Origin of the sequence: Mycobacterium gordonae, assembly GCF_001417955.2 — a bacterium.
GTDB classification, from domain to species: Bacteria; Actinomycetota; Actinomycetes; order Mycobacteriales; family Mycobacteriaceae; genus Mycobacterium; species Mycobacterium gordonae_B.
The window spans coordinates 57,672-115,342 of record NZ_LKTM01000339.1 but is presented as its reverse complement, the minus strand read 5'-3'; the positions used below and the strand labels follow the sequence as shown (position 1 = coordinate 115,342).

The 57,671-nt window shown below is 66.7% G+C and carries 50 protein-coding genes and 1 pseudogene (2 of these 51 cut by a window edge); 26 read left to right on the top strand and 25 right to left on the bottom strand.

Going from position 1 to position 57,671, the window contains the following annotated elements:
• On the top strand, window positions 1-1,214 hold the 3' portion of the coding sequence (locus AO501_RS23930) for an acyltransferase family protein (RefSeq protein WP_055580055.1). The gene continues 118 nt to the left of window position 1, outside the view; only the last 1,214 of its 1,332 coding nucleotides appear in the window; its start codon lies off the left edge, out of view; it ends in the stop codon at window positions 1,212-1,214.
• Here the strand turns inward: AO501_RS23930 and AO501_RS23925 are convergent.
• The 6 genes from AO501_RS23925 to glgX form a co-directional block, all read right to left on the bottom strand.
• The gene (locus tag AO501_RS23925) at window positions 1,153-1,596 is read right to left on the bottom strand and encodes a nuclear transport factor 2 family protein (RefSeq protein WP_055580054.1); all 444 of its coding nucleotides are present in this window, start codon (window positions 1,594-1,596) and stop codon (window positions 1,153-1,155) included. The two genes, AO501_RS23930 and AO501_RS23925, sit on opposite strands and share 62 nt — an antisense overlap.
• A gap of 12 nt (window positions 1,597-1,608) precedes the next feature.
• Window positions 1,609-2,733 carry an NAD(P)/FAD-dependent oxidoreductase gene (locus tag AO501_RS23920; protein WP_055580053.1) on the bottom strand — a complete coding sequence of 375 codons (1,125 nt, stop codon included), beginning with the start codon at window positions 2,731-2,733 and terminating at the stop codon, window positions 1,609-1,611.
• On the bottom strand, window positions 2,730-3,623 hold the full coding sequence (locus AO501_RS23915) for a DUF1295 domain-containing protein (RefSeq protein ID WP_082658814.1): 894 nt from the start codon (window positions 3,621-3,623) through the stop codon (window positions 2,730-2,732). The genes AO501_RS23920 and AO501_RS23915 overlap by 4 nt, the downstream gene beginning before the upstream one ends.
• A 145-nt stretch (window positions 3,624-3,768) precedes the next feature.
• A complete protein-coding gene (locus tag AO501_RS23910) occupies window positions 3,769-4,044 on the bottom strand; it encodes a DUF4235 domain-containing protein (protein WP_055580124.1) in 276 nt (91 codons plus the stop codon).
• Between the two features lie 82 nt (window positions 4,045-4,126).
• On the bottom strand, window positions 4,127-4,888 hold the full coding sequence (locus AO501_RS23905) for a sensor domain-containing protein (RefSeq protein WP_055580052.1): 762 nt from the start codon (window positions 4,886-4,888) through the stop codon (window positions 4,127-4,129).
• Between the two features lie 128 nt (window positions 4,889-5,016).
• Window positions 5,017-7,134 carry a glycogen debranching protein GlgX gene (glgX, locus tag AO501_RS23900; protein WP_055580123.1) on the bottom strand — a complete coding sequence of 706 codons (2,118 nt, stop codon included), beginning with the start codon at window positions 7,132-7,134 and terminating at the stop codon, window positions 5,017-5,019.
• A gap of 369 nt (window positions 7,135-7,503) precedes the next feature.
• On the opposite strand from glgX, the gene AO501_RS23895 reads away from it, so the two are divergent.
• Window positions 7,504-9,012 (top strand): DUF4185 domain-containing protein, encoded by a 1,509-nt coding sequence (locus AO501_RS23895; protein WP_055580051.1) that lies wholly within the window; start codon window positions 7,504-7,506, stop codon window positions 9,010-9,012.
• A gap of 9 nt (window positions 9,013-9,021) precedes the next feature.
• Here the strand turns inward: AO501_RS23895 and AO501_RS23890 are convergent, their stop codons facing one another.
• On the bottom strand, window positions 9,022-9,849 hold the full coding sequence (locus tag AO501_RS23890) for an SDR family NAD(P)-dependent oxidoreductase (protein WP_055580050.1): 828 nt from the start codon (window positions 9,847-9,849) through the stop codon (window positions 9,022-9,024).
• A 37-nt stretch (window positions 9,850-9,886) separates the two neighbouring features.
• Between AO501_RS23890 and AO501_RS23885 the strand changes: the two genes are divergently transcribed.
• Window positions 9,887-11,497, top strand: a complete 1,611-nt coding sequence (locus tag AO501_RS23885; RefSeq protein ID WP_055580122.1) for an arylsulfatase — start codon at window positions 9,887-9,889, stop codon at window positions 11,495-11,497.
• 4 nt (window positions 11,498-11,501) lie between these two features.
• Here the strand turns inward: AO501_RS23885 and AO501_RS23880 are convergent, their stop codons facing one another.
• Complete coding sequence (locus AO501_RS23880; RefSeq protein ID WP_055580049.1) at window positions 11,502-12,905, bottom strand: fatty acid desaturase family protein; 1,404 nt, start codon at window positions 12,903-12,905, stop codon at window positions 11,502-11,504.
• A gap of 14 nt (window positions 12,906-12,919) precedes the next feature.
• On the bottom strand, window positions 12,920-14,017 hold the full coding sequence (locus AO501_RS23875) for a ferredoxin reductase (RefSeq protein ID WP_055580048.1): 1,098 nt from the start codon (window positions 14,015-14,017) through the stop codon (window positions 12,920-12,922).
• A gap of 274 nt (window positions 14,018-14,291) precedes the next feature.
• Here AO501_RS23875 and AO501_RS23870 point away from each other — a divergent pair, with 274 nt between their 5' ends.
• From AO501_RS23870 to AO501_RS23860, 3 genes are all read left to right on the top strand, one after another.
• Window positions 14,292-15,122, top strand: coding sequence for an SDR family oxidoreductase (locus AO501_RS23870; protein ID WP_231752588.1), 831 nt, complete (start codon window positions 14,292-14,294; stop codon window positions 15,120-15,122).
• Between the two features lie 177 nt (window positions 15,123-15,299).
• Window positions 15,300-16,406, top strand: coding sequence for a type III polyketide synthase (locus AO501_RS23865; RefSeq protein ID WP_082658802.1), 1,107 nt, complete (start codon window positions 15,300-15,302; stop codon window positions 16,404-16,406).
• A gap of 124 nt (window positions 16,407-16,530) precedes the next feature.
• Complete coding sequence (locus tag AO501_RS23860; protein ID WP_082658801.1) at window positions 16,531-18,729, top strand: molybdopterin-dependent oxidoreductase; 2,199 nt, start codon at window positions 16,531-16,533, stop codon at window positions 18,727-18,729.
• A 41-nt stretch (window positions 18,730-18,770) separates the two neighbouring features.
• Here the strand turns inward: AO501_RS23860 and AO501_RS38415 are convergent, their stop codons facing one another.
• Together AO501_RS38415 and AO501_RS23855 are read right to left on the bottom strand one after the other, a co-directional pair.
• The gene (locus AO501_RS38415) at window positions 18,771-18,935 is read right to left on the bottom strand and encodes a hypothetical protein (protein WP_197419933.1); all 165 of its coding nucleotides are present in this window, start codon (window positions 18,933-18,935) and stop codon (window positions 18,771-18,773) included.
• A 232-nt stretch (window positions 18,936-19,167) separates the two neighbouring features.
• On the bottom strand, window positions 19,168-19,368 hold the full coding sequence (locus AO501_RS23855) for a hypothetical protein (protein ID WP_055580045.1): 201 nt from the start codon (window positions 19,366-19,368) through the stop codon (window positions 19,168-19,170).
• A gap of 102 nt (window positions 19,369-19,470) precedes the next feature.
• Here AO501_RS23855 and AO501_RS23850 point away from each other — a divergent pair, with 102 nt between their 5' ends.
• Window positions 19,471-20,856 (top strand): serine/threonine-protein kinase, encoded by a 1,386-nt coding sequence (locus AO501_RS23850; protein WP_055580120.1) that lies wholly within the window; start codon window positions 19,471-19,473, stop codon window positions 20,854-20,856.
• Window positions 20,857-20,858: 2 nt separating this feature from the next.
• Here the strand turns inward: AO501_RS23850 and AO501_RS23845 are convergent, their stop codons facing one another.
• Together AO501_RS23845 and AO501_RS23840 are read right to left on the bottom strand one after the other, a co-directional pair.
• The gene (locus AO501_RS23845) at window positions 20,859-21,176 is read right to left on the bottom strand and encodes a hypothetical protein (protein ID WP_055580119.1); all 318 of its coding nucleotides are present in this window, start codon (window positions 21,174-21,176) and stop codon (window positions 20,859-20,861) included.
• 46 nt (window positions 21,177-21,222) lie between these two features.
• Window positions 21,223-22,530, bottom strand: coding sequence for a DUF1254 domain-containing protein (locus AO501_RS23840; protein WP_055580044.1), 1,308 nt, complete (start codon window positions 22,528-22,530; stop codon window positions 21,223-21,225).
• A gap of 175 nt (window positions 22,531-22,705) precedes the next feature.
• On the opposite strand from AO501_RS23840, the gene AO501_RS23835 reads away from it, so the two are divergent.
• The gene (locus AO501_RS23835; protein ID WP_371934956.1) at window positions 22,706-25,288 is read left to right on the top strand and encodes an FHA domain-containing protein; all 2,583 of its coding nucleotides are present in this window, start codon (window positions 22,706-22,708) and stop codon (window positions 25,286-25,288) included.
• Here the strand turns inward: AO501_RS23835 and AO501_RS23830 are convergent.
• Window positions 25,243-25,506: a hypothetical protein gene (locus AO501_RS23830; protein ID WP_156452752.1), complete on the bottom strand. Its 264-nt coding sequence runs from the start codon at window positions 25,504-25,506 to the stop codon at window positions 25,243-25,245. The genes AO501_RS23835 and AO501_RS23830 overlap by 46 nt on opposite strands.
• Window positions 25,503-26,393 (bottom strand): M48 family metallopeptidase, encoded by an 891-nt coding sequence (locus tag AO501_RS23825; protein WP_055580041.1) that lies wholly within the window; start codon window positions 26,391-26,393, stop codon window positions 25,503-25,505. The genes AO501_RS23830 and AO501_RS23825 overlap by 4 nt, the downstream gene beginning before the upstream one ends.
• Window positions 26,394-26,562: 169 nt before the next feature.
• On the opposite strand from AO501_RS23825, the pseudogene AO501_RS23820 reads away from it, so the two are divergent.
• The 3 genes and pseudogenes from AO501_RS23820 to AO501_RS23815 all read left to right on the top strand — a co-directional run.
• Window positions 26,563-28,170 (top strand): annotated as a pseudogene (locus tag AO501_RS23820) (class I adenylate-forming enzyme family protein); the annotation flags it as partial.
• Between the two features lie 3 nt (window positions 28,171-28,173).
• Window positions 28,174-28,947 (top strand): class II aldolase/adducin family protein, encoded by a 774-nt coding sequence (locus AO501_RS36260; protein WP_082658812.1) that lies wholly within the window; start codon window positions 28,174-28,176, stop codon window positions 28,945-28,947.
• Between the two features lie 83 nt (window positions 28,948-29,030).
• Window positions 29,031-30,299 carry an amidohydrolase family protein gene (locus tag AO501_RS23815; RefSeq protein ID WP_055580040.1) on the top strand — a complete coding sequence of 423 codons (1,269 nt, stop codon included), beginning with the start codon at window positions 29,031-29,033 and terminating at the stop codon, window positions 30,297-30,299.
• On the opposite strand, the gene AO501_RS23810 is transcribed toward AO501_RS23815, so the two are convergent.
• Window positions 30,296-30,712 carry a CBS domain-containing protein gene (locus tag AO501_RS23810; protein WP_055580039.1) on the bottom strand — a complete coding sequence of 139 codons (417 nt, stop codon included), beginning with the start codon at window positions 30,710-30,712 and terminating at the stop codon, window positions 30,296-30,298. The genes AO501_RS23815 and AO501_RS23810 overlap by 4 nt on opposite strands.
• Before the next feature lie 130 nt (window positions 30,713-30,842).
• Here AO501_RS23810 and AO501_RS23805 point away from each other — a divergent pair, with 130 nt between their 5' ends.
• Window positions 30,843-31,760, top strand: a complete 918-nt coding sequence (locus AO501_RS23805; RefSeq protein ID WP_055580038.1) for an alpha/beta hydrolase — start codon at window positions 30,843-30,845, stop codon at window positions 31,758-31,760.
• On the opposite strand, the gene AO501_RS23800 is transcribed toward AO501_RS23805, so the two are convergent.
• A complete protein-coding gene (locus AO501_RS23800; protein ID WP_055580037.1) occupies window positions 31,753-32,535 on the bottom strand; it encodes an SDR family oxidoreductase in 783 nt (260 codons plus the stop codon). The two genes, AO501_RS23805 and AO501_RS23800, sit on opposite strands and share 8 nt — an antisense overlap.
• Before the next feature lie 236 nt (window positions 32,536-32,771).
• Between AO501_RS23800 and AO501_RS23795 the strand changes: the two genes are divergently transcribed.
• Both AO501_RS23795 and AO501_RS23790 read left to right on the top strand, forming a co-directional pair.
• Window positions 32,772-33,569 (top strand): SDR family NAD(P)-dependent oxidoreductase, encoded by a 798-nt coding sequence (locus AO501_RS23795; protein WP_055580036.1) that lies wholly within the window; start codon window positions 32,772-32,774, stop codon window positions 33,567-33,569.
• 23 nt (window positions 33,570-33,592) lie between these two features.
• Complete coding sequence (locus AO501_RS23790) at window positions 33,593-34,264, top strand: hypothetical protein (protein WP_055580035.1); 672 nt, start codon at window positions 33,593-33,595, stop codon at window positions 34,262-34,264.
• Here AO501_RS23790 and AO501_RS23785 read toward each other — a convergent pair.
• Genes AO501_RS23785 through AO501_RS23775 form a run of 3 tightly spaced genes read right to left on the bottom strand, consistent with a single transcriptional unit; the run spans window position 34,261 to window position 37,395 of the window.
• Window positions 34,261-35,127: an NYN domain-containing protein gene (locus tag AO501_RS23785; RefSeq protein ID WP_055580118.1), complete on the bottom strand. Its 867-nt coding sequence runs from the start codon at window positions 35,125-35,127 to the stop codon at window positions 34,261-34,263. The genes AO501_RS23790 and AO501_RS23785 overlap by 4 nt on opposite strands.
• A gap of 46 nt (window positions 35,128-35,173) precedes the next feature.
• Window positions 35,174-36,766, bottom strand: coding sequence for a fatty-acid--CoA ligase FadD1 (gene fadD1, locus AO501_RS23780; RefSeq protein WP_055580034.1), 1,593 nt, complete (start codon window positions 36,764-36,766; stop codon window positions 35,174-35,176).
• Window positions 36,763-37,395, bottom strand: coding sequence for a TetR/AcrR family transcriptional regulator (locus AO501_RS23775; RefSeq protein WP_063892912.1), 633 nt, complete (start codon window positions 37,393-37,395; stop codon window positions 36,763-36,765). Before AO501_RS23775 ends, fadD1 begins: the two co-directional genes overlap by 4 nt.
• 484 nt (window positions 37,396-37,879) lie before the next feature.
• Between AO501_RS23775 and AO501_RS37395 the strand changes: the two genes are divergently transcribed.
• From AO501_RS37395 to AO501_RS23760, 5 genes are all read left to right on the top strand, one after another.
• On the top strand, window positions 37,880-38,041 hold the full coding sequence (locus AO501_RS37395) for a hypothetical protein (protein WP_156452751.1): 162 nt from the start codon (window positions 37,880-37,882) through the stop codon (window positions 38,039-38,041).
• An 81-nt stretch (window positions 38,042-38,122) separates the two neighbouring features.
• Window positions 38,123-38,878, top strand: a complete 756-nt coding sequence (locus AO501_RS40795) for a PPE family protein (protein WP_156452750.1) — start codon at window positions 38,123-38,125, stop codon at window positions 38,876-38,878.
• The gene (locus tag AO501_RS23770) at window positions 38,770-40,044 is read left to right on the top strand and encodes a PE-PPE domain-containing protein (RefSeq protein WP_156452749.1); all 1,275 of its coding nucleotides are present in this window, start codon (window positions 38,770-38,772) and stop codon (window positions 40,042-40,044) included. The genes AO501_RS40795 and AO501_RS23770 overlap by 109 nt, the downstream gene beginning before the upstream one ends.
• A gap of 32 nt (window positions 40,045-40,076) precedes the next feature.
• Window positions 40,077-41,294: an FAD-dependent oxidoreductase gene (locus AO501_RS23765; RefSeq protein ID WP_082658800.1), complete on the top strand. Its 1,218-nt coding sequence runs from the start codon at window positions 40,077-40,079 to the stop codon at window positions 41,292-41,294.
• Window positions 41,295-41,303: 9 nt separating this feature from the next.
• The gene (locus AO501_RS23760; protein ID WP_055580033.1) at window positions 41,304-42,302 is read left to right on the top strand and encodes a Gfo/Idh/MocA family protein; all 999 of its coding nucleotides are present in this window, start codon (window positions 41,304-41,306) and stop codon (window positions 42,300-42,302) included.
• Window positions 42,303-42,323: 21 nt separating this feature from the next.
• On the opposite strand, the gene AO501_RS23755 is transcribed toward AO501_RS23760, so the two are convergent.
• A complete protein-coding gene (locus AO501_RS23755; RefSeq protein WP_055580032.1) occupies window positions 42,324-43,142 on the bottom strand; it encodes a sugar phosphate isomerase/epimerase family protein in 819 nt (272 codons plus the stop codon).
• Between the two features lie 135 nt (window positions 43,143-43,277).
• On the opposite strand from AO501_RS23755, the gene AO501_RS23750 reads away from it, so the two are divergent.
• From AO501_RS23750 to AO501_RS23735, 4 genes are all read left to right on the top strand, one after another.
• Window positions 43,278-43,529 (top strand): hypothetical protein, encoded by a 252-nt coding sequence (locus AO501_RS23750; RefSeq protein ID WP_055580031.1) that lies wholly within the window; start codon window positions 43,278-43,280, stop codon window positions 43,527-43,529.
• A gap of 86 nt (window positions 43,530-43,615) precedes the next feature.
• Entirely contained in the window at window positions 43,616-44,776 is a 1,161-nt protein-coding gene (locus AO501_RS23745) for an iron-containing alcohol dehydrogenase (RefSeq protein WP_055580030.1), read from the top strand.
• A gap of 74 nt (window positions 44,777-44,850) precedes the next feature.
• Window positions 44,851-45,510, top strand: coding sequence for a TetR/AcrR family transcriptional regulator (locus AO501_RS23740; protein ID WP_055580029.1), 660 nt, complete (start codon window positions 44,851-44,853; stop codon window positions 45,508-45,510).
• Between the two features lie 12 nt (window positions 45,511-45,522).
• Entirely contained in the window at window positions 45,523-46,494 is a 972-nt protein-coding gene (locus AO501_RS23735) for an enoyl-CoA hydratase/isomerase family protein (protein WP_055580028.1), read from the top strand.
• A gap of 111 nt (window positions 46,495-46,605) precedes the next feature.
• Here AO501_RS23735 and AO501_RS23730 read toward each other — a convergent pair whose 3' ends face one another.
• Entirely contained in the window at window positions 46,606-47,706 is a 1,101-nt protein-coding gene (locus tag AO501_RS23730; protein WP_055580027.1) for a glycosyltransferase, read from the bottom strand.
• A gap of 79 nt (window positions 47,707-47,785) precedes the next feature.
• Window positions 47,786-48,493 (bottom strand): DUF4344 domain-containing metallopeptidase, encoded by a 708-nt coding sequence (locus AO501_RS23725; protein WP_371935009.1) that lies wholly within the window; start codon window positions 48,491-48,493, stop codon window positions 47,786-47,788.
• A gap of 621 nt (window positions 48,494-49,114) precedes the next feature.
• Between AO501_RS23725 and AO501_RS23720 the strand changes: the two genes are divergently transcribed.
• Window positions 49,115-51,946 (top strand): RND family transporter, encoded by a 2,832-nt coding sequence (locus AO501_RS23720; RefSeq protein ID WP_055580025.1) that lies wholly within the window; start codon window positions 49,115-49,117, stop codon window positions 51,944-51,946.
• Window positions 51,943-52,818 carry an SDR family NAD(P)-dependent oxidoreductase gene (locus AO501_RS23715; protein WP_055580115.1) on the top strand — a complete coding sequence of 292 codons (876 nt, stop codon included), beginning with the start codon at window positions 51,943-51,945 and terminating at the stop codon, window positions 52,816-52,818. The genes AO501_RS23720 and AO501_RS23715 overlap by 4 nt, the downstream gene beginning before the upstream one ends.
• Here AO501_RS23715 and AO501_RS23710 read toward each other — a convergent pair whose 3' ends face one another.
• Window positions 52,819-53,745: a hypothetical protein gene (locus AO501_RS23710; protein WP_055580024.1), complete on the bottom strand. Its 927-nt coding sequence runs from the start codon at window positions 53,743-53,745 to the stop codon at window positions 52,819-52,821.
• 9 nt (window positions 53,746-53,754) lie between these two features.
• Complete coding sequence (locus tag AO501_RS23705; protein ID WP_055580023.1) at window positions 53,755-56,487, bottom strand: helix-turn-helix transcriptional regulator; 2,733 nt, start codon at window positions 56,485-56,487, stop codon at window positions 53,755-53,757.
• 102 nt (window positions 56,488-56,589) lie between these two features.
• Here AO501_RS23705 and AO501_RS23700 point away from each other — a divergent pair, with 102 nt between their 5' ends.
• A protein-coding gene (locus tag AO501_RS23700; protein WP_055580114.1) for an FAD-dependent monooxygenase crosses the window boundary here: on the top strand, window positions 56,590-57,671 show its 5' portion. Its footprint extends 454 nt past the window's final position; 1,082 of the gene's 1,536 nt are visible here — the first part of the coding sequence; it begins with the start codon at window positions 56,590-56,592; its stop codon lies off the right edge, out of view.

Sequence of the window (57,671 nt, the reverse complement as noted above, 5' to 3'; positions counted from 1 at the left end):
CGCTGTTGCTGGCCACCATCGATTCCGGTGGCGTGCGGATCGGCAACCTGCTCGGAGCCATCCCGGCGATCGCGCCCGTGACCTGGGTGGTTCAGGTGATGCCGTTGTTCTTCCTGGCCGGTGGCGCCGCGGGCGCCTACGGCTGGCATTCCGGCTCAGCCTGGGGTTCGTGGTTGTTCACCCGGGCGCAGCGCCTGTGCCGGCCGGTGTTCTGGTACCTGGCGGCGTGGACGGTGGCGCTGGTGGTGGTGCGGATCACGGTCGGGGACGAATCCGCCGACGGGCTCGGACGCGAGTGCGTGGCGCTGCTGTGGTTTCTCGGCGTCTACCTGGTGGTACTTGCTTTCGTCCCGGCGTTGACCCGGTTGCGGTCGGGACGGGCCGCAGTGCTGACCGTGGTGGGTCTGCTCGTGGCCGCGTACGTGATCGACAGGATCCGTTTCGCGGTGGGAACACCCGAGTCCGGTGTCGCCAATTTCCTGGTCGTCTGGTTGATTCCGGTGGTGATCGGGGTTGCCTACGCCCGCGGGCTGACCAGCGTTCGGGCGGCGGTGGCCGCCGCGGTTTCGGCGCTCACTGCGCAGGTCGCGCTCGCTCTCGCCGGCACGTACGAGATTTCGCTGGTGGTGACCGGCGCGGAGAAGGTGTCGAACGTGTCGCCGCCGACGCTGTTGCTGGCGCTGCACTGCACCTGGATGTCGTGTGCGTTCGTGGCCGCCGCGGCGCCGATCCGACGGTGGGCGCAGCGTCCCAGGGTCTGGCGCGCTGTCGCGGTGGGCAACGGGGGAGCCATGACGTTGTACCTGTGGCACATTCCGGCGATCGCGATCGCCGCCGTCGGTCTCAATGCCGTGGGACTGGACGCCTATGACGTGCACGCCCCGGGGTTCTGGGCGCTGCTCGCTCTGCGGGCGGCGGTTTTCGCCGCCGTCATGACAGTGATGTTCCGGCTGCTCTCACCCTTGGAGCACCGGCGCCTGCCCTGGTGGGACCAGCCGGTCCGGAGCGCGGGGATCGGCACCACGGTCGCCGGGGGGTTGATCTGCGTTGCCGGGGTTGCCCTGGTGCTGATGGCCAAGAACGGTCTGGCCGGTGCTGACGGTTGGGTGGCGCTGGGCGGCTTCCTGGCAGCGGCGGCGGTTGCGCGGGGGGTCAGTCGCGAGCCATCTGCGAGGCCGGCGCCGCCCAGTCGGTCGACACCGTCCGCTGTTTGATCAGCCACGTGCCCTCGGCGGGAACCAGCACGTCGCGGTAGCGCCCGAAATGGTCGAGCCCGAGGTGGGTGACCACCGTGAAGTACGACGAGACGTGTGCTTGCTCCGCGGTGAGGTCGGCGAACCGCACGTTGGCCAGGATGTGCCGGACGACGGTTTTGCCGCCTGCACCGGCGGTGGTGGCTACATCGGCCGTCACACCGCGCAGAAAACCGGCGATCTGCGTTCTGCCGCGTAGCGACCGCGAGCCGCGTATCTCCAGCAGGCCGTCGACGCAGAACGTCGCGGCGAGGTCGTCGACCCGGCCGGCGTCACCCGACCAGTTGTACCGTGCCAGCGTGTCGCGAATCTGTTCGCGCGCAACGAGTTCCCAAATCTCCACGGTTGTGGCGGCTCACCCGAAGGGCCGGTTCTCGCGGATGCCGCGATACATTCCCCAGCGCACGATCAACGGCATCACCACATGCTCGACCGACCACAGCGGGAAGCGGAATGCATGCCCGGTCGGGAAGAACACCTCCAACCCGTCGCTCTGAACACCCACCAGCGAACCCCAGCGCCGCCCCGGCGCCTTGAAGGAACGCAACGGGCGGTCGGCGAACAGGGCGCGAATGTTCCGTGCTACCAACCCATCTCCGCGGTTACGCGCGGAGCTGCGCAGGGGATCGGTCGCCGCCACGTCACCGACCGCAAAGACGTCGGGGTGGCCGGGGACCTGGAGTTGTCGCGTCACCCGCACGAACCCGCCCTCGTCGAGCAGTTCCGGGGGCAGCCAGTCGGTGTTGGGGCGCACCCGGCCGATCGCCCACAGCACGGCGTCGCCCACCGCCGGTGTCTGGCCGGTGCTCCACCGCACCGGTTCGCTGGTGATCTCGTCGCCGGTGAAGTCGTCGGTGATCACGGCCCGATGCCCGGGATGCAGGCCCACGCCGAGTTCGGCGAGCCGACCGGCGACGCGTTTCCAGATCCGCGGATGGTACTCACCCAGCGGCCGCTCCGCGGGAAAGTACAGGTCGATCTGTTTGTCCGGCCAGGTGGTGGCGATGTTGACGGCGCTGCTGACCGCCGCCGCGCCACCGCCGATGACGATCACCGATCTGGCCGTTGCGATCTGCTCATGTGCCGCGTAGAGGCCGGCACCTATCTCGGCCGCGGAGCGCAAGGACGGCTCACGCCAAAAACCGTTGCTGACGCCAGTGGAGATGACCAGGGCGTCGTACGGCTCGGCGATCGGCGTGCCATCCTCACGGCGGCCGAACACTTTCCGCCCGTCGAGGTCGACTCCGGTCAGCTCGGCCTGCACCGTCCGGACCCGGTCCAACTTGCGGAACCTGTCGAACGGAATCCAGTAATCTCTTGCCCAATCGTCGGGGCGGGCGAGCCGGACGCCGAGTTCCTGGCCACTGACCAACCCGGGTTTGGCCGAGATCCCAATCACTTCGAAGTGTGGCGCGAGGTGAATCGCGGTCAGCACGCCGACGTCGCCCAGACCCGCGATCACGACCCGCTTGCGGCTCATGCCGCCACTTTCCGCGGCGGTCGCGGCACGAAGCGCGACACCCGATCGATGACGTGCTGGTATTCGGGGCGACGGGCCAGGCTGCGTGTCTCCATCATCGGAATACTGGCGCCGAGGAACATGGCCAGCATCGCCGCCGCTCCGACGAACAACCACCACCAATCCGACGGTGCAGCCGCCACTCCGAACAGCGCGAGGGAGAACCAGAAGCCGAACTCGCCGAAGTAGTTCGGATGCCGCGACCAGCTCCACAGCCCGCGGTCCATGGCCGCACCGGCGCGGGCCTCGCGGACAAACCGGTGCATCTGCACATCGGCCACGAGTTCAAGGGTGACCGCGGCCAACCCGATCACGAAAGCGAGGAGCGTGAGCCAGCGGATACCGGCGCCGGGGCGCGTCACGCAGACGTAGACCGGCAGCATGCCCGCGAACACCTGCAGCGTGGGGATGAGGTGGATGGCGACCAGGTCGACGACGAATTCCCAGCGCCCCGCGCGCTCCTTGAACATCGGGTAGCGCCAGTCCTCGTGGTGCAGGCCGGGAAATCCGTAGACCCAGTTCGCGGTCAAGCGCACCGCCCACACCATGATCACCACGACCACCAGCCAGCAACGCAGTTGGTCGACTCCGGCCCCGGCCTGGCTCCACCAGTACAACACCAGCAGCGGTGGTATGACGCTCCAATACGCGTCGTAGAAACTGGAATTGCGGTAGCGGCGGCTGAAGGCGAAGACCACCAGGGTGGCCAGCACGTCGGCGATGAAAGTGTCCAGCCACAGACGTCCGGTTCGCGGGCCCCAGGCCAGCCAGCCGGCAGCCGCACCGATCGCGATCACATACGCGAGGGTGACGAGCGTCAGCGATCTCGCTTTGCCCACCGGCTTCGTCATGACACTGAGTTCATCTCTGCCACTGCGCTTTTCGGCAAACATGCGTCATCCGGGTCTCCTTCAGCGCATGGCCCGGTTGGCCCGGGCGCCCGGCCACGGTAGGCAAAACTGTAACACGTTCTACCAACGCGACCGAGGGCCTCCGTCAGGGGGTGGGGGACTCGTGGGTGACGGCTCGGTAGCCCCGGGCGCCCGCCCGGTCGACCGCGGCTTTGACCACACCGAATATCAGCCCCTGCAGGCCGGCGCCGATCAGGGCGGAGCGGGTGGAGTTGCTCAGATCCTTCGGGTCGGGCGGCGCCTGGTCGTCGTCGCTGAACCGTTTCCAGACCTGACTGAAAACGGCGCCGGCCAGCAGGCCGCCGGTGACACTGGTGGCCATCGACAGCGGAAGGTACAGGGCTTTGGACTTTGCGCTCATCACTGTCCTTTGGTCGTGCGGTTTGTTCTTACCGGTGTTCCCCATCCGGCCGCTGTCCAAAGCCTCGACCCGAAGCGGGCGCCTAGGCTTTGTCGACTTTGCCGGCGACCTGGGTGGCCAGCTTGACCCCGGCGTCGCCCGGGTCCTTCGGCCCACATCCGCTGACGTCGATCACGACGTTGTTGCGTACGGTCAGGGCCCGCTGACAGGCTCCGCCGACCGGGGTTCCGTTGTCCGTCGTGCTCACCGAGATGGTGGTGGTCAGCACGCCGTTGGACGAATTGACCTGTCCCACTTTCCAGGTGATCTCAGCACCGCCGGGGTCGGCGGGCACGACGAGCGTGCGGTCCGCGCAGGCCGGCCAAGCTTTGGTTGACGCCTCGAAGAAAGCCTTCGCCTCGGTCGCCGACGGGAACACCACCAGGTACTGCACGGCCTCGGGGTCCATGTCCTTCGATCCCGGGGTGGCCGGTGACGCGCTGTCATCGCGACCGAGCGCCGCGGTGAATCCACTGCCTGCGTACACCGGATTCTCGCCCGGACCGTAGGCGTACAGGCACTCGGCGGGCCATTTCCAGCCCTGCGGGTACTGCTTGTTGCCGTCGTCCGCCAGCTTGTCGGACTTGTCTTTGATCGCCATACCCATGGTGCCCAAGGTGGCGTCGATTTCGCCGGGGCTAAGCAGGAGATTCGCCACGGCGGCCGGCGCCACCGGAGGTTTGGACGAAACCGAGCTGGTTGCCGAACTCGAGGATGACGACGTGCCGTTGTCGTTGTCCCCGCCGCACGCGGCGACCAACAACCCGGTGGCGGCGACGGAGGCCGCTGCGATGAGGGAGCGCATAACCTGTCCTTCTTGCTTGTCGTTGATATGCAAGCAATCCGCGACTCCCCGGCGCGCCTGCCGCAGCTGGCGGCCTGAGCATACTGCCGGTTCGCGCCGGGGGGAACAGGTTGGCGAGCGAACGCCCGTTACTCTTCGCGCTGGGTCTGCTCCAGCAACACCACCGCGCGCCCCTCGACCGTGATTTTGCCCTGTGGAGGCAGCGCGTCCGCGTTCTCCACCTGTCCGGTGCCGGCGGCGGTGTCCAGCACCGGCTTCCAGCCGGGCCCGAATTCGTCTGGTGGAAGTACGAATTCGATCGGCTCGTGGTGAGCGTTGAAGCACAGCACGAACGAGTCATCGGTGATGCGCTGTCCCCGGGAATCCGTGCCCGGGATGCCCAGACCGTTCAAAAAGACCGCTACCGACTTGCCGAAGCCGGAATCCCAGTCCTCGTCGCTCATCTCCGAACCGTCGGGCCGGAACCACGAGATGTCGGGTAGGCCCTCCGAACCCCGGATGCGGACCGGGGCCCCGGTGAAGAAGCGGCGCCGACGGAAGACGGGGTGGGCGGCCCGGATGGTCGCCACCGCCCGGGTGAACTCGATGAGGTCGCTGTCGGCGTTGTCCCAGTTGATCCAGGTGAGCTCGCTGTCCTGGCAGAAACCGTTGTTGTTGCCGTTCTGAGTCCGGCCCAGTTCATCGCCATGGCAGATCATCGGAACCCCCTGCGACAGAATGGTTGTCGCCAGGAAGTTGCGCTGCTGCCGGGCGCGCAGCGCATTGATCTCCGGGTCGTCCGTGGGGCCCTCGGCGCCGCAGTTCCAGGATCGGTTGTGCGATTCGCCGTCGTTGTTGTCTTCGCCGTTGGCTTCGTTGTGCTTCTCGTTGTAGGACACCAGGTCCCGCAATGTGAATCCGTCATGGGCGGTGACGAAGTTGATGGACGCCACCGGCCGGCGCGCGGTGTGCTCGTAGAGGTCCGCGGATCCGCTGATGCGTGAGGCGAATTCGCTGAGGATGGCGTCCTCGCCGCGCCAGAAGTCGCGGATGGAGTCGCGGAATTTCCCGTTCCACTCGGTCCACTGCGGGGGGAAATTGCCCACCTGGTAGCCACCGGGCCCGACGTCCCACGGTTCGGCGATCAGCTTCACCTGGCTGACGATCGGATCCTGTTGCACCAGTTCGAAAAACGCCGAGAGCCGATCGACGTCGTAGAACTCGCGCGCCAGGGTGGATGCGAGGTCGAAGCGGAATCCGTCGACGTGCATCTCGGTGACCCAGTACCGCAGCGAATCCATGATCAGCTGCAGGGTGTGCGGGTGGCCGACGTTGAGGCTGTTGCCGGTGCCGGTGTAGTCCATGTAGTACTGCTTGTCGTCGTCGACCAACCGGTAGTAGGCGGCGTTGTCGATGCCGCGCATCGACAGCGTCGGGCCCATGTGGTTTCCCTCGGCGGTGTGGTTGTAGACGACGTCGAGGATCACCTCGATGTTGGCCTCGTGCAGCGCGCGCACCATGGCCTTGAACTCCTGGACCTGACCACCGGGGGTGTTGCTGGCGGTGTACTTGAAATCGGGTGCGAAGAACCCGATTGTGTTGTAACCCCAGTAGTTCGACAACCCCTTGTCGATCAGCGTCGAGTCGTTGGCGAAGTGGTGCACCGGCATCAGCTCGATCGCCGTCACGCCCAGGGTGGTCAAGTGCTCGATGATCGCCGGGTGCGCGATAGCCGAATAGGTGCCGCGGATCCGCTCGGGGATCGCGGGATGGGTCTGGGTGAGGCCTTTGACGTGCGCCTCGTAGATGACGCTGTCGGCGTATTCGTGGCCGGGCGGGCGGTCCACACCCCAGTCGAAGTAGGGGTTGATGACCACCGACTTGGGCATGTTGGCCGCGGAGTCCTCGTCATTGCGGCTGTCCGGGTCGCCGAAGTTGTAGCTGAACAACGACTGGTCCCACTGAAACGAGCCGTCGATCGCCTTCGAGTACGGGTCCACCAGCAACTTGTTCGGGTTGCACCGGTGGCCGTTTGCGGGATCGTAGGGTCCGTACACCCGGAAGCCGTAACGCTGACCGGGCTGGACGCTGGGCAGGAACGCATGCCAGACGAATCCGTCCACTTCCGGCAGCGCGATCCTGGTTTCCGTGCCGTCGTCGTCGAACAGGCACAGCTCGACCCGCTCGGCCACCTCGCTGAACACGGCGAAGTTCGTGCCGGACCCGTCATAGCTCGATCCCAGCGGATAAGCCTTGCCCGGCCACACCTCCGGCCGGTCCTCGGGGTGGCCCGATCCGGCCGCGACCCCCGGCGTCGCGCTCTGCTCCGCGCTGACATTAACCACCGTGCCTCCTGACGTTGACGGATTGACCGAACTGGAACACCGGCGGTCGGCCTCTGTATATCCGTTGCCGGGCCGGGCTAAGCATGAGATCGCTCTCAGTCTGGGCAGTGTGCGGCGATGGGCCGAAAGAGGCTCCGTGAAAGTTGGTTTCGCAGTTCGGGGAAGGGTTGCGACACGGTCACGGACACATACCTATTGACTGCTCAGCGGTCACAACAACCTCATTGCTCACTATCGTCACATCAACCCATGCGGACGTCAATTCGCGTCCGGCCAATGGAAAGGTGTGAAATGTCGGCGATTCCTCGCTTCGTTTCGGTATCGCTGGCAGCGACGGCCGCTGTCGGACTTATCCTTCCGATCGGCCTGGTGCCCGGCGTCGCGCCGCAGGCGCATGCGTTGCCCTGTAGCGCGCCCGAAGCGAACGTCCCACCGCCGGCGAACGCGGTGGTGACCAATCCCGGCGGCAAGGTACTGGGCCCCATGAACAAGCGCCCCCGGGGCGCCAACGACCGCGCGCCGCTGCCGCGGCTGGGTCCATTGCAGCGCACGCAACAACCGGGACAGCGCTACTCCGCGCCGATGCAACAGCAGGCTCTGGTCCCGGGCGCCAATCCCGCACCCCCGGTTCCCGCTCCACCCGCCGCGGGGCAGCAGCCCGCGGCGGGCCAGTTGGCGCCCGCTCCGGAAGGGGCCGTCCCGCCGCCCAACCCGGCTCCGGCGCCGGCGCCGCCGGCCGGGGCGCCGGAAGCCGACGGCGCCCTCGGCGGCTCCAACACCTCGCTGGTCGAATGGGTCACCGGCCCGGACGGCCCGAACAAGACCCTGGAACGGTTCGGCATCTCCGGAACCGACCTCGGAATCCTCTGGGACAACGGCGATCCCGCCAACCACCAGGTACTCATGGCCTTCGGTGACACGTTCGGCTACTGCGCCGTCAAGGGTGACCAGTGGCGCTACAACGTGTTGTTCCGCAGCAACGACCAAGACCTGTCGCACGGCCTGCACGTGGCCGCCGGCGACCCCAGCAACAGATACGCCGGTTCGCCCACCCAGCAGCCGGGCTTCTCCCGCCAGGTCATCAACAGCATCAAGTACGCCAGGGAAGAAACCGGGATCATCCCGACCGCCGCCATCTCGGTCGGCAAGACCCAGTACATCAACTTCATGTCCATCAAGGACTGGGGCCGCGACGGCGAATGGTGGACGAACTACTCCGGCGTCGCGATGTCCACAGACAATGGCCAGACCTGGTCGGTGTACCCGGGCACGATCCGCGCCAACGGTCCCGACGCGGCGCGGGTTCCGTACGTCGAGGGCAACGAAAACTTCCAGATGGGGGCCTATCTGAAGGGAAGCGACGGCTACCTGTACTCGTTCGGAACCCCGAACGGGCGGGGCGGCGCCGCCCACCTGTCTCGTGTGCAGCCGCGGTTCATCCCGGACCTCACCAAATACGAGTATTGGAACGGCGATTCGAACTCCTGGGTGCCGAACAAGCCGTCGGCGGCGACTCCGGTCATCCCGGGCCCGGTCGCGGAGATGTCGGCCCAGTACAACACCTATCTCAAGCAGTACCTGGTGATGTACACCAACGGCGCCAACGACGTGGTCGCCAGGACCGCGCCCACCCCGCAGGGCCCGTACGGCCCGGAGCACCTGCTGGTGTCGAATTTCCAGATGCCGGGCGGCGTCTACGCGCCGATGATGCACCCGTGGACGACGGGCAAGGACGTGTACTTCAACCTGTCGCTGTGGTCGGCATACGACGTGATGCTGATGCACACTTCTCTGGGCTAGAGCACTCGATCAGGGGTCGACAGGGCGGTTGGTCCAGTCTCGGCCGGCGCGCCGGGAGGACCGGAACCATCCGCCCGCTGCGCCGGTCCCGCCGTCGGTCGGGATGGTGTGGCCGGTGACGAAGGACGAGAGGTCCGAGGCGAGGAACAGGATGACCCGGGCCTGGTCCTCCGGCAGACCCATCCGCCCGACCGGCACCCATTGCGGCCACTGGCTCTGCTCGTCGGGGGAGAGCCACTGCGAGTAGGGCACCTGCAGGGATTCGGTGACGTCGGGACCGATCGCGTTGACCCGCACACCGTCCCGTCCCACCTGCACCGCCAGGCTGCGGGTGAACGCGATGACGGCCGCCTTGAACGCGGCATAGACCGGGTCCTCCGGGTAGCCGCGCAGGCCCTCCACGGAGGAGACGTTGACGATCGCGCCGGCCTGCCGGTCGACCATCATCGGCAGAAAAGCCCGGGTGACCAGAAAGACGTGGTGCAGGTTCACCCGGTAGAGCTCGTCCCACAACTCGGGCCCGGTGCCGGCGAAGTTGCCGGGATGCCGCACCCAGTGCCCGACGTTGTTCACCAGCACGTCGATCCCGCCGTACCCGTCACGCACTGTCGCCGCCAGCGCCGCGACCTGATCGGGCTCCCGCACGTCGGTCACCACCGCCAGAGCCGGGTCACCGATCTGGGCCGCCGTCCGCTGCGCACGCTCACCGTCGATATCGGCGATGATCACCCGAGCGCCGTGCTCGGCGAACAGCCGCGACGTCGCCGCGCCGATGCCGCCTGCCCCACCGGTGACCACCGCGACACGACCGGTCAACAATCCACTTCCGTGCGCCATGGTCCTATCTTCTGCCGAAGCTGACAGGATGCTCCAGGTGACCCGACCCAACTTTCTGGTGATTGTGGCCGACGATCTCGGCTTCTCCGATCTCGGTGCCTTTGGCGGTGAGATCGAGACCCCCAACCTGGACCGGCTGGCCTATCAAGGCATCCGGTTCACCGACTTCCACTCGGCGCCGGCTTGCTCGCCGACCCGGGCGATGCTGCTCACCGGGACCGACCACCACGTCGCGGGCATCGGCACCATGCTGGAGGTGTCCGTTCCCGGCTTCCAGGGTGCGCCGGGCTATGAAGGCTATTTGAACGACCGCGTGGTCGCGCTGCCCGAACTGCTGCGTGACGCCGGCTACCTGACGTTGATGTCGGGCAAGTGGCATCTCGGCGCCACCATCGAAAGGTCGCCGTGGGCACGCGGTTTCGAGCGTTCGTTCGCGCTGTTGCCGGCAGGCGCCAGCCACTACGGAGGTGGCGGAGCCGGATTCCTCTCGGTGCCAACGCTGTACACCGAGGACGACCATTTCGTCACCGTTGGTGAGGACTTCTACTCGTCGGACTACTACACCGACACGCTGCTGCGCTATCTACGTGAGCGTTCCCCCGAAGACGAGCGCCCGTTCTTCGCCTACCTGCCGTTCCAGGCTCCGCACTGGCCGCTGCAGGCACCCGACGAATCCATCGCGCCCTACCGCGGCCGCTACGACGCCGGCCCGGACGTGCTGCGCGAGCAGCGGCTGGACGCACTGAAGCGGTTGGGCCTGTGCCCACCCGATGTCGAGGCGCATCCCGTGGTTGCCGACGGCGCGCCGGAGTGGGACGACATGACCGACGACGAGCGGGCGCGCTCGGCGCGCAGCATGGAGGTCTATGCCGGGATGGTGGACCGGATGGACTGGAACATCGGCCGCGTCGTCGAATACCTTTCCGAGACCGGTGAATTGGACAACACCGTGGTGATCTTCCTGTCAGACAACGGTGCTGAGGGCGCGATCGTCGAGGCGATGCCGCTGCGCGGTCCGCAGATCGCCGCGCAGATCGAAAAGTACTGCGACAACAGCCTGGACAACCTCGGCCGCCCGAGCTCCTATATCTGGTACGGCCCCCGCTGGGCCCAGGCCGCCACCGCGCCGTCGCGGCTGCACAAGGCGTTCACCACCGAGGGCGGCATCCGGGTGGTCGGCTTCGCCACCTGGCCGGGCTTCGAGCGGCAAGCCGAAATCGGCACCGCGTTCACGACCGCGATGGACATCGCACCGACCGTGCTGGAACTGGCCGGCGTCGAACACCCCGGCAGCAGCTATCGGGGCCGCGAAATCGAGCCGATGCGGGGCCGCTCACTGGTGGGGTATCTGTCGGGCGCCGTGGACAGTGTGCACGATGCCGAGACCGGCACCGGGTGGGAGTTGTTCGGGCGCCGCGCCATTCGGCAGGGCGACTGGAAGGCCTTGCACCTGCCCGCGCCGTACGGCCCCGGAGCCTGGCAGCTCTACGACCTGTCGGCGGACCCGGGCGAGATCCATGACCTGGCCGCCGCTCATCCGGACAAGCTCGCCGAACTGGTCGAACTGTGGGATCGCTACGTCGAGGACAACGGCGTCATCGTCGAGCCGATATCGGTTTTCGACGCCGATCCGTCGCTGTTCGGGTGACGCCTCAGTCCTTGCCGCGTGGCGGCGGCTGCACCTCCACGCCGCTCGATTGGTGTTCGGGGCCGGCGTCGGGGTGTTCGGCGGGAACCCGATCGCGATATTTCGTCGCCTCGCTGGATCTGGTGTCAGGACCCGTCGCCTTCGCGCTACGGTACGGACCGGGCTTCGGCCGCGGCTTTCCTCCGGGGAACGCCAATCGGAAGATGGTGCGGTGCACCATGAACCACTGCTTGGAAAATCGCCCGGTGTTGTAGGGCAGCTCGTAGCGCTCGCAGATGTCCTTGATCTTCGGTGCGATCTCGGAGTACCGGCTGGCCGGCATATCCGGGTACAAGTGGTGCTCCACCTGGTAACCGAGGTTGCCGCTGATCACGTGGAAAAGCGGGCTGCCTTCGATATTGGCCGCGCCGACCAGCTGACGCAGATACCATTCGCCCCGCGTTTCGTCCTCGACCTCTTCCTGGCTGAAGGTGTAGGTCTGGTCCGGGAAGTGGCCGCAGAAAATGATGGCGTGCGCCCACACATTGCGGATCACGTTGGCCAGTGCGTCGGCGGCCAGAGTGCGCAGATACGTGCTCTCCGCGCCAGGCAGCACTTTATCGAAAAATGTTGCCGTGGCACCGATTCGGCCCTTATCCGAAACCCGGCGAAGCCGCCGGCCGAGGCGGGATTTGGCCGGCTGTTCGAGGCGGCCGCCTGACGCCAGTTGCACCAGCGTAAACGCCCCGGCGCTGATCAGCGGCCACCCGATGTAGTCCTTGATGATCTGCGAGCGTGCCTTGACGCCGATCCCCTTCAGGTCCTTCCGCACCTCTGACCAGGGCTTCTCGCCGGCCCGGATGGCGTCGATGTCCATGTCGTGCACGGCCACGCCCCACTCGAACAGCACGGTGAGCAGCGCGTTGTAGAAAAACTGCCCCAGGTACCGCGGGTGCCAGGTCTGGTTCGGGTCGATCCGCATGATCTCGTAGCCGAGGTCTTTGTCTTTTCCGCGGATGTTCGTATAGGTGTGATGAATGAAATTGTGCGAGTGTCGCCACGACTCGGCGGTTGAGGCGGTGTCCCAATCCCACTTCGAGGAATGGATATCGGGATCGTTCATCCAATCCCACTGACCGTGCATCACATTGTGGCCGATCTCCATGTTTTCCAGGATCTTGGCCATACCCAGGCACGCGGTTCCCAGGACCCACGAGGTCCTCGATCGAGAGGCCAGCAGCAGCACCCGGCCGACGACCACGATCTGCCGCTGCGCCGCAATGACCGCTTTGATGTAGTGGCGGTCCCGCTCGCCGAGATCGGCGAACACCTCGTCGTGGATGGCGTCGAGTTCTTTTCCGATTTTCTCCCGTTCCTGCTCGCCCAGGTGGGCGAACGGGCTTTCCTGGCGTTGCATGGTAGAAGTCATTGCTTTCCTTCCGATCAAAGCTCTAGTTCGACGTCGCCTTCGGCGGCGTTGATGCAGATCCGGACCTCTTGTCCGGTGGGCTCGGTCACGTCCCCGGAGCGCAGATCGCGGAGCTTGCCGGATTTGAGCGTCCCCGTGCAGGTGTGGCAGATACCGATCCGGCACCCGAACGCGAGTTCCAGCCCGGCGTTCTCGCCCGCCTCCAGAATCGATGTGCCACCGTCGCATTCGGCGGTCTTGTCACTCTTGAGGAAGCGGACTTCGCCGCCTTCGCCGTCCCCGGCGTCACCACCGATCTTCGGCTGAAACCGTTCATAGTGCAGACGATCGGGGTCGCCGTTGTTCTCCCAATGCTCGATCAGCGCGTCGAGCATTTCCTCCGGTCCCGAGCAGAACGCTTCACGATCTCGCCAATCCGGACACACTTCGTCGAGATCGCTCGGCTTGAGCCGGCCGCGATCTCCCGTGAGGCGCAGGTCCAGCTTCATTCCGTCGTGACGTTTGTCCAGCCCTTCGAGGACATCCAAGAACATGACCTGCTCGCGGGTACGAGCCGAGTGAATGTGCAGGACGTCTCGCATCTCGTTGCGACGATCGAGGCTGCGCAACATGCTCATGATCGGCGTGATCCCGCTGCCGGCGCTGATGAACAGCATTTTGTCGGGCAGCGGCTCCGGCAGAGTGAATACGCCTTCGATCTCGCCCAGCCGGACCAACTCCCCGGGCTGGATCTGCTCGACCAGGTACGGCGAGACGACGCCGCTGTCCACCTTTTTGGGCGTCACGCTGATCAGGCCGTCCGCCGGTTCCGGGTCCGAGGTCAACGAGTAGGCGCGCCAGTGATAGACGCCGTCGATCACCAGTCCCAGCCGGACGTACTGCCCGGGCTTATGACCAGGCCACTCATACCCGGGGCGGATCAGCACGCTGGCCGCTTCCGACCCCTGCCGCTCGACCCTTTCGACCTTTCCCCGGAGCTCTTTGGTCGTCCAGAGCGGGTTGATCATCTCGAGGTAGTCGTCGGGTTCCAGCGGCTTGAACAGATTTCGGATAGCTCGCAGAAAGAGTCTGCGGCCGCGGGGGACTTGGGGCTGAGCGCCGCGTTCTGCCATGCTCGATGAGTACACACTCGTACACTGAGATAAACCTGCAAGACGCAAAAATGCACTAACCGATCCGCTTAATACCGGACTGCTGCCTGAATATGATTGAACATCTGTTCACCGATGTAGTCGATGTGCGAACGGTCCGGGCCGTTTGTGACGAGGGTTACCCCGCGAAACCGGTTTAAACGTCCAACCAGCGAAGAGAGCCGAATGCGGAGTCGCCGCCGCCCGACCCGCGTGTCGCCTCGTCAGATGCACAGTCGACCGCTAAGAAATGGCCATGACGCCGATTCGGCTCGCCGGGGCCGCCGTGGCCATCACGGGGGGCGCGCGCGGCATCGGCAGGGCCACCGCACAGGCGTTTGCGGCCAGGGGGTCCCGGGTGTTCATCGGCGATCTCGACGCTGACCTGGCTGCGGCGGCCGCCGCCGAAATCGGCGGGCATGGTGTGGGACTGGACGTGCGGTCGCGGGAGTCCTTCGCCGCGTTCCTCGATGCGGTCGACGAAGCAGGCGCCCCGCTGGCGGTATTGGTGAACAACGCGGGCATCATGCCCGCAGGGCGATTCGCCGACGAGGACGACGCGATCACCGACGCGATCCTCGACATCAACACCAGGGGAGTGCTGACCGGCACCAAGCTTGCGCTACCCGGCATGCTCGCGCGGGGCGCCGGTCATATCGTCAACGTCAGTTCGTATCTGGGCAAGGTGCCCGCAGCCGGACTGGCGACCTACTGCGCAAGCAAGTATGCGGTCGTCGGATTCAGCGAAGCGTTGCGCGACGAGCTCGCCGGGTCCGGAGTGACGGTCTCGGTCGTCCTGCCCTGTGCCGTGCGAACCGAACTGACCGCGGGAGTCAGGCTCGGTGGAGTACTGCCTACCGTCAACCCCGAAGACATTGCGGATGCCGTGGTGACGGCGTGCGCCCACCGTCGCGCCGTCGTCGCGGTGCCGGCATGGATGCGGGCCTATGAGGCCACCGCCGCCGCGCTGCCAGACCGCGTGGTTGCCGCCGTTCGTGGCCGTCTCACCCGCAACCGGGTGTTGCGGACGCTGGATGCGGTCGCGCGTGCCGGCTACGACGGCCGGGTGCGCGACACCACCCGCTAGGGGTCATCAACCATTCTGCGGTGCAACAGCTTTCGGGGAGTCACTGTACGCCCCGAGTTACTGTGAATGCCCTCGGAGAAGCCTGCCAATCTGGTGTGCACCGGCAGATAGCCGAAATGTGTTCCAGGTAACCGCAATCCGATGAACTAATCGGCCATCCGTGGCCGTGCCCTAGCTATGACCGTAACAACGTATTCCGGGTCGGCTCATCATGCCGGCCGACACCATGACGACTCACCCCGAATCGTCGGTACCGCAGTGGCTTTCCCGCCGCACCGGCACAATCAGGAGGAAGTCGCACGCGAACTAACCCGGGTGACCGAGCCGGAGTTCATGCGCTTTGCCCGCACGGCCGGAGTCGACGAACGAAACCTCGCCCTGCCGCTGTCGCGGTACCCGGAGCTCAGCGGTTTCACCGAAGCCAACAATGCCTACATCGAGGTAGCCACCGATATCGGTGAGCGAGCGATACTTTCGGCCCTGGCTACAGCAGATATCGAACCGCGCGAGGTGGATGCCATCATCGTTGTCTCCAGTACCGGGATGGCGGTGCCGACACTGGACGCGCGACTGATCCCGCGGGTGGGACTGCGCCCGGATGTCAAACGAATCCCGTTGTTCGGGCTGGGCTGCGTGGCGGGTGCGGCGGGAATGGCCCGCTTGCATGACTATCTCCGCGGTTTTCCCGGCGACGTGGCGGTGCTGCTGTCGGTGGAGCTGTGTTCGCTGACGCTGCAGCGTGACGACGTCTCTATCCCGGCGCTGATCGGAGTGTGCTTGTTCGGAGACGGCGCCGCGGCTGTCGTAGCCACCGGATCTGGTCGTAATACCCGTGGCGACAGCATGATTCGCGATCCGCGGATCCTGGCGACGCGCAGCCGGGTGATTCCGGACACCATCGGCGTGATGGGGTGGGATATCACCTCCAACGGATTTGGGCTGGTGATGGGCCGTGAGGTCCCGCGAATGGCGGACGACTACCTGCGTGGCGAGGTTGACGATTTCCTGTCCGAGAACGGTTTGTCGATCGACGACATCTCGGCATGGGTGTGCCATCCCGGCGGCCCCAAAGTGCTCGACTCCATCGAGAAGGCGCTGGGGCTACCTCAGGAGGCTGTAGGGCACAGCCGTGACTCCATGCGAGAGAACGGGAACATCTCCTCGGCGTCGGTTCTCGACGTCCTGTGCCGGACGGTTGCCGACCCACCATCCGCGGGTTGCTACGGAGTGCTGATGGCGATGGGTCCCGGTTTCAGCTTCGAGCTGCTGCTGCTGCGCTGGTGAGGGGGTAGGTCGTGTTCACCATCGCCAATGCCGCGGTGCTCAGAGTCCGGATCCACGCGGAGAACACCGCTCTGGGCTATGCGTAGCCCTTCCGATACCCGTAGTAGCGGAATACAGTAGGAGGGTGACCAGCCCTGTAGACGGCAGGTACCTGCATACCTGCCCGTTGTGTGAAGCCATGTGCGGCTTGGAGATTCGCGTCCAGGATGGCAAAGTCGCGGGCATCCGCGGCAATCGGGACGACGTCTGGAGCCACGGGCACATCTGCCCCAAGGGAGCCGCCCTGGCCGGCTTGCACGACGATCCGGACCGGATTCGGCAACCGCTTGTCAAAATCGAGGGGCGCTGGCAGGAGGTCAGTTGGGATGCGGCGTTTCGGCGCTGCACCGAACTGCTGACGCCGGTGATCCGCAAGTACGGAATCGGCGCGGTCACGGCATACACCGGTAACCCGCTGGCCCATTCCTTCTCCCTGGCCCGTTATGCGGGGGTGCTGCTGGGCATGTCGGGCATACCGGTCACCTATTCGCCCGGCACGGTCGACCAGTGGCCGAAAAACCTGTCGTCGCACCTGATGTACGGCGGCTGGTGGAACTTCCCGGTACCCGACATCGAACGCACCGACCTGCTGGTCATCATGGGCGCCAACCCGGCGGCATCGCAGGGCTCACTGCTCGCGGCGCCGAACGTGATGGGCCTGATCGACGCGATCGGGAAGCGCGGCAAGGTGATCGTGATCGATCCCGTTCGCACCCGTACCGCCGAGCACGCCGACGAGTGGTTGCCGATCGTGCCCGGCACCGACGCGGCCCTCTTGCTGGCGGTGACCCATACCCTGTTCGCCGAAGACCTGGTGGCACCCGGGCCGCACGTCGCAGGCGTGGACACGATGCGCCGTGTCGCGGCGGAGTGGCCACCGAGCCGGGTGAGTGCGGTCACCGGCATCGACGAAGATCGCATTCGAACATTGGCCCGTGAACTGGCCGGCACCGAGAAATCGGTGGTGTACGGCCGCATCGGCCTGTGCAATCAGGAGTTCGGCAGTCTGGCCAGCTGGCTGGTCGACGTCGTCAACATTCTGATCGGGCACTTCGACATTCCCGGCGGCGCGATGTTCCCGCGGCCGGCTGCCTGGTCGATCACCACGCAGCCCCTGCCCGGGCTGGAGGACGGCGCGCCGGAGTTCGGTCGTTGGCAGACGCGGGTCCGGGGGGCCAAAGAAGTGCTCGGCCAGGTTCCGGTGTCCTGCATGGTCGAAGAGATCGCGACTCCGGGGGAGGGACAGCTCAAGGCGCTGATCACCATCGCCGGCAATCCGGTGCTCTCCTCGCCCGGTGGCGACAAGCTCGACGAGGCGCTGCCGTCGCTGGAAGCGATGATCTCCGTTGACAATTGGCTCAACGAAACCACCCGCCACGCCGATGTGATCCTGCCCGGGCTGTCACCCCTCGAGCAGCCGCATCACGATGACCTGGTGCTGCAGTTCGCGATTCGCAGCTTTGCCAACTATTCGGCACCGGTGTTCGACCCGGGTGAGCGGCCGCATGAATGGGAGATCCTGATCCGCCTCACCGGATTGTGCACCGGCACGCCGGCAGAGGACGTCGACGTCGGCGCGATTGACGACGGCTTCTTCGACTATCTCGCATTCACTCAGGGCCTCGACGGTGCGGTCATCCGCCGGCGCTACCAGCACGGCGGCCCGGAGCGGATGCTGGACCTGACCCTGCGCACCGGTCCTTTCGGTGATCGCTACGGCGAGAACCCGGGCGGGCTCACCCTGGACCTGTTGAAGGCCAATCCGAACGGGATCGACTTCGGGCCGATGGTGCCGCAACTGCCCGGCATTCTCGGCACCGCCGACAAGAAGATCCGGCTTGCCCCGCAATACCTGCTCGACGACCTTTCCCGACTGGCCGCCCGGCTGGAGCGCCCTGCCGAACCGCTGGTCCTGGTCAACCGCCGGCACCTTCGGTCAAACAACTCGTGGCTGCACAACGTGCCAGCGCTGATGAAGGGCAGGGATCGCTGCACCTTGCTGATGCATCCCGCGGACGCGGCCCGGTGCCGGGTCAACGACGAGGACATCGTCACGGTGAAGTCGGAGTCCGGCGAGATCAAGGTGCCGGTCGAGATCACCGAGGCGATCAAGCCCGGTGTGGTGTCGATGCCGCACGGCTGGGGTCACGACAAGCCCGGGACCCGGTTGTCGGTGGCCAACGGTGCGCCCGGCGCCAACACCAATGTGCTCTCACCACCCACCTGGATCGACGAGCCCTCGGGCAACGGCGTCCTCAACGGGATTCCGGTGACGGTCAGCTGAACGCCGGCGCCCGGGACTGACCCGGACTCACCGACGACTGGCTACGCCCCTCTGCTGATCACCTGATCGGCCGCGGCACGCATCTGGTCGGACAACCGGAGCAGATCGTGCTCACCGATCCCGTTGGGCAGGGTGTAGGCCACTTGCCGCAACTCGACGGCGTAGTTGCGAAGCTGCTGGCGGAGTCGCGTCTCGATTGTCGGCATGACGCTTCCTAACGGTGGGGACTGGCCCGGGCGCCCCTCTGATCGACCGGCCTTCTCGAATCTATGCCCGGTGCAGCGTCGTCCGCGAGGGCGGCGGAGTGGTATTTACGAGAGATTGACGGGCCATTTACAGTCCGTACCCTTCAGCCGCGCCTCGATGACACCCTTGGTGAAGCGATTTAGTGAAACGCTTTATTAGCTGACGGCCGGCACCGCGCTCCGCGGCCGCAACTCAGTCGGAGTCCTCCGGCTCGTCGTCGATCACCACGGTCTCCTGCTGTTCCTGCCAGTCCGCAGCGCTCGCTTCGAGCGGCAACTCGGCCGGTCCGCCCTCGTATTCGTCATCATCGGAGAAGTCCGTCGTGGGCCGCAGCTGTTCAGCGGCGTCGGCGATCGGCACGTCGTCGGGGAAAGTGTTGTCGCGCTCGGACATGGACGCCAAACTACCCCGTGCGGGCCGACGAAAACGCGGGCTATGCCGATGCAGGGCCCCATCGTCGGTTTCCGCCGTCGTCCTGCGGGCTACTATGCGGCCATGGCGCTCGACGAAGGATCGACGTTTGCCGGGTACACCGTCATCAAGCGGCTGGGATCCGGCGGCATGGGTGAGGTCTATCTGGCCAAGCACCCCCGGCTGCCGCGCCAGGACGCACTGAAGGTTCTCAAAGCCGACGTGTCGGCCGACAGCGAATACCGGGAGCGGTTCCATCGCGAAGCCGACACCGCGGCCACGCTGTGGCATCCGCACATCGTTGCGGTGCACGACCGCGGCGAGTCCGACGGCCAGCTCTGGATCGACATGGACTACGTCGACGGCACCGACGCGGGGGAGTTGTTGGAGGAGCGGTACCCCCAGGGGATGCCGGGCCCGGAAGTGGTCGAAATCGTCACCGCGGTCGCCGAGGCGCTCGACTATGCCCACCTGCACAAGCTGCTGCACCGCGACGTCAAGCCCGCGAACATCCTGATCGCTCAACCGGATTCGCACGACCGGCGAATTCTGTTGGCAGATTTCGGGATTGCCGGGCTGGTGGGTGAATCGACGGGGCTGACCGCGACCAACATGACGGTGGGCACCGTGGCCTATGCGGCACCCGAGCAGCTGATGGGCAACGACCTCGACGGGCGGGCCGACCAGTACGCACTGGCCGCCTCGGCCTACCAGCTGCTCACCGGTGCGCCCCCGTTTCAGCACTCCAATCCGGCGGTGGTGATCAGCCAGCACCTCAGCGCCTCACCCCCTGCCATCAGTGAGCGCAGCCCGGAACTGTCGAATCTGGACCCGGTTTTCGCCAAGGCGCTGGCCAAGGACCCCAAGGATCGCTACCTGCGGTGTATCGATTTCGCGCGGGCCCTGAGCCACAACCTGGGCGGTGCCGGAGATCCCGACGAGACCAGCCTGTCCCTGCCCGCCGTGGCCGCCTCCGGCCCCAAACGTTCCCTGCTGCGACCTGGCGTCGTCGTTCCGGCGCTGCTGGGGGTCCTCCTGGTCATCGCCGTCGTCTTCGCCCTGCAGGAGTACCTGCGCGCGGACAAGGAAGAACGCGCGACGCCCGCTCCGCAGCCGCCGGCGACCACGTCGCTGCCCGCATCAACCACAGGCGCGGGGGCCACCACGGCGACCCCCGCGCCGGAGATCCCGGTTGTGGCCATCGGCGCCGACTGTTTCCCGCTCGGCAGCCTCGGCACCACGAAGACCGGGGCAACGGCGTATTGCTCGATGATCCAGGGCAGCAACACCAGCATCTGGTCGCTGACCGAGGGCACCGCGGCGAGCCCGACCGTCAGTGCCACGCTGGAACCGAACGAGACCCCGCCGCCCAGCGAGCAGGAGACACCGGTCCGGGTGTGTATGGAACAGACCGGGCAGACCAGGCTGCAGTGCCTGCAGGAAATCCGCCGCGGCAACGGCCGGCCCTGAACCTAGACGCACCCGCTCACGGTGATGCGCCGTCCCACGTTCGCGCAGACGTTGATGTTCGGGGGCGGCGGCGGGGGAGGCGGGTAGTCCTCCGGCAACGGCGCATAGTCCGCCGGCGGCGGGACGTAGGGGGCGACGGCGTCGGCGATATTGGTGCAACCGCTGACCGAAATGCGTCGTCCGGCGTTGACGCACACGTCGGCCATCGTGGTGCCGGGCGGCCGGCCGATGTCGAACACCTCGGGCGCGGCGGTCAACGCCAGCGCCGCAACGGCGATCGCACCGCCGCTGCGCTTCCATGGACCCAGCTTCTGACCCATGTCGATCTCCTTCCGGTGGGCGTTCATCATATTCGCGAGCGGCGCGTCAAACCCGGCGAACGGGCGGTGGCGACCAACCGCCCGCGATGACTTCCGGCCGGGGCGCATAAAGCCGCATCGTCACCCCCACCGGGCCGCGCGGCGCCGGTAGCCAATTGTCCCTGCGCGCCGGGCCGGGGTCCTCGTGCTGAATGTAGATATCGAGCGAGCCGTCGTCGTTGTAGTGCAGATGATCCCGGTCGCCGATCGCGAACCGATTCAATTCGTTGGCAACCTGGAATCCTTCCGCGTCGTACATGGTGATCGACCAGAACGCGTCCACCGGCGGCAACTTGTCCGCGTCGAAATGGACGACGTAGTCGTTGTCACCGCTGACCGGGTTGCCGTCGGCGTCGGAGGCGAGCAGCGGATAGACCGCGTCCTCGGGAGGGTTGGCACCCAGACCGATCAAGGCCACCACCGCGCGCCGGAAGTAGTTGTTGCCGTAGACCCCCATGCCCTCACCGAGGCTGATCCAGCCGTCGACACTGGCCGCCAGCCTGGGGCCGGCCACCAGCATGTCGGCGAGGGCATCGTCCTTGCCCTGCTGGATCTGGGCGAGCTGTTCCGCGCTGAACCGGCTCGCGTCGAATGGCCGGCCTCGTTCGATGCCGAGCAGAGCCAGGCGGGCCAGGATGGAGAAGTCGGTCGCATGCGGGGGGTTGACCCGCAGCAGTTCGGCGGCATAGGAGAGGTAGTCGACCGCGGTCATCCCGTTGACGACCTTGAGCGGCTCGGTGGTCACGTCGTACTTCGGGTCGGCCTCGAATGCTGCTTTCGGACCGAGCTCGGTGATGCGGAATCCGTCCTGGACCTTGTGCACCGCCGGGTAGTCGTCGGGTCCGTTGGTCTGAGTCCGACCGATGAGCCAGACATACGGAGTCGGCGCTTCGACGACCCTCGCCGACTCGGGTAGGTCGCCGCGGTAATCCGGACCGGTGATCACCAGATCCAGTGGCCCGGTGCCGGTGGTTCGTTTGCCGGGATTGGCGAACACATCGGACCACATGTCCAGCATCGGCAACATGTAGAAGCGATCGTCGGTGTCGTCGGCATGCAGCCGGACCGGACCGTTGCTCAGATCGAGCCACGCGATCGAGTAGAGCGTGTCGAAGTTCGGCCGCACCACCGACCGGAACTCCGCCGGCGGAAACTCCCGTAGATGGGAGAACTGGTTGGGCGGGCCGAAACCGGGCCGCGATCCGGGCGCCGAGTTGAACGCCTGCAGCCTGGTGACGTCCATCGTCACGAGCGGATAAAAGTAGACGAACGCTTCATAGCTCAGGGTGCGCAGATCGTCGGATAAGGTGGTCAAGTTCTCTCCTTGGGGCCCGAATTCGCCAGAGGCTTGAAGGATAGAGCTCAACGAATCGAAATGTCGGCGTTCGCAGCGGCTTCGGGGGCCACCGCGCGCGTCCGACCAGGCCCGCCCGGTTACAAACGACGTCCTGCTTCTTTAGTTGGCGTCCATGCCGATAAAGTTGGTTGCGATGACCCAGACAGCCGCTCCACCTGTCCTGACCGTGCGGTATGACGGTGCCGAGCGCACCTTCGCAGCGGGCCACGACGTAGTCATTGGCCGTGATCTGCGCGCCGATGTCCGCGTGGCGCACCCCCTGATATCCCGCGTGCACCTGTTGCTGCGCTTCGACCAGGGTCGATGGGTCGCCATCGACAACGGCAGCCTCAACGGTTTGTACGTCAACAACCGCCGGGTGCCGGTCGTCGACATCCAGGACGGCCAGCGCGTCAACATCGGCAACCCGGACGGACCGGCGCTCGACTTCGAAGTCGGCCGGCGCAACCAGGGCTCGGTCGGCCGCCCGCCGGCGACCACCGCCATGGCGATTCCGTCGCGGCCCAGCGGCCCCATCCCCGCCCAGGGCGGGCCGCCGAGCGGCGCCAACTGGGGTGCCCCGCCGCAACAGCATCCGTCCACAGCGCGGATGCCCGCAGCACCCCCCGGTCAGCCGCCGTCGGGACCGCAGCCGCGTTACCCGTCGGGTCCGCAGCCGATGCAGCAGCCGTCACCACAGATCTACCGGTCCTCCGCGCAGCAACAGCCACCTCCGGTGATCGGTCCCACCGCCCAGTCGGGCGGCCGGACCTCGATGATGAAGATCCTGCGGCCGGGCAAGGCAGGGGACGTCCCGCCGGGTGCGGTGAAGATCGGCCGCGCCGACGACAACGACATCGTCATCCCCGAAGTACTGGCCTCCCGCCACCACGCCACCCTGATCCCGTCGCCCGGCGGCACCGAGATCCGGGACAACCGCAGCATCAACGGCACGTTCGTCAACGGCACCCGCGTCGAATCGGCGATCCTGCGCGACGGCGACGTGGTCACGATCGGCAACATCGACCTCGTCTTCGCCAACGGCGCGCTGTCACGTCGTGAAGAGAGCCTGCTGGAAACCCGGACGGGCGGCCTCGATGTCCGCGGCGTGACCTGGACGATCGAGGGCAACAAGACCCTGCTGGACAACATCTCGATCACCGCGCGTCCGGGCATGCTCACGGCGGTCATCGGTCCGTCGGGCGCGGGCAAGTCGACCTTCGCCAAACTGGTCGCCGGGTACACCCACCCGACCAGCGGCACGGTGTCGTTCGAGGGGCACAACGTGCACTCCGAGTACGCCTCGCTGCGCAGCAGGATCGGCATGGTGCCGCAGGACGACGTGGTGCACGGGCAGCTGACGGTCAAGCAGGCCCTGATGTACGCCGCCGAACTGCGGCTGCCGCCCGACACCACCAAAGAAGACCGCGAGCAGGTGGTGGCGCGCGTCCTCGAAGAACTCGAGATGACCAAACACCTCGAGACGCGGGTCGACAAGCTGTCCGGCGGTCAGCGCAAGCGCGCCTCGGTCGCGCTGGAGCTGCTCACCGGGCCGTCGCTGCTGATCCTGGACGAGCCCACCTCCGGCTTGGACCCGGCGCTGGACCGGCAGGTGATGACCATGCTGCGGCAACTGGCCGACGCCGGTCGCGTGGTGCTGGTGGTCACACACTCGCTGACGTATCTCGATGTGTGCGACCAGGTGCTGCTGCTGGCGCCCGGCGGCAAGACCGCGTTCTGCGGACCGCCCAGCCAGATCGGCCCGTCGATGGGAACCACCAACTGGGCCGACATCTTCAGCTCGGTGGCCGAGGACCCGGACGGCGCCAAGGCCCGCTACCTGGCCCAGACCGGGCCACCCCCGCCGGTACCGCCGACGGAGAAACCCGCGGAGCTCGGGGAGGCGGCGCATACCAGCCTGCTCCGGCAGTTCTCCACGATCGCGCGACGGCAGTTGCGGCTGATCATCTCCGACCGCGGCTACTTCATCTTCCTGGCGATCCTGCCGTTCATCATGGGCTCGCTGTCCATGTCGGTGCCCGGTGATGTCGGGTTCAACGCCCCGCCACTGACCAGTGACGCGCCCACCGAGCCGGCCCAGATCCTGGTGTTGCTCAACGTCGGCGCCGTCTTCATGGGAACGGCGCTGACCATCCGGGACCTCATCGGTGAGCGGGCCATCTTCCTGCGCGAACAGGCGGTGGGGCTGTCCACCACGGCCTATCTGCTGGCCAAGGTCTGCGTTTACACCATCCTGGCGCTGGTCCAGTCGGCGATCGTGACCGTGATCGCGCTGCTCGGCAAGCCCGGACCCAAGGCGAGCGCAGTGGTGCTGGGAAGCCCCGCCCTCGAGCTCTACGCCGACATCGCGGCGACGACCGTCGCCTCGGCCATGCTCGGGTTGGTGCTGTCGTCGCTGGCCAAGACCAGCGAGCAGATCATGCCGCTGCTGGTGGTGGCGGTCATGTCGCAGCTGGTGTTCTCCGGCGGCATGATTCCCGTCACCAACCGGCTGGGGCTGGACCAGATGTCGTGGGTGACCCCGGCGAGGTGGGGTTTCGCCACCTCGGCCTCGACGATCGACCTGACCCGATTGTGTCCGGTTCCGCAGGTCCCGAAGGACTCACACTGGAAGCACACGGCCGGGGCGTGGACGTTCGACATGGCGATGCTGGTGGTGCTGAGCATCTTCTACCTGGGCTTCGTGCGCTGGAAGATTCGCCTCAAGAGCGGCTGACCCACGCTGATCGTCTTGGTCTCCCATCCGGCGCCCATGTTCGCCAGCATCAGCGCGAACAACACGCCGGCCGCGGTGACCGGCAGTCCGAGGTAGAGCATCCAGTCCACCGGCAGGCCGGCCCGGCTCAGCATCACGTAGTGCAGCAGCAGCACCACCGCGACGGCCCAGCCGGTCAGCAGCACGACGACCTTGGTCTTCATCGCGTATGCACTCACCTGGGCCACGGGGCGGGACCGGGTGCGGGCCACTGCGGGGCAGCCACCGGCTGCCTGGGCCGGAAGAACAGAGCGCCCGCGACCGCGCGATTGCGCAGCGCCGACGCGCGCCACGTGTTCACCGGGTGTGACGCCAGCGCGTTGGCCAGCCACACGAAGAACCCGGTCTCGGCCCCGGCCCGGTCGGCCATGCCGTCGAAATCGACCCAGCGCAGCAGGTACTTGCCGGCGCTCAGCACGCCGATGGCGCGACGGGCCCCTTCCGGGCGGAACGCGTAACCGTAGTTGTCGGCCGTGTACTCCATGGAACGCGACAGCGCCTGCCCGAGGAACGGAATCTTCATGGCCAGCTGGCTGAGCTGGCGCCAGTACGAAGCGTGCCCGGCTGCGATGTGGCCGACCTCGTGTCCGATGACGAAGGCCAGCGCCTCGGGATCGCGGGCCTGGCCGCCGATCTCGAACAGGTCGCTGTAGACCACGACGTAGCGGCGGAAGCCGTGACCGCTGGCGAAGGCGTTGATCTGCCCGTTGCCCAGCACGACGTACGCGTCCGGCACCTCGGTGAGACCAAAACGCTGCGCCGCTTCGACGACCAGCCAGTAACCCTCGGGAAACTGGGTGGGCGACATCTTCACGCCGTTGGTGCGCTGGCGGCCGTAGTTCAGCCCCCGGCCGAGGAACAGCAGCACCGGCGTGGCGAGCACCGACAGCCACAACAAGCTGACCTTGCCGGACAGCACCAGCGCGCACGCGATCAGGTACAGCACGACGCTGGACGCGATGACCAGCACCAGCAGGCCGATCTCCCACGGGTGGCGCCGGGGTTGCTCACGGAAGCCGGTCGGTGGGTGCGGGTGATGGTGGGTCGGTGAATCGACGATGGCCATGGCGGTCCCTGGACTCCTGACGTCGGTCTGTGCCCGCGGATTTTGGGCGATACCAGGTTGCGTGCCGGCCCTTGGAAGGTTCTTGGGGGATTCTTGGAGTGCTGGTCAGCGCGGCGGGCCTCGGACGGCCGGTGACCTGCCTCACTGTCAGCTTTCCTATCATTCGGTTATGACCGCCGGCGCGCTGAGCATCATGCGGTCGCCGGCATTCGCGGCCGGGGACGCCGCGGCGTTCCGTGCTGCCGGATGGTGGACCGACTCGACACTGTCCGACGCAGTTCGCCGCAACGCCGAGCGGTCACCGGACCGGGTGGCCTACATCGACCATCCCGGCGGCGCCCTGACGTGGGCTGAATTCGACGCCGCGGCGACCGCGCTGGCCGGGCAGCTGGCCGGCTCAGGGGTCGGCCGCGGTGATCGGGTCGCGGTGTGGCACGGCGACACCGCCGGCATCCATGTTCTGTTCGTGGCCGTCGAGCGCTGCGGCGCCGTCGTCGTCGGCATCGGTGCCCGCGCCGGCACCCGCGAAGTCGCCCATCTGCTGGGAGTCACCGAACCTCGAGTGCTGATCAGCGACGAGCAACGTGGCGCCGCCGCGGCGGAGGTGGCCGCGCAGCTCCGGATGGCGTTGCTGGTACTGGGCAGTGACGGCATGACGCCGCTGCTCGAGGTCGACGCGCCGGCCGCGGCGCCGGGCATCGAGGCACAACTGGGCCCCGACGACGTCTTCCTGATCAACTCCACCTCCGGGACCACCGGGTTGCCCAAGTGCGTCGTGCACACCCAGAATCGTTGGCACTACTTTCATCAGAAGGCCGTCGCAAACGGGCTGTTGACACCCGACGACGTCTTTTTGCCGGTCATCCCGATGCCCTTCGGCTTCGGGATCTGGACCAGCCATACCACCCCGATCCACTTGGGAGCCACCACCGTGCTGCTGCAGCGGTTCTCCACCGCGGCCGCGTGCGAGGCGATAGCCCGGCACAAAGTCACCGTAATGTGCTGTGTGAGTACCCAATTGACCATGCTGATGGCCGACCCGATGGTGCGCGAGACCGATCTGAGCTCGCTTCGGGTGGTGTTCGCCGGCGGCGAGGCGCTGCCGTACCGGCCGGCCGCGGAGTTCGAGGAACTCACCGGCGCCAAGATTCTGCAGTTCTACGGCTCCAACGAGACGGGCCTGCTCAGCGGTACGACCCTGGATGACACCCTGCACCACCGGTTGCGTACCGGTGGCCGGATCGTCCCGGAGATGAAAGTCCGCCTCTACGACGGCGACCGCGACGTCACCGGGACCGGCCGCGGCCAGCCGGCCTGCCGGGGTCCGGCAACCAGCCTGGGCTATCTCGACGGGATCGACCACGAACGGCTGTTCACCCCAGATGGGTGGATGCGGATGGGTGACATCTGCGAGATCGACGGGGACGGTTATCTCAGCGTGACCGGCCGCACGTCCGACTTCATCGTGCGGGGCGGCAAGAACATCAGCGCCGCACAGGTCGAAGACTCCGCCATGACTCATCCCGCGATCGCAGTGGCGGCCGCGGTGGCGATGCCCGACCCGGTGTTCGGCGAAAAGGTCTGCCTTTATGCCGAACTCGTCGAGTCCCGCACCCTGGACCTGCCAGAGCTCGTCGAACATCTTCTGGCGCTGGGTGTTTCCAAGGAGCTGCTGCCCGAACGGCTCATCGTGGTCGACGAGCTGCCCCGGTCATCGGGCGGCAAGATCGCCAAAGGTGAACTGCGGGAGAACCTTCGAGCCAGGATGGAGGCGGGCGTTATGGATGGTCCTCGGGTACGGCGTGGCGGGCTGGAGGTGTGGGCGCCGTCGGTGGTGCCACCGATCGGGGTGCAGCTGTCCGACGAGCAGGCGCTCGCCGTCGCCTTCCGCCATCTCGCCTCGATCGGTTTCGCCGAGAACATGGCCGGGCACATCACCTGGCAACGGGACGGCCAGACCGACATGCTGGTCAACCCCTGGGGGCTCTGGTGGCAGGAGCTCACCGCGTCGGACATCTGCGAGGTGGACGCCGATGCCCGGGTCGTGCGCGGTCGTTGGGATGTCACGCCGGCCATCCACATCCACACCGAACTGCACCGCGTCCGCGAGGACGCCCGGGTGGTCATCCACAATCACCCCTACTACGTGTGTGTGCTGGCCGCGCTCGGCAGGCTTCCCGAGCTGGTGCATCAGACCGGGTCGCTGTTCCTGGATGACATGTGTCTGGTCGAAGCCTATGAGGGGGAGATCGATACCCCCTCGCGCGCAGCAGAACTGGTGGCCCATATCGGTAGTGCCAACCTGACGGTGCTGGCCAACCACGGCGTTATCGCCACCGGCCGCAACCTGCCCGAGGCCGTGTACCGGGCGGCGTCCATCGAACGGGTGTGCCGGATGGCCTACGACGTCATGCTGACCGGTATCGCACCGTCGGAGATGAAGTGGTCGGACATGGTCGGCATGCGGGCCTCGCTGATCGAGCGCGCCGCGGACGTGTACTGGGCCGGTGCGGCGCGGATGACGATCAAAGCCGATCCCGATGTGCTCACCTAACCCCCGCGAGCAGACGCAAAATCGCACGGATTGCCGGGAAATTGTGCGATTTTGTGTCTGCTCGGCGATGAAAGGAGACCGGCATGAAATCGATTGACGAGTTGGCCGCCGACCTGAACTTCACCACCGCCAAGACCGGTGAGCAGCGCACCGTCACGTTGCTGCCGGATCCGCCGAGAGCGCAGCGCCGTTACACCGTCATCTCGGTGGACGACCACATCGTCGAACCGCCCGACACCTTCACCGGTCGTCTTCCGCGGAAGTTCGCCGACCGGGCACCCACCGTGGTGGACACCCCCGAAGGCGGACAGACTTGGGTGTACGACGGTCAGGTGCTGCCCAACGTCGGCTTCAACGCCGTCGTAGGCCGGCCGGTGTCGGAGTACGGTTTCGAACCGGTCCGATTCGACGAAATGCGCAGGGGCGCATGGGATATTCATGCGCGGGTCAAAGACATGGATCTCAACGGCATCTACTCCTCACTGAACTTCCCTTCGTTCCTGCCCGGATTCGCCGGTCAGCGGCTGCAGCAGGTGACCAAGGACCGGGACCTCGCGCTGGCTTCGGTGCGGGCATGGAACGACTGGCACCTGGAAGCATGGGCGGGGCCCTACCCCGGCCGGATAATTCCGTGTCAGTTGCCATGGCTGCTGGATCCCGAGTTGGGCGCCAAGATGATCTACGAGAACGCCGAGCGCGGTTTCCACGCAATGACTTTCAGCGAGAACCCGGCGATGCTGGGATTCCCAAGCATTCACTCGGGCCACTGGGAGCCGATGATGGCGGCGTGCGCCGAGACCGGCACCGTGGTGAATCTGCACATCGGTTCTTCGGGATCGTCGCCGTCGACGACCGCGGACGCGCCACCCGACGTGCAGGGCGTGCTGTTCTTCGCCTACGCGATCTCGGCCGCGGTGGACTGGCTGTACTCCGGGCTGCCGAGCAGATTCCCCGACCTCAAGATCTGCCTGTCCGAGGGCGGGATCGGTTGGGTAGCAGGGTTACTGGACCGCCTGGACCATATGCTGAGCTATCACGAGATGTACGGCACCTGGCGTGCGCTCGGTGAAAAACTCACTCCCGCGGAGGTTTTCAAACGCAACTTCTGGTTCTGCGCCGTGGAGGACAAATCGTCGTTCGTGCAGTATGAGCGCATCGGCGTGGACAACAGCATGCTGGAAGCCGACTACCCGCACTGTGACTCGACCTGGCCGCACACCCAGCAGACCATCCACGAGGAGATCGGTGAACTGCCCGACGACGTGATCCGGAAGATCACCTGGGAGAACGCTTCTCGGCTCTACCAGCACCCGGTGCCCGCCGAGGTGCAGCGGGATCCCGACGCGTTCTAACCGAGGTCGAGTTCGGCTTCCGAACAATAGACCCCGAGAACGTCGCGGGCCGAGACGATACCGAGCAGCGCGCCGTCGCGTTCGACCAGGATGTGGCGGATGTAGCGGTCCATCATCCGGGTGGCGACTTCGTCGATGGTGGCGTCAGCGTCACACCACACCAACTTGGTGCTGGCCACATCGATCGCCCGGACGGACTCGAGGTCCATCCCCGCGGCCACCGCGCGCACGACGTCACGTTCGCTCACCAACGCGCCCGGATTGTCGTCGTCGCCGACGACCATCGCGCCGACGTTCTCGGTCACCAACGCACGCGCGGCGTCGGCCAGACTCGCGTCGGCGGCGACACGCGCGACCGGGTCGCCGGTCACAGTGGAAATCGGCAGGTTCCCCACGGAAGAAAAGGCAGTCACGCCACCATGTTCGTCAGAGCGCGCCGCTCGTCTCTAGTGACTTCAGTCCCTAAATCTGGTGGCCTTGGTTATCGAGGACCGACCCTGGTGCACGGGTCAACGGTTGTCTGCGAATGTATGGTCAGTGACGATGAGTAACCAGTATCCGGCCGACGCGTTCACCTCTCGGCATGCGGTTGACCCGGGACTCCGTTCCATCGCCAGATTCCTGCCCCGGGGATACGGGCTGCACCGCGGCCTGAGGGTTCCCCGCGCCTTGATGGGGCTTGCCGGCGTGACCGGGCGCGAGCGCGACGTGCCGGTCGTCGCGGTCGATGGGAATGTCACCGTCCGGATACACCGGCCGGCCGAATTGGCGCCACCTGCCCCTGCGTTGCTGTGGATCCACGGCGGTGGAACCGTCATGGGTAGCGCGGCTCAGGAGGACCGGTACTGTCGCAAGCTGTCGCACATGTCGGGTGTGGCGGTGGTCGCGGTGGAGCACCGCCTGGCGCCGGAGCATCCTTTTCCGGCTCCGTTGGACGACTGCTACGCGGCGCTGCTGTGGCTGCGGCGCCAATCGTGGGTGGACCCCGACCGAATCGCGGTCGGAGGTGCGAGCGCCGGCGGTTACTTCGCGGCCGCACTGGCGCAACGCGCCCATGACCGCGAAGACGTCCGCCCGGTTTTCCAAATGCTGGTCTACCCGATGCTCGATGACCGCACCGGCGCGAAACCCGATGGACGCAAACGGATTATGTGGAGCGAGCGGGACAATCAGCTGGCTTGGCAGTGGTATCTGTCCGGAGCGGACCCCGCATCCGCGGTACCGGCGCGGCGCGACGACCTGTCAGGCCTTGCTCCGGCCTGGATCGGGGTCGGAACGCTCGACCTGTTCTATCAGGAGTGCGTCTCTTACGCGAAACGCCTGCGCGACGCCGGGGTGACCGTTCATGAGCAAATCGCCCCTGGTGCATTCCATGCCTTCGACCTGCTCGCCCCGAATGCACCGATTTCGTTGTCGTTCTTCGCCAGTCAGTGCCGGCATCTGCGCGACGCGCTCAGGTGACCCATTCCGGCTGCTCGGCGGTGTCGACCGCGGAGAAGTCTTTGTGCCCCAGACCGGCCACGCAGCCACCGTCGACCACGAACTCCGAACCGGTTGAGTAGCTGGACTCATCGCTGGCGAGGTAGATGACCAGGTTCGACACTTCCTGAGGCTCGGCGATGCGGCCCAGCGCCGTCTGGAAGATGTCCTCGGGCACCCACTCGGTCATCGGTGTTCTGATGAGGCCCGGATGGATGGAGTTGACCCGGATCCCGCTGGGACCCAGCTCCAGTGCGGCCGACTTGGTCAGCCCCCGGACCGCGAATTTCGTTGCCGTGTAACCGTGGCAGGCAATCGTGCCGGCCAGGCCCTCGATCGAGGAGATGTTGATGATCGATCCGCGGCCGGCGGTCTTCATCGGTTTGACCACGGCCCGGATGCCGAGAAAGACACCGGTGAGGTTGATGTCGAGGATCCGCTGCCATTCGGAAAGCTGGTAGTCCTCGAAGGTTCCGATGTTGATGATGCCGGCGTTGTTCACCAGAATGTCGAGGCGGCCGAACTCGGACAGGGTGGTCTGCACCGCGGCGTCCCACTGGTCCGGGTCGGTGACGTCCAGATGCACGTAACGTGCGGCCTCGCCGACTTCCGCGGCGACGGCATTGCCCTCGTCGTCGAGGATGTCGCCGAACACCACCCTCGCCCCTTCGGCGACCAGAGCCCGAACATGGGACGCACCCATGCCACGGGCCCCGCCACTGATCAGAGCGACTTTGTCGGTCAATCGGTTCGGCATGGAATCTCCTGACGGTTGGGCGCCCTGTCATGGTGGCACACCACGGTTCCCGCAAGAACGCCGCATCACCATACATACACAATCATCCGTATGGCGGCTTCACACTTCTCGAGCGCGAGCGCGCACCTGTCGGGAGTGACGCCGTGCCCGGGCTTCGAAGACCCGGACCCAGCGCTACGGGCTGCCCGGTGACGCGGTCGCGTCGTGAACGGAGCCGTTCGACTAGCGTCATCGCAATGGAGTTAAGCGGCAAGACTGTTCTGCTCACCGGCGCAACCGGCGGGCTGGGAAGAGCGATCGCCAAGGCGCTCGCACAGCGCGGAGCGCGGCTGATCGTCAGTTCGCGCAAGGCGCAGGAACTCGACGAGCTGGCGGCATCACTGTCGGGCAGCGGGCACCGGACGATTGTCAGCGATCTCGCGCAGCCCGGCGCCGCCGCGGCGCTGCTGGCCGAGGCGGGCCCCATCGACGTGCTGGTCGCCAACGCGGCGCTGCCGGCCTCGGGCAAGCTCGACAGCTTCACCGCCGAGCAGGTGGACCGGGCGCTGCGGGTCAATCTCGAGGTCCCGGTGCAGATGACCCGGGAGCTGATCCCGGCGTTCACCGCGCGAGGTTCGGGGCACTTCGTCTACATCTCGTCGATCTCCGGCAAGACCGCGACGGCACGCGCTTCGCTGTATGCGGCGACCAAGTTCGGCCTGCGCGGGTTCGCTCTGTGTCTGCGCGACGACCTGCGGCCGGCCGGTGTCGGCGTCTCGGTCGTCAGCCCGGGAGCCATCGGCGGCGCCGGGATGTTCGCCGACTCCGGGGCTTCGGCCCCTCCGCTCATCGGCACCGGAACACCCGAGCAGGTCGGGGCAGCGGTGGTGACCGCGATCGAGCGAAACCGCGGCGAGGTGACCGTTGCGCCGCTGCGGCAGCGGGCGCTGGCGCGCTTCGCGGCGAACGCTCCCGAGGTCGCCTCCCGGCTGGCCGGGGGCGTCGCGGCCAAGACGGCCGATCAGATCGCGGCCGGGCAGATCGACAAGCGCTGAAAAACTAGTGGCATCCTGGCGTCGTGGGTGTCCTGTTCCGGTTGGTCGAGTTGCTCCTGCTCGCCTTGCCGCTGATCGGCTTGATCGCGGCGGGAATCAGGGCCGTCTCGGCCATGAACCGGCGAACACGTCAGATCACTGACTCGTCGGACGACAACTCCGCGGCACCCGCCCGCGCAGCCTCGGCCGGAAACCCGGCGGCGCACTGGCAGGCCATCAAACGTGCGATCGAGGCGCACGAGAAGACCGACGCGCGATGGTTGGTGTACGAACTCGATGCCACCCGGCTGCTGGACTTCCCGGTGATGACCGACATGCGCGACCCGCTGACCACCGGATTCCACCGGGCCAAACTGCGCGCAGACCTGCACAAGCCGCTGCGGGCGGAGGATCTTCTCGACGACCGCGATGCCGCGCGCGAGTATCTCGACGCGGTCGAAGACTATGTGACCGCCTTTAACGCCGCGGAAGCCGAAGCGATGCGCCGGCGCAGCAGCGACTTCTCCAAAGAGGAGAGGCAGCGGCTGGCGCGGGCGCAGAGCCTGCTGCGGATCGCCGCGGATACCGCTGCCACAACCCAGGAGCGCCAGCACGCGTATCAGCTGGCGCGCACCGAACTCGACGGCCTGATCGTGCTGCCCGACAACACCCGGACCAGCCTCGAGCGCGGCATCCTCGGCGAGATCGACCGCTAATTCTTCAGGCGCACCATCCGCGTGGTGGTGCTTTCGTCGAGCTCGACGAGATCGGTGCGCGAGCGCAGGAAGTCGCTGAAAGACTTGAACCCCAGCGACTTCTCGCTGAACGACGGGTTCATCCGCTTCATCTGCGCTTTGACCACCGAATTGTGCAGCCAGTCCACGTCGTCCTTCTCCAGGCCGATCCGCAGCGCGCGTTCGAGCAGGCCGGTGGCCGCCAGCTGCGGGTCCGGAGCGGGCGGCTCGTCGTCCGGTTCGCCGGAGCTCGCGCGGCGTGCGCGTTTCCTGGGCGGGCTGGCAGTGATGGGCGAAATCCCGGGCAGCGCGTCGTAAGTGACGAATTCGTCGCAGGCCGCGGCCAGCGACTGGCTGCTCGCGCCTGCCACGCCGATACCGACGACGTAGCGCCCCAGGCGTTTACACCGCTGCGCCAACGCGATGTAGTCCGAATCGCCGCCGACGATCACCACATGTGTCAGATCGGGTAGCCGGAACATGTCCTCGACCGCGTCCACGGCCAGCCGGATATCGGCGCCGTTCTTGCCGTAGGCGGCCGCCGGGAACAACTGCACCAGGTCGACGGCGCGGCCGACCAGTTGACCGTGGTAGGCCGCGTTGACCTCGGCCGACCAGTCGGCGTACGCGCGGGTCAGCACCAGCGTGCCGAACGAGGACGCGAAATCCATGATTGCGCCCAGGTCGACCGTCGCCGCCCGAAGTTTCTCCTTGTCCAGGCCCTTGGCCTTGTCCCGCTGGAAGGTGTTGCGGCCGTGCACCTGGTCGTAACGCGAGATCACGATGTTGTCGAAGTCGAAGTACACGGCCACCCTGGTCGCGCCGGAAGCGCTGGAGTCGGTCATGCGGACATCGTCCGGCATTCGGTCGTTGACGCCAACTTCCGCGCCGTCAACGGCCGGCGCGGGACTGGATCTGGTAGCCGGTGCCACGTTCCTCGCGCACCCACAGTTCCTCGTCCGCGCCGACGGCGGTTCCCTGGGCGATGAGCTGGCGCTTGAGCACTTTGTGCGTTGCGGTGCTGGGCAGATCCGTGGCGATCCGGACGTATCGAGGTCGCGCCTTGGGGGAGAGGTCCTGCTGCGCGTCCAGGAACGACTCCAGCGATCGCGGGTCGAATGAGTGTCCGTGGTGCAGGACCACAGCCGCCATGATCTGGTCGCCCACCCGTTCGTCGGCGACGGCATATACGGCAACTCGGTTGATTGCCTTGTGGCGCAGGAGAATCCGCTCGATGGGAGCCGCCGCGAGGTTTTCGCCGTCGACCCGCATCCAATCAGCGGTGCGCCCGGCAAGATAGATCCAGCCCTCGGAGTCTTTGTATGCCAGATCGCCGGACCAGTACATGCCGTGCCGCATGCGTTCCGCGTTGGCCTGCGGGTCGTTGTAGTAACCGGTGAACAGACCCGATCCCGTGGTGTTCACCAGTTCACCGACGGCGTCGTCGGCGTTGATGAGCGCACCGTGCTCATCGAACCGGGCGACGTCGCACTCGGTGACTGTCTCGCTGTTGTAGACGGCAACCCCGACGGCCCCCTTGCCGATCGAGCCGCGCGGCGTGCCTGGTTCGCGTATCACCATGACGGCGTTCTCGGTGGAGCCGAAGCCGTCCTCGACCTGTACGCCGAAGCGGCGCGCGAACTCATCGATGTCTTTCTCGTTGGCCTCGTTGCCGAACGCCACCCGCAGCGGGTTGTCCGCGTCGTCCGCGCGCCGGGGCGTGGCCAGGATGTAGGCGAGCGGCTTGCCGACGTAATTCATGTAGGTGACCTGATACCGGCGGACATCGGAGAGAAAATTGCTGGCCGAGAACTTCGCCGGCACGATCGATGCCCCGGAGACCACCGCCGGCGCCCAGCCGGCGACGACCGCGTTGGAGTGGAACAGCGGCATCGACACGTAGCAGGTGTCGCGTTCGGTCAGGGCGAACCGCTCGGCGAGGTTGAGCCCGGCGAAAGCCGGCATCAGGTGTGCCACCCGCACCGCCTTGGGGTTCCCGCTCGTGCCGGAGGTGAAGATCATCATGAACGGGTCCATCATCTCGACCTCCCGATGGGGGACGAGTTCGCCGGCGTCGGCGACCAGGGCGGCCCATTGCGATGTCGAGGTGTCAATGATCCGAATACCGGGCAGGTTCAACCCGTCCAGCAGCGCGCGGTGTTCCGCATCGGTCACCACGACCTGGCAGTCTGCGCGCACGATGTCGGCGGCCAGCGCTTCGCCGCGCCGGGTGGTGTTCAGCCCGCACAGGACATACCCACCCAGGCCCGCCGCCGCCATCTGGGTCAGCATGTCGGGTGTGTTTCCCAACAGCGATCCGATGTGCATCGGACGGTCACGGTCGGCGGCCGCGAGCAGGGCCGCCGCCTGAGCGCCGGCGTGCGCCAGGTATTGGCTCCAAGTCCACTGCAAATCGCCATATTTCACGGCGATGGCGGAATCCGACAGCCGTCGGCGCAGCAGCGCCTGCACAGTTTCGGTCACGAATCCGACGCTCCCGCCCGGTCGAGGTAGCTGCTGACGATATCGACGAGCAGCCGGCGCTGCCTGCCGGTGTCGACCGGCCGTTGCATCACCAGCTGGTTGGCGATCATGCCCCGCAGTGTGGTCAGCAGCAGCTCACCGATGGCTGCGTTCTGGGTCGGGCTCAGATCCCGGTCGATAGCGGCGATCAGCGTGTTGAACGTCTTGCCGAGTCTTCGGATGTGGTTGGTGGTGGGCTCGCCGCGGGTGGCACGGGTGCCGATCAGGATTTCGGTGGCCGCGCGCCCGGTAGGGCTCGACATCGCCCGCCAGGCCGCCGTCACGGCCGCCTCGACCTTTCGGTGCGTCGTGGTGTCGGCAGTCGCCGCGGGCAGCGAATTCAGCGCGTCCAGCAGTTCCTCGAACCCCTGGTCCACCACTGCCATCAACAGCCCGTCGCGGTCACCGAAGTGATACTGGATCACCCCCCAGGTGACCCCCGCCGTGTCCGCGATGTGCCGGCCGCTGGCCGCGGCAATGCCTTCGCTGAGCACGATCTGGACCGTCACATCGATCACCTGGGCGCGCGTCCGCTCGGCGCGGACCTGATTGCCGTGGGCGGGCCGCGTCGGAGCAACTCGTCCGGACATCATCACGAGATCACCTGTCACCCTTCAGGACGGCGGGCCGTCGCCGGCGAAACATTGCGATCGCTAGGTTATGCCATCCGTGCCGGCAGGGACGCCCGACCCGCCGGGTTGGCGAATTCCAGGTGTGGTCGAGTTGCGGGAATTGCGCTTGTCCAGCTATTTTACAATGGCAGTCACGGCCCGTGAAGAAGGTGCGAATGTCAATTAATCAAACGTCCGGACGTCAAATAGATGTACTACACAGACATTCGCAAAGGTATTGCTTCACGCAGGTGCGCCAGATATTTGATCCGATCGTATGTGGTTGTGGTACAACACTATTTGTGTAGCTTCGGCTGAGACCGTTACTGCTATTGATCCGACTGTTCCCGACGTTCCGGACCGGTTCATTGCAATCCGTTGAAAGTCTTTTCCTGGCGGCGTGATGTGGTTATCATTCTGCTCGCATTACTTCTTGAAAACCCAAACCAAGAAAGGAACCACTATGACGGGAATTGGTAACAAGCGGGTGGCCCGCGGGCTCGCTGCCGTAGCGGCTGCGCTGTTCGGAGCGGCAGCGTTGGTGGGATGTATGAAGAGCGGCCCCGCGGCGCAGTCGGTGCCCGTTGGTCAGCCCGCCACCGCCTGGTCCCACATCGGCGGCTAGCAGCCCGAAGTCCGCGCTCCCGCCCGAACGCACTCAGGGCGGGAGCGCGGCTGTCTCTTCTCCTGCAAGGACACCTCAACGATGTTGCCGAACTTCTCGGCGCTCCCGCCGGAGGTCAATTCCGCCCGCCTCTACACCGGCGCGGGTCCGGTTCCGATGCTCACGGCGGCCGCCGCCTGGGACCTGCTTGCATCTGAAATGCACTGCGCCGCGGACTCTTTTGGGTCGACCATTGCCGCGCTGGCGGCCGGCTCCTGGCAGGGCCCGGCGTCGCTGGCGATGACGGCCGCCGCCGCACCACATCTGAGGTGGCTGAGCACCGCGGCCGCGCACGCCGAGGCTGCGGCGGTCATGGCCCGGACCGCGGCGGCAGAGTTCGACACCGCCTTGGCCGCCGCGGTGCCTCCCACCGTCGTCGCGGTGAACCGCGGGGAGGTGGTGTCGCTGTTGGCGTCCAACCTGTTTGGGCAGAACGCTGCGGCGATAGCGGCCGCCGAGTCCCTGTACAACGAGATGTGGGCTCAGGATGTGACCGCTATGGTGGCGTACCACGCTGGAGTCAGCACGGTCTGCGCGCAGTTGGCGCCCTGGCAACGGCGATTGCAGACCCTACTGAGCGCCGCGACGCCAGGGCTGCCGGTTCCGGCGCGTCGGGCAGTGCCGCCGCGGCGCAGACCGTTGCCGAAGTCATGGGAAGCAGCGGCATCCCGTCCCCGTCGCCCAGGTATGTGCAGCGCGCATTCGATCTCTTCATTCGCAACATCGCACCCGACGCCATCCCGCGCTCGCTGTTCACCCCGGAGGGTCTCTACCCGGTGGTCGACGTCAAGAGTCTGACGTTCGATGCGTCGGTGGCCCAGGGCGTGAAGATCCTCGACAGCGCGGTTCGGGCGCATCTCGCCGCGGGCGACAATGTCTCCATCTTCGGCTACTCCCAGAGCGCCACCATTGCCGCAACGGAAATGCAGAAGCTCGCTGCATCGATCAATCCGCCTACGCCTCAGCAGCTTTCGTTCACCCTAGTCGGCGATCCCGGCAATCCGAACGGCGGCCTCGCCGCGCGTTTCCCGGGGATCGCCATTCCCAGCCTCGGTGTGACCAGCCCGGGTGCGACGCCTGACAATCTGTATCCGACCCGCGTCTACACCATCGAGTACGACGGCGTCGCCGACTTCCCCCGGTATCCGCTGAACATCGTGTCGACGTTGAACGCCCTGGCCGGGATGGGCTACCTGCATCAGAACTACCTGATGCTCACGCCGGAACAGATCGACGCTGCCATTCCGCTGACCAACACCGCGGGCCCGACGATGACGCAGTACTACATCATCACGACCAGGAACCTGCCACTACTGGAGCCGCTGCGGGCGTTACCCGTTCTCGGCAATCCGCTCGCCGACCTCATTCAGCCGGACCTGCGGGTGATCGTCAATCTCGGCTACGGCGACCCGAATCACGGCTATTCGACGTCGCCGCCGAACGTGCCGACCCCGTTCGGGGTACTCCCGGACGTCGATCCCATACGGGTTTTGGGCGCGCTGGGAACCGGAACGCAGCAGGGGGTCGCCGACTTCGGCTACGGCATGACGCATCTCGCGCTGCCGCCCGTTGACGTTTCCGGTCTGTTTGCCGGATCTCTACCCTATGGCGGACTCACCGGTCCCACGATCTCCATCGACGGACTTATCGACGGTATGCAGGCCGCCAATTCCAAGTCCAGCGGCGCGATTTCGGCGGCGGCCGGGGCGGCCTACCAGGTGCTGCTGCCGACGGCCGACCTGGCGAATGCCATGTTGACCACTGCGCCGGCCTACAACGTCAACCTGTTCCTGCAGGGAATCCGCGAATTCGTGCACGGCAGCCCGATGGGCATGGTGAATGCGGTCGGCTATCCACTCACCGCCGGCGTCACGCTGTCCATCATGGCGGCGGCCCTGGAAACGCTCATCGTCGCCGCGGCCGCGCAACAAGTCGGTGCAGGCCTGTCGGCGCTGGTCGCCTGACCGTGGACGCGGGACCCTATGCTTGACCGCAAATGGCGGACAAGACAACGTGCGCGATCATCGGGGGCGGCCCGGCCGGCATGGTTCTCGGGCTGTTACTGGCCCGCGCCGGGGTAGAGGTCACCCTGCTGGAAAAGCACGGTGACTTCCTGCGCGATTTCCGCGGCGACACCGTGCACTGCTCCACCATGCGGTTGCTCGATGAACTGGGTCTGTGGGAGCGCTTCTCCCGGTTGCCCTTCAACGAGGTACGCAAAGCGGCATTCGAATCGAATGGGAACTCGGTCACCTACATCGATTTCGGGCGGCTGAACCAACCCCATCCGTTTATCGCGATGGTGCCGCAGTGGGACCTGCTCAACCTGCTGGCTGAGGCCGCTATTGCCGAGCCCACTTTCACCCTGCGAATGAACACCGAGGTCACCGGCCTGCTCACCGAAGGCGGCCGGGTCACCGGGGTTCAGTACCAAGACGCCGACGGCCCGGGGGAACTGCGCGCCGAGCTCACCGTGGCCTGCGACGGCCGATGGTCGATCGCCCGCCAGGCCGCCGGCCTGCGCACCCGCGACTATCCGGTGAAGTTCGACGTCTGGTGGTTCAAGTTGCCGAACGACGACGATGCGGAGTTCTCCTTCGCGCCCCGCACCGGTCCGGGCAAGGCGTTGGCCGTGATCCCGCGCAAAGGGTATTTCCAGATCGCCTACATCGGCATGAAAGGCACCGACGCGCAGTTGCGCGCTCAGGGCATCGAGGCATTCCGGCGTGATATCGCCGCACTGGTACCGGAGGCCGCCGGATCGGTAACCGCGCTGGATTCCATGGACGACGTCAAGCATCTCGACGTGAAGGTCAACCGCTTGCGTCGGTGGCACTCCGACGGCCTGCTCTGTATCGGTGACGCCGCACACGCCATGTCGCCCTTGGGCGGCGTCGGCATCAACTTGGCGGTTCAGGACGCCGTCGCCGCCGCGACCATATTGGCCGAACCCCTGCTGCGCCACCACGTGACCGGCCGTGACTTGGCAGCCGTCCGCCGTCGGCGTGTATTTCCCACCGCGGCAACGCAATTCGTCCAACGGATACTGCACCGGGGGCTGCTCGGTCCGCTGCTGCGGGGCCGGGACCCCGCCCCGCCGGCAGCCCTGCTGCGGTTGCTCGAGCGGATGCCGTGGCTTTCGCTGGTGCCCGCGTACTTCATCGGAGTCGGCGTGTTGCCCGAGCACGCACCCGATTTCGCCCGCCGCGGTTAACGTCACGCGATGTCTGATCAACGGGTGCCGCTGCGCATCGGCATCCTGGGGGCGGCCCGTATCGCACCGTTGGCACTCATCAACCCCGCCAAGCAGACTGACGCGATCGTGGTCGCCGCGGTCGCGGCCCGCGATGTGTCCCGCGGACAGGCGTTCGCGGTTGACCACGGCATCGCCCGCGTGCACAACAGCTACCAGGATCTGATCGCCGACCCGGAGATCGACGCCGTCTACAACCCACTGCCCAACGGCCTGCACGGCCGGTGGACGCGGGCCGCCCTGGACACGGGCAAGCACGTGCTGTGCGAGAAGCCGTTCACCGCAAATGCCGCGGAAGCACGCGAAATCGCCGACCTGGCAACGCACTCGGATCGCGTCGTGATGGAGGCCTTTCATTACCGCTACCATCCGCTGGCGTTGCGGGTCGAGCAGATAATCGCCTCGGGCGAACTCGGCCGGCTGCAACACGTCGAGGCCGCGATGTGCTTCCCGCTGCCGAAGTTCGCCGATATCCGCTACGACTACGCGCTGGCCGGTGGGGCGACGATGGACGCCGGCTGCTACGCCGTGCACATGGTGCGCACCTTCGGCGGTGCCACGCCGGAGGTGGTTTCGGCGCGCGCCAAACTGCGCGATCCCCGGATCGACCGGGCCATGACGGCCGAGTTGCGCTTCCCCGGTGGCCACACGGGACGGATTCGCACGTCGATGTGGTCGACGGACCTGTTGCGGATGAGCGTTACGGTGACCGGCACCGACGGGCAGCTGCGTGTTCTCAATCCTGTTGTGCCACAGATTTTTCACCGACTGACCGTCAAATCGGCCAATGGCCGCAGGGTGGAGCGCTTCGGGCGCCGTGCCTCCTATGCGTACCAACTCGACGCGTTCCTGGCCGCGGTGCTGGATGGGGTACCGGTCAAGTCGACGCCGCAGGACGCCGTGGCGAACATGACCGTCATCGACGGGATCTATCGCGCTGCCGGACTGCCGCTGCGTCAGCCCAGCTGATGCTCGCTGCCGCCCCCTCTCTCAGCCGGCGGCCTCCGCCAACACCCGTCGCGCCGCCTCCACACACGGTCGCAGACGGTCGGCCGGGTTGACACCGGCCAGCGCCAGCGATCGTTGCGGTACTTCGAGTTCGCACACCAGGTCGGTCGGTAGCGCACGGATCATGTCGCGCAGCGGTAACTCGCCGTCGCCGGGGGCCAATCGCTCGTACATGGCCTCCTCCATGTAGTCCGGGGTCCGGGGCCGGCGCGTGGTGTCATTGAGTTGGACGTAGCCGATGTGCGCAGGATCGATGGCCGCCAGGTCGGCCGGGGTGGACCCGGACCGGGACACATGCATGGTGTCGATCAACAGCCGAAAGTCCGGCCGCCCGACGTGCCGCACCGCGGCCAGCGCGGTGGGCACGTCGGAGACGGCGAGGCCTGGCACCGGCTCCACCACCGTGGCGATGCCGCGTTGTGCGGCCAACTCGGCGAGTACCGCGAACTCATCGAAAGTGCGGCCCAGGTCGGCATCGAGGCTGACGACATTGAGGCGCGGAATCCCGAGTTCGGCCATGACGTCGAGATCGCCGGCACACCCGCGTACGTCACCGCCGGGGACCACCAGAAAGCCGTCACCGAGTGTGATGGAGACGCCGTGGTGACCCAGCGCCGCATCGAGATCGGTGCGGAGCGCAGCATCGTTCGGCAAGGAGAATGGCGGATAACCAAGCGGCACGAGTGGGCGTCCCCGGAGAAACATGGAGATGAAACGGCACTCGAGAGCCACCGCGACCTCGACGAACTCCACTGGTGGCAGCCCGAACACACTGAGGTAGCCGATGCCGAGATGTTCCATGACGTGTCGCACGTTACAAGCCGCGACGATTGATTCCCGTGGAGATCGGGTATTTGTCCAAAAGCTGAGATTCCTCAGTCCGTTGTTCAGGGGCCGAAGTGGTGCCGTCCGGGCTGAGAAGAGGAGGCGAACATCATGCAGTTCAAGAAGATGATCGGAACGACACTGATGGCCGGCGCTTTGGGGGCAGGCGCGCTCGGGATGGGCGCAGGCACGGCGCTGGCGAAGCCCGGCCCCCACATTCCGGGTCCCCCGGTACCGCCCGTACCGCGGGTCGACGACTCGATCGGCTGGAATCCGGCACCCGGGCAGATCAAGCAGTATTGCCCGTGGCAGTCGCCGCCGGGTCACTGGATCGGAGGTCCGCACGGTATCCCGTGCACCTGATGCGCTGACCGGGGACGCCCTGATCGCTGACCGTAGTGTTTCAGCTACGGCCGCGAGGGGCGGCCCCGAGCGCAGGGAAGTGGTCCATGCCGACATCCGCCGCATTCCCCCGGCACATTCGAATCGGTGGCGGTGCGCTCGGAGAGCTCGGCGCGCTGCTTGACGCGTTGCAGCTGCATCGCCCGCTGGTGGTCACTGACCCTTACCTGACTTCCTGCGGAGCCGCGCATCGAGTGATGAGCCTGCTCAGCGCGGCAGGGAAGGCTCCGGCACTGTTCGACCGCACGGTCGCCGATCCCACCACGGCCTCGCTGGACCAGGGTATCGCGGCGGTCCGCGAACACCGGGCCGACTGCATCATCGGGTTCGGCGGCGGCAGCCCGATGGACACGGCAAAGGCATTGGGAGTCCTGGCTTTACAGCCAGGTCCCATGCGCAGATACAAGGCGCCGAACAGCTACGCCGGTCCGGCGTTGCCGATCGTCGCGATCCCGACTACGGCGGGAAGTGGTTCGGAAGCAACGCAATTCACGGTCATCAGTGACAGTGACACCGACGAGAAGATGTTGTGTCCCGGGCTGTCGTTCCTGCCCATCGCCGCGATCGTCGATTTCGAGCTGACCATGACGATGCCGCCGCGGCTCACCGCGGATACCGGCGTCGATGCCCTGACGCACGCGGTCGAGGCGTACGTCAGTCGCCGCGCCAATCCCATCAGCGACGGTCTGGCGCTCTCGGCAATCCGGCTGATCGCGACGCACCTGCGGCGGGCATATTTCGACGGCTCGGATGCCTCGGCCAGGGCGGCGATGATGGCCGCTTCCACCCAGGCCGGGATGGCGTTCTCGAATTCCAGCGTCGCACTGGTGCACGGGATGAGCCGGCCGATCGGGGCACACTTTCATGTCGCGCACGGACTGTCCAACGCCATGCTGTTTCCGGCGGTCACCGCGTTCTCCGTGAGCGGTGCGCCCGGCCGCTACGCCGACTGTGCCCGGGCCTACGGGGTCGCCGATGCGACGACGAGCGACCGGGCCGCCGCCGGGGCACTCGTCGACGCCCTCACCGCGTTGTGCGCGGACCTCGAGGTCCCCACCCCGCGGTCGTACGGTATCGACAGTGCCGCTTGGCAATCGCTCATTCCGTTGATGGCTGAGCAGGCCGTCGCATCCGGTTCGCCGGCCAACAATCCCGTGATTCCCGAGCCGGCGCAGATCGAGGCGCTTTACGCGCAGGTGTACGGCTGATCGTCACTTCACGCGGCTAGCCGACACTACAAATATAGAGTAATGTCTGCGCCCAGACCCGAGAGGCGTTGACGATGGACAGACGACGAAAGCCCAACCCCGCTGAACGCCGTCGTGACCTGTGCGATGCGGCAATCCAATTGCTGGCCGACGACGGGGCCAAGGGGTTGAGCCATCTCAAGGTGGACCGGAAGTCCGGTGTGCCCGACGGGACCACCTCCTTCAATTTCCGGACCCGGTCGGCACTGCTGCTGGCCGTGGCCGAACGGTTGGCCGAGCTGGACCTGGCAAACCTCCAATCGGTCGCCGACAACGAAAGTCCAGCCGGCACGGCCAAAAGCCGCCGGTCGCCCTCGTTGCTGTCCCAAGTGGTGATCCAATCCGGTTGCGAGCCTGAGCTTTCCCGAACGCGGGCCAGGTACGAGCTGGCGATGCAGGCCGCCCGGGACCCGGCGCTGGCCGCCACCCTGGCGCACGGCACGCAGGCGTTCACCAAGCTGCACCGCGAAATCCTGGTCCAGTTGATGCCGCACGGTGCGGAGCTCGAGTCCGCGGTGGTCGAGGACCTCAGCAACATCACCCTGACGTTCATCAACGGCCTGCTGTTGCGGTTCGCCCACGGTGACCGAATCGTCGACAGCGCCGAACAACTCGACAAGATCCTGGCCGCCATTGCCGGCGGAATCTTGAAGAGCCCCAACAAGGGACACCTGACCGGCAACTCCGGCCAGTAGAGAGAGGGTCACATGCCTGAGCACGACTACGAGGAAATGAAGAAAGAAGCCGAGCCCTACATCAGATTCGAAAAGGACATCAAGAACCGGATCGCCTACATCACCTTCGACCGGCCCGACGCGCAGAATTCCACGACGCTGGGGATGCGGCAGAACTATGCCGATCTGATCCATAAGTGCAATGTCGACGACGATGTGAAGGTGGTGGTGATCCGGGGCGAGGGCGAGGATTTCGGCAGCGGTGGAGACCTGCCCGAACAGCGCGGAATGCTGGAGAACCCGGGAATGCCGTTGCTGCACGAGCTGGCGATCAACGACGACGATGTCAAGTATCCGCCGGGCGGCTCCTACCGCTACCTGTCCACCGTCACCGACTTCTATGCCAAAGCACCCGCCGGAAACCGTCCGCTGCAGGAACTTCGGAAGATCAGCATCGTCGAGGCCAAGGGTTATTGCTACGGCTGGCACTTCTATCAAGCCGGTGACGCCGACCTGGTGATCTCGTCGGACGACGCCCTGTTCGGGCACCCGGCGTTCCGCTACGTCGGCTGGGGACCACGCTTATGGTGGTGGGCCGAGACCATGGGCCTGCGCAAGTTCTCCGAAATGCTGTTCACCGGGCGGCCTTTCACCGCCAAAGAGATGAACGATTGTGGCTTCATCAACAGTGTGGTGCCGCGCGACAAGCTCGAAGAGGAGACGGCGAAGTACGCACTGGCCTGTGCGCGGTGCCGGCCGACCGATACGGTCGCGGTGCAGAAGACCTTTCTGGAGCTCTACAAACAGCACAAGGGCGAGTACTTCGGCAGTCTGCTGACCGGGATGGTGGAGGGGATGCTGCCACTGATCGCCAACGACCAGGATAACGACGTCGACCTCACCGAAGGAACGTTCGGCAAGGGGCTCAACAACGTCGTCAAGGACAACGACCTCAATTTCCCGCCGGAGTGGCGGTTGAGCCGTTCGGGGCGCCAGAAACCCTGACCGCCGATTGTGAAAATCCCGACGCCCCGTCGGCGCGTCGCGTCGCGAAATTCACACTCGGCGAGGTGAGTAGCGAGACTCAACGGAGCCGCGACGACCGGGGCGGGACGGCTACCTGAACGTCGTGAGCATGCCGGCCGCCGATCGCTGCCAGGTGAACATCTCGGCCCGGTGCCGTGCACAGACGCGACGGTCGCGCTCCGGTCGGCCGACAAGGTCACGGACGGCGTTCGCAAAGGCTACGGGATGGTTGTCGGTCAGCGCACCGCTGTCCGCGGTGATGATCTCGGTCAGGGCCGAGGTCCGTGACACCACCGCCGGAGTGCCGCACGCCAGCGATTCCAGAGCGGCCAGCCCGAATGTCTCGTGCGGACCGGGCGCGAGCGCCACATCCGCGGTCGCAAGCAGTGCCGCGACCGCTTGCCGATCGGCCACGAATCCGGTGAATTCGATTGGCAGACGGCCCGCCTGGCGCTGCAGCCGCGCCCGCAGCGGACCTTCCCCCACAACGACCAGCCGGGCGTCGACGCCGTCGTCGCACAGTGCCGCAAGGGCATCAATGCTGCGATCGGCGCGCTTCTCCACCGACAGGCGCCCGCAATGCACCAGCAGGATCTGATTCGGCGTGGCGAAGCGGCGCCGAAGCTGAACGCTGTGCCGGCGCGGATGAAAGGTCCGCAGGTCCACACCGAGTGGCACCGTGACGGTGTTGGTTGCGCCGATACGGTCGAATTCTTCGCGGGCGAAGTCGGTGGTGCACACCACGGTGTCGTAGTCGGCGGCGGTGCGCCGGTTGGCGACATCGGCGAATCTCTGCGCGGCCCGTCGCGGAAGTAGTTGCCCCGCAAGGCGATCCAGGCGCTCGTGGGAGATCATCACGGTGGTGGCACCGTGCTCGCGGCCCCACCGGCCCAGCGAGCGCAGGGTGAGTCGGTCGGAGACCTCCAGCGCGTCCGGGTTCAGCGCGGCCAGCAGCGTCCGTACCGGCGCGGGCATGATCGCGCGGTACCCACCGGTGAACGGCAGCAGCCTGGCCGGCACCGTGATTCGCACGACACCGCTGTCCAGCCGGCTGCGTTCGGCGCGCGGACCCGGGACCACCAGGAAGACCTCGTGCCCGGTGGCGCAGTATTCGGCGCCCAACCGGTCAACCGCCGTCCGCAGCCCTCCGGACCGGGGCCCGTAGAAATTGGCGACCTGAACCACCCGCATACGGTGAGAGAAACGGTCGGGAATGTGCGGTCAACGAGCGCGGGCCCACGACCGCCTGAATAGTTCGTGAACCTCGGGTTCAGCTGGGTTTCCTCAGGTGTGGTCCCAGCATCTGCTGCCATGCCCTGGACATGTTCTGAAACTCTTCCTCGCAGTTGCCGGCACGGTCTTCCGGCAGGTCGCCGGAGGTGACGATGACGGCGTTGGCGGTGGTATCGGACCCGTAGATCCAGCACTCCCAGTTGTACATCCGGGTGATGTCCATCGAGTGCCCGTCCCAGAACGGGAGTTCGTTGGCGTCGCCGGCCTCTTTGGCGCTCAGCTTCCAGTCCTGAGCGGTGTCCATGGCGATCCGGACGCCGTTCGGGTAGGGCTTTCCATCGGCCCCGGGGGCCAACAGCTCGAATGCGGACAGCTGGTCGGCGACGTCCTCCTCGCGTCCGGTGAACGCGAGGTCGTAGATGTTGAGTGTCGCGTGACCGAGTTCGTGGTAGAACCCCGAAATCGTCGCATCGACCGCGGCTTGCGTCGGGTTGGGATTTCCGGCATTGGCGAACCGCTGCTGGCTCTGCTGAATGTCCTCGTAGCACAGCTGGATTTCGTTGGCGTTGGGATCCCAGTAGTCGTTGGCCTCGCCGCACTGTTTGCCCACGGCCCCGACATCGTGCGGCAGATTCAGCGTGTCGTTGACGTGCGCCGAGACATTCTCCAAAACCTTTGCGTCCGACATCAATTGGCGGCCTGCCTGAGCCTCCGGGGTGGTCGCGTCCTCGTAGCGGAAGATCATCTTTCCCGCCGGCTCGGGTTCGTTCGTCGTCGGGTCGGTGCGCGAGGTCGCCGGGATCCGCTCCGCGGCGCGCGGATGGGCGTCGGAGTGTCCTTTCGATCCGCCACACCCCGTCGCCACCAGCACCGCGGCACACGCCGCGATACCCATCAGTCGCCTGCTCATCCTTGGAGCCCCCTTCGATGGAACCAACCGATGGTCTGCCCAGGACCTGAGAGAACGGTACGACAAGAGTTGAGCTGCTGGGTTATGAGTTGGAAAGCAGCAGCATGACCGGCCGGGTCTCCCGATGAAGAACGTCAATGGCATGACGAGAAACAGCTCGAGCAGTCACACTTGACTGGGCTGCGGGATGCGGCAACCAATACGGTCGAAGGCCGGCACACGACGCCACAGCAACCGCAGACAATATTCAGTGAGGAATGCAGGTGGGCACGGTTGGACCATCAAGGTCGCGACGATCGCGGCACGCCGCAAAATCGCTGTCGGTCCGTCGACCGGGATGGTTGAATGGGCCGACTCGGTCGGGGGTTACGTCGCGTTGTCAATCGAGAAGGTGATACGCCAGGTGAAGAGGTCGCTGCGTGATACCTGCCGGTTGGCTCAGCTGAGGCTTACGCGTTGATCCCTCGGCTCATCTATCGTTTCGCGCTGTTGATCGTCGGCGTCTGGGCGTTCGCCGCCGTCGCCGGGAACAGCCTGGCGCCGCCACTCGAGCGGGTCGTCGCAGACCTGGACCAGCCATTCCTGCCAGTCGGCACCGCGACTTCGCTGGCGGTGCAGCGCTCGGCGGCCGCCTTCGCGCAAACGCCGACCGACAACATCGGTTACCTGGTGCTCGCACGCGACGGCCGGCTCACCGAACAGGACCGGACCTACTACGACCAACTCATCACGGCCTTGCGTGCTGACACCAAACATGTGTACGAGGTGACGGACTGGTGGCGGATGCCGGCGGCCGCGGACACGGCGGTCAGCCGGGACGGCCATGTGGTGACCGCCACCCTCACCCTTGACGGGGTGACGGGATCGACTGAAGCCGTCGACTCGATCACCGAGGCACGCACCATCGTGGCCGGGTTGCATGCGCCGGATGGTCTGCACGTCTACATCACCGGGGCCGGCGCCACCATCATGGATGAGTTCGACGCGATCGACCGGCAGACTCAGGTCATCACCGCGGTGACACTGGGAGTGCTGCTGATCTTCCTGGTCATCATGTACCGGTCGCTGATCACCGCCCTGGTGCCGCTGGTATCGGTCCTGTCGGGGCTGACCGTCGCCAAGCCGATCATCTCCGACCTCGCCTCCCGCATGGTGATCAGTGTGTCGCTGTTCTCGCTGTCCATCGCCGTTGCGGTGGCGGTCGGAGCGGGTACCGGCTTTGCGATCTTCCTGCTCGGCCGCTACCACGAACAGCGCAGGAACGGCTTCGCACCGGCCGAGGCGCTGGCGGACGCATACCGCAACGTCGCGCCGGCGATCATCGGCTCGATCCTCATCGTGGTCGCACCGCTGGGCGCGGTCGGGTGGCTGAGTCTGGCGCGGATCAGCATGTTCGCCACGACGGGCATCCTCTGCGCGATCGGTGTGCTCGCGGTCGGGATCGCCAGCCTGACACTGACGCCGGCCCTGATCGCGCTCGCCGGTCGTGCCGGCCTGGTGAAGCCGCCGCAGCGCGAGCGTCTGCGCCGGGGCTGGCGCCGCGTCGGCACCCGCGTCGCGCGCTGGCCGGCGCCGATCCTGGTGGCCAGCAGCGTTTTCGTGCTCATCATGCTGCTCGCTCTGCCTGGCGTGCCGATCGGTTGGGACGAAACCGCGTCCACCTCACCCGATACCGAGGCCAACCGCGGTTACCGCGTCGTCAACCAGCATTTCGACGCCAATCACGTGCAACCCGATGTCGTCACGATCGAGGCCGACGAGGACCTGCGCAACCCGGACGCGCTGGCCGTCGTCGGTCGGGTCACCGGCGCGATCATGGGGATCTCCGGGGTGCGCATGGTGCAGTCGGCGAGCCACCCCGGGGGGATGGTCTCCAAGCAGGCCTCCCTGTCTGCCACCGGCGGCAACGTCGGTGACCGGCTCGACCAGTTCTCCGACCGGCTCGCCGCGAAGGACGCGACGTTCACCGACCTCGAAGCCGCGCTGCGTGAGCTGGGTTCGGGACTTGATCTGATCCAGGCCGGCGCGCAAGCGGGCAGCTACGCCATTGGTGGCGTCAGTCTTGCGGTACGCCTGACGCAGCAGGCCACGGACAAGATCCGGGCTCGTTCGGCAGACGTCAACGAGATCTTCGATCCGCTGCGCAAATTTGTCGGAGCGATCAGGGACTGCCGGAGCACCCAGGTCTGTTCCTCAGCCCAGGAGGCGGTCGATTGGGCCAACGCGGTCGTCGGCGGTTCCAGCAAACTGGGTGAAGCGGCCGACCAGCTGGCGAAGGCGGCAGTGGACGCGGCCTCGGCACCGGGTGTGCCCCTGCCTGCGGTGGTGGCCAGCGTGAGCACCGAGATGGCGCAGGTCCGGGGGATGGCGGCGCAGGTCAGAGAATTGCTGGCCAATGCCCGCCCGGTGCCGGCCCAGGAACTTCCCGACTATCTGCACCAGTTGGCCGCCGCTTCCCAGGGCAGCCCCGGCGGAAGCCTCTACGCGTCGCGCCGCATCCTGGCCGATCCGGGTATGCGGCCCACGCTGGACCAGTTCTTCTCCGCGAACGGGCACGCCACCCGGGTATTCGTCTATGGCCAGGGTCTCGAGTGGGGTGACGAGGGCGCGGCCCGGGCCCGTTCGATCGAGGCTGCGGTGACCGACACGCTCAGAGGCAGTTCCGTGAAAGTCACGGCCGTCGATCTCACCGGTGTCGGACCGGCCACCCGCGACCTGCAGGACATCGTGGGCGGTGACCTGGCCCTGATGGTGGTCATCACGCTCGGAGTCATCCTCGTCATCGCCGCATTGCTCCTGCGCAGCCCGATCGCGGGTTTCGTCGTGCTCGCGACGATTCTCGCGTCCTATGTCTGTGCCCTCGGGGCCAGCGTGCTGCTGTTTCACCGGCTCCTGCACCACGACCTGCACTGGTCGGTGCCACCCATCGCGTTCGTATCGATGGTCGGCATAGCCTCCGGCGGCAACCTGCTGTTCGCACTGCGCATCCGGGAGGAACTGTCTCCGGGGCTGCGCACCAGCATCATCCGGGCCTCCGCCGCGACCGGAATGGTCGTCACCGCCGGTGGCGTCGTGGTCGGCCTGGCGATGCTCGCGCTGGGCATCAGCAGCGTGCTGAGCGTGGCGCAGATCGGGATCACCGTCGGGATCGGGCTGGTGTTCAACGCGCTGGTGGTACGTGCCTTTGTGCTGCCGGCGACGATGGTGGTGCTCGACCGCTGGTTGTGGTGGCCGCGGCGCTCGGAGGCCGGCGACGAGGAACTCGAGCCGGCGACCGCGACCAGATGAGCACACCTGACCTGCTTGCCGGGCGTGGTGCGGTGGTCGTCGGCGGCACCCGCGGGATCGGGCGCGCGGTCAGTGAACTGTTCTGCACGATGGGCGCGCGCGTCGTGGTCAACGGCCGTGACGCCGACGCGGTAGGGCAGAGTGTCGAATCACTGACGGCCTCGGGCGGCGACGCGGTTGGGGTGGCGGGCGCGGCGGACGACGAAAACGTTGCCGCGGGGCTGATCGAGGCGTGCACACAGTCGTTCGGACGGTTGGACATTCTGGTCAACTGCGCCGGAATCGCCGAGCCGGCAGGCTCTTCGATCCTGCACATCACAGCGGGGGAGTTCGACACCCTGATCGGCGCGCACCTCGGGACGGTGTTCCACACCTGTCGGGCCGCGGCGCCGATCATGGCCGCGCAGGGTCACGGCACCATCATCAACACCGGATCGGTGGCGTTCCTCGGCGACTATGGCGGTACTGGCTATCCCGCGGGTAAAGCCGCCGTCAACGGCTTGACGATGGCCATCGCGGCCGAACTGAAAAGCGTTGGGGTGCGCGCCAATGTGGTGTGTCCCGGGGCCAAGACCCGGTTGTCCACCGGTCCCGGGTACGAGGAGCACATCGGCGACCTTCATCGCCGCGTATTGCTTGACGAGATGACCATGCGCGCGTCCCTGGACGCCGCCCCACCCGCATTCGTGGCCCCGCTCTACGCGTATCTCGCCAGTGATCTGGCTCGCGAGGTCACCGGCCAGATCTTGGTTGGCGCAGGTGGTTTCGTGGGCCGCTTCGAGCGGCCGACGCCTGCCTTGCTCGGTTATCGCGATCACCACGACAGCGACCCGTGGTCCGTTGCCGAACTGCACGCCATGATCGCCCGCTGATCACCCGACCCGGCTGAACACCAGCAGCAACACCGCGTAACCGGCCAGCACCACCGCCGAGCCGGCCAGGCTGGTGCGTGTCGATGCGCCGTCGATCGGGTCGAGCCAGCGGCGGAAGGGCCGCGACGCCGCCGGAACGAGAACCCATTGCAGCAGAGCCACACTGATCACGTTGCCGATGAAAATTGCTGCCGCCGGGCCTATTCCAACTCGACTCAACGCGGGGGACAGCGACTTGGAGAGCAGGATCACGGTCGGGTACAGGCACAGCACGACGAGCATCGCGGACTTCCATCCCGGGGTGATCCTGGTCTGGCCGTCGGCAACGCGGACCGTCGAACCGAACGGCGCGCTGCGTGGCAGTTCGGCGAAATCGTGCGTCAACTCTTCCCGCAGGCGGGGCAGGACTTCCTGGCGCTCCGCGGACCGAATCCAGTCGGCAAGTCGCGCGGCGGTGCGGAAACGCAGCACTGACATCCACTGCCCGCTGCGATCTGCCGGAAACAGAGCCGTCCCTTCGTATCCGGGAAAGGTAGCGGTAACGAGCGCCAGATCACGTTGTGCAACAACGAATTCCGCGTCCTTTCCGGGAGCGACGGGGTGCAGGAACACTCCGACGTTGCCGGGTGGCAGGTCGCCCGCGGTGAGGAGGGTATCCGAGGCGCAACGTCCGAATCCCTGCGCCGCGCCCTCGGCGAGGAGCGCTCGCCGCTGCGCGCTGTCGAGCCAGGTGTCGAGGGTCTCGGCATCGTCGAAGGACACCTCCACGGCCCAGTCCAACTGTTCGCCGGCGGGAACCGATTGGCGCGCAGCGGCATATCCGGGGGCCTGCCGGGCCACGGCGAGGTACTCCTCGAGCCAGCCGCCGAACCGATCCGGATCCCGGGGTGGATGGAAGATCGAGATCGCGGCAGCGCCAACAGTCATGCCAGTTGTCTACCATCCGTTGCTCGACGCCATACGGATCAGTTCGGCTCGTGACGAGATCCTGAGCTTCATGAAGATCTTGCGTAGGTGATAGTCGACGGTGCGCGGGCTCAGGAACATCAGCGCCGCAATCGACCGGTTGGTCTCACCGGCGCTGACGAAACGCGCAATCTGCAACTCCTGCGGCGTCAGCTGATCGACGGCACCGGTTTCCCGCTTCCTGGTGGTTTCGCCGGTGGCCAGCAATTCGGCGCGGGCTTGTTCGGACCACGACGCGGCGCCCAGCCTTTCGAAGGTCTCGTGCGCGGATCGCAGGTACTTACGTGCCTGGGCGCGCCGGCGGCGGCGCCGCAGGCTCTCGCCGTATCGCAGCTGGGTGCGGGCGGTGTCGAAGGGCCGGTCGCCGCGGGCATGCAGGCTCAGCGCCTCCTCGAAGTACCTGTCCTGCTCACCGCCGTCGGCGAGCAGGCCGCGGCACCGGGCCACCAGGGCCTGCGCCCACGGCGCGCCGGTGTCGCGCGCCCACGTTTCCAACGCGAGCAGGCGCGCGGCCGCAGCCTCGCTGCGCTGAATGCGCACCGAGGCTTCGACGAAATCCGGGGTGGCCATCAACATCACCATCTGGTTGCCCTCGCCGGGTGCCGCGCCGGCCAGCGACTCAAGCCGGTCGCAGGCGTCTTCGGAACGGCCGGCCCCGAGATCGCACGCGGCTAACGCCCAGGACGCAATGGCCGCGTGCGGCCCCAGACGAAAAGAAATCGCCTGGGCGAGGGCGGCTTCCGCGTGATCGCGGCAATCCTGGGCGCGCCCCTGGATCCCCGCGAGCAGCGCGAGCACAGCGTGCAGGTGCGCCGCGGGATTGTGCTGGCCGGTCTCTTCAGCCAGCCGCAGCCCCTCGGTCGCATCGGCCAGTGCCGTCGGGTAGCGGCCGGTCAGCGTCTCCACCATGGCCAGTGGGCCGAGCAGTAGCGGCAGGGTCGCGACGTCGGCAGCCACCCGTGTCCTGGCCACGGCCGAGCAGAACAGATCGATGGCACGGGAATCTTCGCCCAGGAACATCGCCCCCGCCGCGGCGCCCATCAAGACCCGCGGTTGCCGGCTTGCGGTGGCCAGTTCCACGGCCGCGCGCAACTTGGCCGCCGTAGCCGTGGTGTCACCGCGCAACAGTCCGGAAAGGCCGGTGATCACATGCGCGGCAACGAATTCCGGGCGGTCTCCGGCCGGCAGCGCGGCGAGCCGGTCGGCGACCGCCGTCAACCGTGCCAGGTCGCCGCCGGCCCACGCCAGCTGCCCCGCCTCGCCGAGCATCACGGCGGCCCGCTCCGGTTCGGTTGCGGCAACCAGCTCCGAGGCCCCGACGAGGATCGCGTACGCGGCCGACGGAGTGCCGCAGTGCGCTTCGATCGATCCGCGCAGGTGCGCGATACGGGCCCGCAGCGCTGCCGCGCCGCTGAGCGGCAGGGCCCGGTCCAGGAACCCCTGGGCGCGTTGGGATTGTCCGGCCGACCACGCGGCCGCAGCCGCATCGGCCAGCCTGGCCGCGCGCAGTTCTGCGGCGGCGGTCAGCGAAGCGGCGCGCTCGAACGCGGCGGCAGCAGCATCGTGGCCGCCGCGCGCCGCAGCGCGTAACGCGGCCGCGTGCAGCGAGTCGGCCGCGCCGTCGTCGTGCCCCGCCGCGGCGTTGGCGAGGTGCCACGCCTTGCGATCGGCGTCGGCATCGGAGTCGAGGCAGGACGCCAGGGCGAGCTCAACCTGCCGGCGCCGCTGTGATGTCGCGCCCTGATAGACCGCCGAGCGTGCCAGCGGGTGCACGAACGAGACGACCGCCGATTCCACTTTCACCCATCCGGCGCGCTCTGCGGCATCGAGCGCCTCCGGTTCGGCGCCCAGGGTCTGCGCCGCGCGTAACACCACGTCGAGTTGCCCGGTGTCGTGCGCGGCCACCACGAGCAGCATCGCCTGGGCTTGCGGAGGCAACCGGCCGACGCGGTCCAGGTACAGACGCTCCAGATCGGTGCTGACCGGCAACTGGGCCGGCAGGGCGGATCGGCCCGCAATCTGCTCCGCGGACAACAACCGCCCCAATTCGGCGATTGCCAGCGGGTTGCCCAGGGTGTCGGCAACCAACCGGTCGCGCACCGTCGCGGCGATCGGCGTGCCGGTGCGTTCGGTCACCATGCGCGCGGCGGCATCCGCACCGAGCCCGGTGAGCCTCAGCTCGGGCAGCCCCCGTGCGTCAAAGGGCCGTTCGTCCCGCGCGGCGAAAATGATGGCGATGCCCTCGGCCTGTATCCGCCTGGCGGCGAATGTCAGAGCGTCGGCCGACGGTCCGTCCAGCCATTGCGCGTCGTCGACCAGGCACACCAGCGGAACCGTTTCCGCCGCTTCGGCCAGCAGGCTCAGCACCGCAAGGGAGATCAGGAACCGGTCGTCGGCGGACGCCGGACCCAGTCCGAAAGCACCGAGCAGTGCCGCACTCTGCCGGTCCGGGATGGCATCACACCGATGCAGCACGGGCCGCAGCAGGGTGTGGAGGCCGGCGAAGGGCAGCTGCGACTCGGTCGGAACGCCCGCGGTCCGCAGGACCTGCATGTCGCCGGCCTGCGCCGCCGCGTAGTCGAGCAGCGCCGACTTGCCGATACCGGCTTCGCCGTGCAGCACCAACACGCCGCTGCGCTTGGACCGCGCGGCCCCCAGCAGGCCGCCCACCTGCGCGCATTCCCGCTCACGGCCGTGCAGCACAGCACGATCGTAGGACCCGGACCGGTGGCGGTACTGGTGACTTCACTGATTCGGCGCCAACCGGGAGACGCGACGCTGGAGGGACGCGAAGAAGGAGCTGAGATGACCACTTTCGAGACAGATACCGATGTCGCCGTGATCGGCGCCGGTCCCACCGGGCTGATGTTGGCGGGGGAACTGGCGATGCGCGGGGTTCGGGTGCAGGTAATGGAACGTCGCGCCGAGGAGCCGAACATCACGCGGGCGTTCGCCATGCACGCGCGGACGCTGGAGTTGCTCGACGCCCGGGGCCTGATCGACGAAATCCTGACGCGCGGCTTTCGAGTCGGCGAGGTAGCTCCGATTCCGGGAGCCACGGTGTCGCTGGCCGACGAACTGCAGACGCGCTACCCGTTCATCCTGATGGTCCCGCAGAGCGGGACCGAGCGGGTGCTGGCTGCCCACGCACAGCGCCTCGGGGCGTCGATCCTGCGTGGCGCCGAACTGGCCGGCCTGGCGCAGGACGGCGACCGCGTCACCCTCACCCTGGCCGGTGGCGACACCCTGCGGGCGCGTTACGTGGTCGGGTGCGACGGAGCCCATAGTGCGGTGCGCCGGCTGCTGGGCGTGGATTTCGTCGGCAAGCAGTACCAGACACACATCATGCTGGCCGACGTGCGGCTGACCAGACCACCCGCCGAGCCGATGTTCGCCAGGACGAATGCCGAGGGGGTGGTGTTGGTCCTGCCGTTCGGTGACGGCTGGTATCGCGCCATCGCCTGGGACCGTCGACGCGAACACGAACCGTTGAGCGAGCCGGTGACCGCGGCACAGATCCGGGATGCCATCGGCCGGATCGCCGGGGAGGATTTTGGGTTGAGCGAGATGCGCTGGAGTTCAAGGTTTCTCAGCGAACGCCGACAGGCCCGCCACTACCGGGTGGGTCGGGTGTTCCTGGCGGGGGATGCCGCCCACGTCCATTCGCCCATCGGCGGGCAGGGCATGAACACCGGCATCGGCGACGCGATGAACCTGGGCTGGAAACTGGCCTTGTCGGTCGGCGGGGTGCTGGACGGTCGGGCGCGTGAGTCCCTGCTCGACAGTTACGAATTCGAGCGGCACCCCGTCGGCGCCGAGGTGCTGGCCATGACCGACATGCTCAACCAGCTCGTGCTCGGCCGCTCCGCTCTACGCCGAGTGTTGCA

Excerpts from the sequence above, each read along its gene's own strand:
- AO501_RS23815 (WP_055580040.1), top strand. The coding sequence starts at position 29,031 with ATGAAATCGATTGACGAGTTGGCCGCCGACCTGAACTTCACCACCGCC.
- AO501_RS23755 (WP_055580032.1), bottom strand. The coding sequence starts at position 43,142 with ATGGAACATCTCGGCATCGGCTACCTCAGTGTGTTCGGGCTGCCACCA.
- AO501_RS23905 (WP_055580052.1), bottom strand. The coding sequence starts at position 4,888 with ATGCGCTCCCTCATCGCAGCGGCCTCCGTCGCCGCCACCGGGTTGTTG.
- AO501_RS23825 (WP_055580041.1), bottom strand. The coding sequence starts at position 26,393 with ATGGCCATCGTCGATTCACCGACCCACCATCACCCGCACCCACCGACC.
- AO501_RS23865 (WP_082658802.1), top strand. The coding sequence starts at position 15,300 with ATGACCGTAACAACGTATTCCGGGTCGGCTCATCATGCCGGCCGACAC.
- AO501_RS23850 (WP_055580120.1), top strand. The coding sequence starts at position 19,471 with ATGGCGCTCGACGAAGGATCGACGTTTGCCGGGTACACCGTCATCAAG.
- AO501_RS23785 (WP_055580118.1), bottom strand. The coding sequence starts at position 35,127 with ATGACCGACTCCAGCGCTTCCGGCGCGACCAGGGTGGCCGTGTACTTC.
- AO501_RS23800 (WP_055580037.1), bottom strand. The coding sequence starts at position 32,535 with ATGCCGAACCGATTGACCGACAAAGTCGCTCTGATCAGTGGCGGGGCC.
- AO501_RS40795 (WP_156452750.1), top strand. The coding sequence starts at position 38,123 with ATGTTGCCGAACTTCTCGGCGCTCCCGCCGGAGGTCAATTCCGCCCGC.
- AO501_RS23875 (WP_055580048.1), bottom strand. The coding sequence starts at position 14,017 with ATGGCAGAACGCGGCGCTCAGCCCCAAGTCCCCCGCGGCCGCAGACTC.
- AO501_RS37395 (WP_156452751.1), top strand. The coding sequence starts at position 37,880 with ATGACGGGAATTGGTAACAAGCGGGTGGCCCGCGGGCTCGCTGCCGTA.
- AO501_RS23750 (WP_055580031.1), top strand. The coding sequence starts at position 43,278 with ATGCAGTTCAAGAAGATGATCGGAACGACACTGATGGCCGGCGCTTTG.
- AO501_RS23835 (WP_371934956.1), top strand. The coding sequence starts at position 22,706 with ATGACCCAGACAGCCGCTCCACCTGTCCTGACCGTGCGGTATGACGGT.
- AO501_RS23855 (WP_055580045.1), bottom strand. The coding sequence starts at position 19,368 with ATGTCCGAGCGCGACAACACTTTCCCCGACGACGTGCCGATCGCCGAC.
- AO501_RS23890 (WP_055580050.1), bottom strand. The coding sequence starts at position 9,849 with ATGGCGCACGGAAGTGGATTGTTGACCGGTCGTGTCGCGGTGGTCACC.
- AO501_RS38415 (WP_197419933.1), bottom strand. The coding sequence starts at position 18,935 with ATGCCGACAATCGAGACGCGACTCCGCCAGCAGCTTCGCAACTACGCC.
- AO501_RS36260 (WP_082658812.1), top strand. The coding sequence starts at position 28,174 with ATGGATGGTCCTCGGGTACGGCGTGGCGGGCTGGAGGTGTGGGCGCCG.
- AO501_RS23805 (WP_055580038.1), top strand. The coding sequence starts at position 30,843 with ATGAGTAACCAGTATCCGGCCGACGCGTTCACCTCTCGGCATGCGGTT.
- AO501_RS23915 (WP_082658814.1), bottom strand. The coding sequence starts at position 3,623 with ATGACGAAGCCGGTGGGCAAAGCGAGATCGCTGACGCTCGTCACCCTC.
- AO501_RS23745 (WP_055580030.1), top strand. The coding sequence starts at position 43,616 with ATGCCGACATCCGCCGCATTCCCCCGGCACATTCGAATCGGTGGCGGT.
- AO501_RS23870 (WP_231752588.1), top strand. The coding sequence starts at position 14,292 with ATGACGCCGATTCGGCTCGCCGGGGCCGCCGTGGCCATCACGGGGGGC.
- AO501_RS23740 (WP_055580029.1), top strand. The coding sequence starts at position 44,851 with ATGGACAGACGACGAAAGCCCAACCCCGCTGAACGCCGTCGTGACCTG.
- AO501_RS23710 (WP_055580024.1), bottom strand. The coding sequence starts at position 53,745 with ATGACTGTTGGCGCTGCCGCGATCTCGATCTTCCATCCACCCCGGGAT.
- AO501_RS23765 (WP_082658800.1), top strand. The coding sequence starts at position 40,077 with ATGGCGGACAAGACAACGTGCGCGATCATCGGGGGCGGCCCGGCCGGC.
- AO501_RS23845 (WP_055580119.1), bottom strand. The coding sequence starts at position 21,176 with ATGGGTCAGAAGCTGGGTCCATGGAAGCGCAGCGGCGGTGCGATCGCC.
- AO501_RS23880 (WP_055580049.1), bottom strand. The coding sequence starts at position 12,905 with ATGACTTCTACCATGCAACGCCAGGAAAGCCCGTTCGCCCACCTGGGC.
- AO501_RS23775 (WP_063892912.1), bottom strand. The coding sequence starts at position 37,395 with ATGTCCGGACGAGTTGCTCCGACGCGGCCCGCCCACGGCAATCAGGTC.
- AO501_RS23920 (WP_055580053.1), bottom strand. The coding sequence starts at position 2,733 with ATGAGCCGCAAGCGGGTCGTGATCGCGGGTCTGGGCGACGTCGGCGTG.
- AO501_RS23760 (WP_055580033.1), top strand. The coding sequence starts at position 41,304 with ATGTCTGATCAACGGGTGCCGCTGCGCATCGGCATCCTGGGGGCGGCC.
- AO501_RS23725 (WP_371935009.1), bottom strand. The coding sequence starts at position 48,493 with ATGATCTTCCGCTACGAGGACGCGACCACCCCGGAGGCTCAGGCAGGC.
- AO501_RS23895 (WP_055580051.1), top strand. The coding sequence starts at position 7,504 with ATGTCGGCGATTCCTCGCTTCGTTTCGGTATCGCTGGCAGCGACGGCC.
- AO501_RS23735 (WP_055580028.1), top strand. The coding sequence starts at position 45,523 with ATGCCTGAGCACGACTACGAGGAAATGAAGAAAGAAGCCGAGCCCTAC.
- AO501_RS23795 (WP_055580036.1), top strand. The coding sequence starts at position 32,772 with ATGGAGTTAAGCGGCAAGACTGTTCTGCTCACCGGCGCAACCGGCGGG.
- AO501_RS23910 (WP_055580124.1), bottom strand. The coding sequence starts at position 4,044 with ATGAGCGCAAAGTCCAAAGCCCTGTACCTTCCGCTGTCGATGGCCACC.
- AO501_RS23730 (WP_055580027.1), bottom strand. The coding sequence starts at position 47,706 with ATGCGGGTGGTTCAGGTCGCCAATTTCTACGGGCCCCGGTCCGGAGGG.
- AO501_RS23715 (WP_055580115.1), top strand. The coding sequence starts at position 51,943 with ATGAGCACACCTGACCTGCTTGCCGGGCGTGGTGCGGTGGTCGTCGGC.